51 protein-coding genes, 1 tRNA gene and 2 pseudogenes (1 of these 54 running past the window's edge) are annotated in these 56,345 nt (G+C 72.8%); 31 read left to right on the forward strand and 23 right to left on the reverse strand.

The features are described from left to right. From ACFXOZ_RS07250 to ACFXOZ_RS07290, 9 genes and pseudogenes are all read left to right on the forward strand, one after another. A pseudogene (locus ACFXOZ_RS07250) lies at positions 1–323 on the forward strand (DNA polymerase III subunit gamma and tau); the annotation flags it as partial. A 92-nt stretch (positions 324–415) separates the two neighbouring features. Then, a complete protein-coding gene (locus ACFXOZ_RS07255) occupies positions 416–757 on the forward strand; it encodes a YbaB/EbfC family nucleoid-associated protein (protein WP_360227091.1) in 342 nt (113 codons plus the stop codon). Positions 758–939: 182 nt separating this feature from the next. Further along, entirely contained in the window at positions 940–1,539 is a 600-nt protein-coding gene (gene recR, locus ACFXOZ_RS07260; RefSeq protein ID WP_375887690.1) for a recombination mediator RecR, read from the forward strand. Beyond that, positions 1,532–2,236 carry a DUF5063 domain-containing protein gene (locus ACFXOZ_RS07265; RefSeq protein ID WP_375887687.1) on the forward strand — a complete coding sequence of 235 codons (705 nt, stop codon included), beginning with the start codon at positions 1,532–1,534 and terminating at the stop codon, positions 2,234–2,236. Before recR ends, ACFXOZ_RS07265 begins: the two co-directional genes overlap by 8 nt. A 422-nt stretch (positions 2,237–2,658) precedes the next feature. Next, entirely contained in the window at positions 2,659–3,939 is a 1,281-nt protein-coding gene (locus ACFXOZ_RS07270; protein WP_375887685.1) for an aspartate kinase, read from the forward strand. Between the two features lie 28 nt (positions 3,940–3,967). Next, positions 3,968–5,029 (forward strand): aspartate-semialdehyde dehydrogenase, encoded by a 1,062-nt coding sequence (locus ACFXOZ_RS07275; RefSeq protein ID WP_380588209.1) that lies wholly within the window; start codon positions 3,968–3,970, stop codon positions 5,027–5,029. A gap of 352 nt (positions 5,030–5,381) precedes the next feature. Beyond that, positions 5,382–5,927, forward strand: coding sequence for a SigE family RNA polymerase sigma factor (locus ACFXOZ_RS07280; RefSeq protein ID WP_254802531.1), 546 nt, complete (start codon positions 5,382–5,384; stop codon positions 5,925–5,927). Further along, complete coding sequence (locus ACFXOZ_RS07285; RefSeq protein WP_380532130.1) at positions 5,920–7,086, forward strand: hypothetical protein; 1,167 nt, start codon at positions 5,920–5,922, stop codon at positions 7,084–7,086. Before ACFXOZ_RS07280 ends, ACFXOZ_RS07285 begins: the two co-directional genes overlap by 8 nt. A gap of 204 nt (positions 7,087–7,290) precedes the next feature. Continuing rightward, positions 7,291–8,094 carry an SURF1 family protein gene (locus ACFXOZ_RS07290; protein ID WP_380588212.1) on the forward strand — a complete coding sequence of 268 codons (804 nt, stop codon included), beginning with the start codon at positions 7,291–7,293 and terminating at the stop codon, positions 8,092–8,094. Positions 8,095–8,103: 9 nt separating this feature from the next. On the opposite strand, the gene ACFXOZ_RS07295 is transcribed toward ACFXOZ_RS07290, so the two are convergent. From ACFXOZ_RS07295 to ACFXOZ_RS07310, 4 genes are all read right to left on the reverse strand, one after another. Next, entirely contained in the window at positions 8,104–8,781 is a 678-nt protein-coding gene (locus ACFXOZ_RS07295) for a hypothetical protein (protein ID WP_380588215.1), read from the reverse strand. Then, positions 8,778–10,628: a S9 family peptidase gene (locus ACFXOZ_RS07300; RefSeq protein WP_380588218.1), complete on the reverse strand. Its 1,851-nt coding sequence runs from the start codon at positions 10,626–10,628 to the stop codon at positions 8,778–8,780. Before ACFXOZ_RS07300 ends, ACFXOZ_RS07295 begins: the two co-directional genes overlap by 4 nt. 185 nt (positions 10,629–10,813) lie before the next feature. Next, positions 10,814–12,268 (reverse strand): DHA2 family efflux MFS transporter permease subunit, encoded by a 1,455-nt coding sequence (locus ACFXOZ_RS07305; RefSeq protein WP_380588221.1) that lies wholly within the window; start codon positions 12,266–12,268, stop codon positions 10,814–10,816. A 263-nt stretch (positions 12,269–12,531) separates the two neighbouring features. After that, positions 12,532–12,909, reverse strand: a complete 378-nt coding sequence (locus tag ACFXOZ_RS07310; protein WP_380527182.1) for a nuclear transport factor 2 family protein — start codon at positions 12,907–12,909, stop codon at positions 12,532–12,534. 178 nt (positions 12,910–13,087) lie between these two features. On the opposite strand from ACFXOZ_RS07310, the gene ACFXOZ_RS07315 reads away from it, so the two are divergent. Continuing rightward, positions 13,088–15,913 (forward strand): ATP-binding protein, encoded by a 2,826-nt coding sequence (locus ACFXOZ_RS07315; protein ID WP_380588224.1) that lies wholly within the window; start codon positions 13,088–13,090, stop codon positions 15,911–15,913. A gap of 1,302 nt (positions 15,914–17,215) precedes the next feature. On the opposite strand, the gene ACFXOZ_RS07320 is transcribed toward ACFXOZ_RS07315, so the two are convergent. The 4 genes from ACFXOZ_RS07320 to ACFXOZ_RS07335 form a co-directional block, all read right to left on the reverse strand. Beyond that, positions 17,216–17,845: a hypothetical protein gene (locus ACFXOZ_RS07320; RefSeq protein ID WP_380588227.1), complete on the reverse strand. Its 630-nt coding sequence runs from the start codon at positions 17,843–17,845 to the stop codon at positions 17,216–17,218. Positions 17,846–18,288: 443 nt separating this feature from the next. Continuing rightward, a complete protein-coding gene (locus ACFXOZ_RS07325) occupies positions 18,289–19,113 on the reverse strand; it encodes a protein phosphatase 2C domain-containing protein (RefSeq protein WP_380588230.1) in 825 nt (274 codons plus the stop codon). Positions 19,114–19,117: 4 nt separating this feature from the next. Next, the gene (locus ACFXOZ_RS07330) at positions 19,118–19,960 is read right to left on the reverse strand and encodes a sigma factor-like helix-turn-helix DNA-binding protein (RefSeq protein WP_363648594.1); all 843 of its coding nucleotides are present in this window, start codon (positions 19,958–19,960) and stop codon (positions 19,118–19,120) included. A gap of 144 nt (positions 19,961–20,104) precedes the next feature. After that, a complete protein-coding gene (locus tag ACFXOZ_RS07335) occupies positions 20,105–20,536 on the reverse strand; it encodes an ATP-binding protein (RefSeq protein ID WP_380588233.1) in 432 nt (143 codons plus the stop codon). Between the two features lie 115 nt (positions 20,537–20,651). Between ACFXOZ_RS07335 and ACFXOZ_RS07340 the strand changes: the two genes are divergently transcribed. The 8 genes and pseudogenes from ACFXOZ_RS07340 to xerC all read left to right on the forward strand — a co-directional run bounded on the left by ACFXOZ_RS07340 (position 20,652) and on the right by xerC (position 27,026). After that, a complete protein-coding gene (locus ACFXOZ_RS07340) occupies positions 20,652–21,422 on the forward strand; it encodes a GntR family transcriptional regulator (protein WP_380588236.1) in 771 nt (256 codons plus the stop codon). A 181-nt stretch (positions 21,423–21,603) separates the two neighbouring features. After that, on the forward strand, positions 21,604–21,999 hold the full coding sequence (locus tag ACFXOZ_RS07345; protein WP_380588239.1) for a plasmid replication, integration and excision activator: 396 nt from the start codon (positions 21,604–21,606) through the stop codon (positions 21,997–21,999). A gap of 100 nt (positions 22,000–22,099) precedes the next feature. Beyond that, positions 22,100–23,671, forward strand: coding sequence for an FtsK/SpoIIIE domain-containing protein (locus ACFXOZ_RS07350; RefSeq protein WP_380588242.1), 1,572 nt, complete (start codon positions 22,100–22,102; stop codon positions 23,669–23,671). Then, the gene (locus ACFXOZ_RS07355; RefSeq protein WP_380588245.1) at positions 23,668–23,862 is read left to right on the forward strand and encodes a hypothetical protein; all 195 of its coding nucleotides are present in this window, start codon (positions 23,668–23,670) and stop codon (positions 23,860–23,862) included. The genes ACFXOZ_RS07350 and ACFXOZ_RS07355 overlap by 4 nt, the downstream gene beginning before the upstream one ends. Before the next feature lie 14 nt (positions 23,863–23,876). Then, on the forward strand, positions 23,877–24,083 hold the full coding sequence (locus ACFXOZ_RS07360) for a hypothetical protein (protein ID WP_380588248.1): 207 nt from the start codon (positions 23,877–23,879) through the stop codon (positions 24,081–24,083). Then, positions 24,080–25,678, forward strand: coding sequence for a replication initiator (locus tag ACFXOZ_RS07365; protein WP_380588251.1), 1,599 nt, complete (start codon positions 24,080–24,082; stop codon positions 25,676–25,678). The genes ACFXOZ_RS07360 and ACFXOZ_RS07365 overlap by 4 nt, the downstream gene beginning before the upstream one ends. Then, on the forward strand, positions 25,660–25,842 hold the full coding sequence (locus ACFXOZ_RS07370; RefSeq protein ID WP_380588254.1) for a helix-turn-helix domain-containing protein: 183 nt from the start codon (positions 25,660–25,662) through the stop codon (positions 25,840–25,842). Before ACFXOZ_RS07365 ends, ACFXOZ_RS07370 begins: the two co-directional genes overlap by 19 nt. Beyond that, positions 25,842–27,026, forward strand: a pseudogene (gene xerC / locus ACFXOZ_RS07375) (tyrosine recombinase XerC). The gene ACFXOZ_RS07370 and the pseudogene xerC overlap by 1 nt, the downstream one beginning before the upstream one ends. Positions 27,027–27,103: 77 nt before the next feature. Here xerC and ACFXOZ_RS07380 read toward each other — a convergent pair. From ACFXOZ_RS07380 to ACFXOZ_RS07390, 3 genes are all read right to left on the reverse strand, one after another. Beyond that, positions 27,104–27,177 (reverse strand) — tRNA-Pro (locus ACFXOZ_RS07380). 100 nt (positions 27,178–27,277) lie between these two features. Continuing rightward, positions 27,278–28,222, reverse strand: a complete 945-nt coding sequence (locus tag ACFXOZ_RS07385; RefSeq protein WP_375887655.1) for a metallophosphoesterase — start codon at positions 28,220–28,222, stop codon at positions 27,278–27,280. Between the two features lie 24 nt (positions 28,223–28,246). Further along, positions 28,247–28,981 (reverse strand): CGNR zinc finger domain-containing protein, encoded by a 735-nt coding sequence (locus ACFXOZ_RS07390; RefSeq protein ID WP_380588257.1) that lies wholly within the window; start codon positions 28,979–28,981, stop codon positions 28,247–28,249. Positions 28,982–29,122: 141 nt separating this feature from the next. On the opposite strand from ACFXOZ_RS07390, the gene ACFXOZ_RS07395 reads away from it, so the two are divergent. Then, positions 29,123–29,575, forward strand: coding sequence for a GatB/YqeY domain-containing protein (locus ACFXOZ_RS07395; RefSeq protein ID WP_375887651.1), 453 nt, complete (start codon positions 29,123–29,125; stop codon positions 29,573–29,575). 156 nt (positions 29,576–29,731) lie between these two features. Here the strand turns inward: ACFXOZ_RS07395 and ACFXOZ_RS07400 are convergent, their stop codons facing one another. Further along, positions 29,732–31,975, reverse strand: a complete 2,244-nt coding sequence (locus ACFXOZ_RS07400; RefSeq protein WP_380588260.1) for a transglycosylase domain-containing protein — start codon at positions 31,973–31,975, stop codon at positions 29,732–29,734. Between the two features lie 504 nt (positions 31,976–32,479). On the opposite strand from ACFXOZ_RS07400, the gene ACFXOZ_RS07405 reads away from it, so the two are divergent. Continuing rightward, positions 32,480–32,803: a WhiB family transcriptional regulator gene (locus ACFXOZ_RS07405; protein WP_033333275.1), complete on the forward strand. Its 324-nt coding sequence runs from the start codon at positions 32,480–32,482 to the stop codon at positions 32,801–32,803. A gap of 174 nt (positions 32,804–32,977) precedes the next feature. On the opposite strand, the gene ACFXOZ_RS07410 is transcribed toward ACFXOZ_RS07405, so the two are convergent. Both ACFXOZ_RS07410 and ACFXOZ_RS07415 read right to left on the reverse strand, forming a co-directional pair. Further along, a complete protein-coding gene (locus tag ACFXOZ_RS07410; RefSeq protein WP_380588263.1) occupies positions 32,978–34,219 on the reverse strand; it encodes an ArsA family ATPase in 1,242 nt (413 codons plus the stop codon). Beyond that, the gene (locus ACFXOZ_RS07415; RefSeq protein ID WP_380588266.1) at positions 34,216–35,289 is read right to left on the reverse strand and encodes an ArsA-related P-loop ATPase; all 1,074 of its coding nucleotides are present in this window, start codon (positions 35,287–35,289) and stop codon (positions 34,216–34,218) included. Before ACFXOZ_RS07415 ends, ACFXOZ_RS07410 begins: the two co-directional genes overlap by 4 nt. A 349-nt stretch (positions 35,290–35,638) precedes the next feature. Between ACFXOZ_RS07415 and ACFXOZ_RS07420 the strand changes: the two genes are divergently transcribed. From ACFXOZ_RS07420 to ACFXOZ_RS07440, 5 genes are all read left to right on the forward strand, one after another. After that, positions 35,639–35,797, forward strand: coding sequence for a DUF4177 domain-containing protein (locus tag ACFXOZ_RS07420; protein ID WP_094743074.1), 159 nt, complete (start codon positions 35,639–35,641; stop codon positions 35,795–35,797). Further along, the gene (locus tag ACFXOZ_RS07425) at positions 35,794–36,261 is read left to right on the forward strand and encodes a RidA family protein (protein WP_360227042.1); all 468 of its coding nucleotides are present in this window, start codon (positions 35,794–35,796) and stop codon (positions 36,259–36,261) included. Before ACFXOZ_RS07420 ends, ACFXOZ_RS07425 begins: the two co-directional genes overlap by 4 nt. A gap of 69 nt (positions 36,262–36,330) precedes the next feature. Further along, positions 36,331–37,200, forward strand: coding sequence for an NUDIX hydrolase (locus tag ACFXOZ_RS07430; RefSeq protein ID WP_380527169.1), 870 nt, complete (start codon positions 36,331–36,333; stop codon positions 37,198–37,200). A gap of 144 nt (positions 37,201–37,344) precedes the next feature. Beyond that, positions 37,345–37,518 (forward strand): hypothetical protein, encoded by a 174-nt coding sequence (locus ACFXOZ_RS07435; protein ID WP_375887636.1) that lies wholly within the window; start codon positions 37,345–37,347, stop codon positions 37,516–37,518. Positions 37,519–37,558: 40 nt separating this feature from the next. Beyond that, the gene (locus tag ACFXOZ_RS07440; RefSeq protein WP_375887634.1) at positions 37,559–38,392 is read left to right on the forward strand and encodes an MBL fold metallo-hydrolase; all 834 of its coding nucleotides are present in this window, start codon (positions 37,559–37,561) and stop codon (positions 38,390–38,392) included. A 102-nt stretch (positions 38,393–38,494) separates the two neighbouring features. Here ACFXOZ_RS07440 and ACFXOZ_RS07445 read toward each other — a convergent pair whose 3' ends face one another. Beyond that, positions 38,495–39,169 (reverse strand): Crp/Fnr family transcriptional regulator, encoded by a 675-nt coding sequence (locus ACFXOZ_RS07445; RefSeq protein ID WP_030288117.1) that lies wholly within the window; start codon positions 39,167–39,169, stop codon positions 38,495–38,497. Between the two features lie 152 nt (positions 39,170–39,321). Continuing rightward, positions 39,322–40,359, reverse strand: a complete 1,038-nt coding sequence (locus ACFXOZ_RS07450) for a DUF5937 family protein (RefSeq protein WP_380527166.1) — start codon at positions 40,357–40,359, stop codon at positions 39,322–39,324. A gap of 112 nt (positions 40,360–40,471) precedes the next feature. Here ACFXOZ_RS07450 and ACFXOZ_RS07455 point away from each other — a divergent pair, with 112 nt between their 5' ends. Then, positions 40,472–41,290 (forward strand): isocitrate lyase/phosphoenolpyruvate mutase family protein, encoded by an 819-nt coding sequence (locus ACFXOZ_RS07455; RefSeq protein WP_380527164.1) that lies wholly within the window; start codon positions 40,472–40,474, stop codon positions 41,288–41,290. Between the two features lie 67 nt (positions 41,291–41,357). On the opposite strand, the gene ACFXOZ_RS07460 is transcribed toward ACFXOZ_RS07455, so the two are convergent. Then, positions 41,358–42,008, reverse strand: coding sequence for an RraA family protein (locus ACFXOZ_RS07460; RefSeq protein WP_380588269.1), 651 nt, complete (start codon positions 42,006–42,008; stop codon positions 41,358–41,360). A gap of 210 nt (positions 42,009–42,218) precedes the next feature. Between ACFXOZ_RS07460 and nth the strand changes: the two genes are divergently transcribed. The 4 genes from nth (at position 42,219) to ACFXOZ_RS07480 (ending at position 45,970) form a co-directional block, all read left to right on the forward strand. Further along, positions 42,219–43,163, forward strand: a complete 945-nt coding sequence (gene nth / locus ACFXOZ_RS07465) for an endonuclease III (protein ID WP_380588272.1) — start codon at positions 42,219–42,221, stop codon at positions 43,161–43,163. Further along, positions 43,160–43,894 carry an NUDIX hydrolase gene (locus tag ACFXOZ_RS07470; RefSeq protein ID WP_375887621.1) on the forward strand — a complete coding sequence of 245 codons (735 nt, stop codon included), beginning with the start codon at positions 43,160–43,162 and terminating at the stop codon, positions 43,892–43,894. Before nth ends, ACFXOZ_RS07470 begins: the two co-directional genes overlap by 4 nt. Before the next feature lie 46 nt (positions 43,895–43,940). After that, a complete protein-coding gene (locus ACFXOZ_RS07475; RefSeq protein WP_375887619.1) occupies positions 43,941–45,125 on the forward strand; it encodes a MarP family serine protease in 1,185 nt (394 codons plus the stop codon). 143 nt (positions 45,126–45,268) lie between these two features. Continuing rightward, positions 45,269–45,970, forward strand: a complete 702-nt coding sequence (locus tag ACFXOZ_RS07480; protein ID WP_375887618.1) for a metal-dependent hydrolase — start codon at positions 45,269–45,271, stop codon at positions 45,968–45,970. An 80-nt stretch (positions 45,971–46,050) separates the two neighbouring features. Here ACFXOZ_RS07480 and ACFXOZ_RS07485 read toward each other — a convergent pair whose 3' ends face one another. From ACFXOZ_RS07485 to nhaA, 4 genes are all read right to left on the reverse strand, one after another. Then, positions 46,051–46,251 carry a hypothetical protein gene (locus tag ACFXOZ_RS07485; RefSeq protein WP_375887616.1) on the reverse strand — a complete coding sequence of 67 codons (201 nt, stop codon included), beginning with the start codon at positions 46,249–46,251 and terminating at the stop codon, positions 46,051–46,053. A gap of 152 nt (positions 46,252–46,403) precedes the next feature. Next, positions 46,404–47,447: an alpha/beta fold hydrolase gene (locus ACFXOZ_RS07490; protein WP_380399505.1), complete on the reverse strand. Its 1,044-nt coding sequence runs from the start codon at positions 47,445–47,447 to the stop codon at positions 46,404–46,406. Between the two features lie 83 nt (positions 47,448–47,530). Next, positions 47,531–48,007, reverse strand: a complete 477-nt coding sequence (locus ACFXOZ_RS07495) for a phage holin family protein (RefSeq protein WP_375887612.1) — start codon at positions 48,005–48,007, stop codon at positions 47,531–47,533. 248 nt (positions 48,008–48,255) lie between these two features. Then, complete coding sequence (gene nhaA / locus ACFXOZ_RS07500) at positions 48,256–49,650, reverse strand: Na+/H+ antiporter NhaA (RefSeq protein ID WP_375887609.1); 1,395 nt, start codon at positions 49,648–49,650, stop codon at positions 48,256–48,258. Between the two features lie 368 nt (positions 49,651–50,018). On the opposite strand from nhaA, the gene ACFXOZ_RS07505 reads away from it, so the two are divergent. Next, positions 50,019–51,404, forward strand: a complete 1,386-nt coding sequence (locus ACFXOZ_RS07505) for a serine hydrolase domain-containing protein (protein ID WP_380588276.1) — start codon at positions 50,019–50,021, stop codon at positions 51,402–51,404. A 135-nt stretch (positions 51,405–51,539) separates the two neighbouring features. Here the strand turns inward: ACFXOZ_RS07505 and acs are convergent, their stop codons facing one another. Together acs and ACFXOZ_RS07515 are read right to left on the reverse strand one after the other, a co-directional pair. After that, complete coding sequence (gene acs / locus ACFXOZ_RS07510) at positions 51,540–53,507, reverse strand: acetate--CoA ligase (protein WP_375887603.1); 1,968 nt, start codon at positions 53,505–53,507, stop codon at positions 51,540–51,542. Positions 53,508–53,990: 483 nt separating this feature from the next. Next, positions 53,991–56,345 carry the 3' portion of a SulP family inorganic anion transporter gene (locus tag ACFXOZ_RS07515; protein WP_380588279.1) on the reverse strand. The gene runs 9 nt beyond the window's last position, so the window shows 2,355 of its 2,364 coding nt (coding positions 10–2,364); the start codon falls outside the window, past its right edge; its stop codon occupies positions 53,991–53,993.

Consider the following 56,345-nt stretch of genomic DNA (forward strand, 5'->3'; position numbering starts at 1 on the left):
GGGGGGCCCCGGCCCGTCCGGCGGCCGCCGCCCCGCCGGCGGCGGCTCCCGCCCCGGCGCCTGCCGCGGTGCAGGCCCCGCCGCAGGCGCAGGCCCCGGTCCAGGCGCCGCCCCGGCCGCAGGTGCAGGCTCCCGCGCCGGTGCAGGCCCCGCCGCCGGTGGCGGCGCCCCCGGCCCGCCCGGTGCAGTCGGTGCGGCCGGAGGACGACATCCCGGAGGAGGACGACCCGGACCTCAACGAGGAGACGTTCTCCGGCCAGGACCTGATCATCCGCGAGCTGGGGGCCACGGTGCTGGAGGAGATCCACCACCGCGGCAACTGAGCGCTCCCCGGGAGCGGGGCCACGGCATCCGCCCCGGGCCCGTAGGCTCGACCGTGACGTACGACGAACCGTGTGACAGCAAGGAGTGAGCCGTGTTCCCCGGTGGTGGTCAGCCCAACATGCAGCAGCTGCTCAAGCAGGCGCAGAAGATGCAGGAGGAGCTCGCGAAGGCCCAGCAGGAGCTGGCCGAGGCGAAGGTGAACGGTACGGCGGGCGGCGGCCTGGTCGAGGCCACGGTGACGGGTTCGGGCGAGCTGGTGGCGCTGACCATCGCCCCGGCGGCCGTGGACCCGGAGGACACCGAGACCCTGGCCGACCTGGTCCTGGCGGCCGTGCGGGACGCCAACCAGGCGGCCCAGAAGATGCAGGCCGAGCGGATGGGCCCGCTGACCCAGGGCCTGGGCGGCGGCGGCATCCCCGGCCTGCCGTTCTAGGGAAACCCCGGCCGGGGACCCCGCCGCGGGGGTCGACGGTCTGGAGTTCAGACGGCGGACCCATGTGATTTCTGTGGGCGTCGGGCGTCGGGCGGTGTGTCCGGCGCCCGATTCGTTGGATGATGGCACCGGGGCACCTCCGACCAGGAGCACCACCGGACCATCCGAGGGAAGGCGCGACGTTGTACGAGGGCGTGGTTCAGGACCTGATCGACGAACTGGGCAGGCTGCCCGGCGTCGGGCCCAAGAGCGCCCAGCGGATCGCCTTCCACGTGCTGCAGTCCGACCCGGTCGACGTGCGCCGTCTCGCGCACGCGCTGCTGGAGGTCAAGGACAAGGTCCGGTTCTGCGCGGTCTGCGGCAACGTCGCGGAGGCCGAGCGGTGCCGGGTCTGCCTGGACCCGCGGCGCGACCTCGGCGTCATCTGCGTGGTCGAGGAGCCCAAGGACGTCGTCGCCATCGAGCGCACCCGTGAGTTCCGCGGCCGCTACCACGTGCTGGGCGGCGCGATCAGCCCCATCGAGGGCGTCGGCCCGGACGACCTGCGCATCCGCGAGCTGCTCGCGCGCCTCGCGGACGGCACGGTCGCCGAGCTGATCCTGGCCACCGACCCCAACCTGGAGGGGGAGGCGACCGCCACCTATCTGGCCCGGCTGTGCAAGCCGATGGGCCTGAAGGTGACCCGGCTGGCGAGCGGACTGCCCGTCGGCGGGGACCTGGAGTACGCGGACGAGGTCACCCTCGGTCGCGCCTTCGAAGGGAGACGACTGCTCGATGTCTGACCGGACGATCAACCAGCAGCCCCACGGCTCCCCGCAGCCGGAGGCCGGGGCGACCGCCCCGCACACCCACGGCCACGGCTCCGAGCCGGACGACTTCGCCGTGCAGATCGCCGACTCGGTGGAGAGCTTCGTGCTCGCCGTCACCGAGGTCGCCAAGGGCGACGAACCGGGCAGCGCGGTCTCGCTGCTGCTCCTGGAGGTCTCGCAGCTGCTGCTGGCCGGCGGCCGGCTGGGCGCGATCGAGGACGTCGTCCCCGAGGACCGCTTCGAGCCCGACGCCGGGCCGGAGCCGGACGGCGAGCAGCTGCGCGAGCGCCTCGCCGTGCTGCTCGCGCCGATCGACGTCTACCACGAGGTCTTCGACCCGTACGGTCCGCCGGAGAAGCCGAACGCCTTCCGGATCTCGGACGACCTGGCCGGCGTGGTCAGCGAGCTCCAGCACGGCCTGACCCACTACCGCGAGGGCCGGGTCAGCGAGGCGCTGTGGTGGTGGCAGTTCTCGTACCTCTCCAACTGGGGCACGACCTGCACGGCGGTGCTGCGGGCGCTGCAGTCGCTGATCGCCCACGTCCGGCTGGACAGTCCGATCGGTGCGGCGCCGGACGGCGCGGACACCGACGACGACGGGCTGACCGACGAGCAGTTGGAGCAGCAGGCGGGCGACCTGATGGAGGCCGAGCTCGGCCTCGGCCGGTAGGCGGCAGGTAGCCGGCCCTCGGCCGCAACCGAGGGCCGCAACCGAGGGCCGCAACCGAGGGCCGCAACCCAGGGCCGCACCGAGGGCAGCAACCGAAGGCCGCAACCGAAGGCCGCCGCCGGGGATCGCGGCGGCCGTCGGCGATTGTGACGAATGCCTCAGCAATCCCCCCGGAAAAGAAATCCGGCCGGGGTACCCGGTATTCGTCCGGGAATTCTTCGGAACGGCGCCCGGTGTCCCGCAGACCTGCCGGTGGCACCGCCCGAACCGCCGCCCACGTGCTGAAACGGCCGTCTCATCATATGGAAAGCGCCGGTCAGGGCACCCCTGCTCGGTAGACTGGCGCGGACCGCACCCCCCTTTCCCCCGGGGGGTACGGGGGCCTGGAGCCCCCGGAAAACGACACTAGTCGAGGAGCGCACGTGGGCCTTGTCGTGCAGAAGTACGGCGGCTCATCCGTTGCGGATGCCGAAGGCATCAAGCGCGTTGCCCGCCGAATCGTTGACGCCAAGAAGGCCGGCCATGAGGTCGTCGTCGTGGTGTCCGCGATGGGCGACACGACGGACGAGCTCATCGAACTCGCGGAGCAGGTGTCACCGCTTCCTGCCGGCCGTGAGTTCGACATGCTGCTGACCGCTGGAGAGCGCATCTCCATGGCGCTGCTGGCCATGGCGATCAAATCCCTGGGGCACGAGGCCCAGTCCTTCACGGGGAGCCAGGCCGGTGTCATCACGGACTCCGTCCACAACAAGGCACGCATCATCGACGTGACGCCGGGTCGCATCCGCACCGCCCTGGACCAGGGCAACATCGCGATCGTGGCCGGCTTCCAGGGCGTGTCCCAGAGCAGCAAGGACATCACCACGCTGGGCCGCGGCGGCTCGGACACCACCGCCGTCGCGCTGGCCGCCGCGCTCAAGGCCGAGGTCTGCGAGATCTACACCGACGTGGACGGCGTGTTCACCGCCGACCCGCGCGTGGTGAAGAAGGCGCGCAAGATCGACTGGATCGCGTACGAGGACATGCTGGAGCTGGCCTCGTCCGGCTCCAAGGTCCTGCTCGACCGCTGTGTCGAGTACGCGCGGCGCTACAACATCCCGATTCACGTACGCTCGTCCTTCTCGGGTCTTCCCGGGACGATCGTCAGCAACGACAACCCGAACAAGCCCGAAGGGGGCGAGATGGAGCAGGCCATCATCTCCGGGGTCGCCCACGACACCTCCGAAGCCAAGGTCACCGTCGTCGGCGTGCCCGACAAGCCGGGCGAGGCGGCGCGCATCTTCCGCGCCATCGCCGACGCCGAGGTCAACATCGACATGGTGGTGCAGAACGTCTCCGCCGCGTCGACCGGTCTGACCGACATCTCCTTCACCCTCCCGAAGACCGAGGGCCAGAAGGCCATCGACGCGCTCGGCCGGGTCAAGGAGGGCATCGGTTACGAGTCGCTGCGCTACGACGACGCGATCGGCAAGATCTCGCTGGTCGGCGCCGGCATGCGCTCCAACCCGGGCGTCACCGCGACCTTCTTCGAGGCGCTCTCGGCCGCGGGCGTGAACATCGAGCTGATCTCCACCTCGGAGATCCGCATCTCGGTGGTCACCCGCGCCGACGACGTGCCGGAGGCGGTCCGCGCCGTGCACAGCGCCTTCGGCCTGGACAGCGAGAGCGACGAGGCCGTCGTCTACGGCGGCACCGGTCGATGACCCGGGAGCCGGGCGGGGGCACCGGGCGGTGACCCGGCGTCCCAACCTCGCCGTGGTCGGCGCCACCGGCGCGGTCGGCGAGGTGCTGCTCGGCCTGCTCTCGCTCCGTCAGGACGTCTGGGGCGAGGTCCGACTCGTCGCCTCCCCGCGCTCGGCCGGCCGTACGCCGGTCGTGCGCGGGGCGGCGGTCCCGGTGGTGCCGCTGACCGAGGAGGCCTTCGCCGGGATCGACGTCGCCGTGTTCGCCGTCCCCGACGAGGTCTCCGCCCAGTGGGCGCCGATCGCGGCGGCCAAGGGCGTCGTGGTGGTCGACGACTCGGCCGCCTTCCGCACCGTCGGGGACGTACCGCTGGTCGTCCCCGAGGTGAACGCGGCCGCGCTGCGGATCCGTCCGCGCGGGATCGTGGCCAGTCCGGCCGGCCCCACGCTGGCGCTGGTCACGGCGGTCGGCGCGCTGCACGCCGAGTACGGGCTGGAGCAGCTGGTGGTGGCCACCTACCAGGCCGCCAGCGGCGAGGGCCGGGCCGGCACCGCGGCGCTGCGCGAGCAGACCGCCCTGGTGGCCGGCACCGAGGTCGGCCGGCAGACCGGCGACCTGCGCGCGGTGATCGCCGACGAGGGGCCGTTCGCCGCCCCGCTCGCCCTGAACGCGGTGCCCTGGACCGGCGGCCTCCAGGACGGCGGCTGGTCCGCCCAGGAGCTGGGTCTGCGCGACGAGGCCCGCAAGGTCCTCGGCCTGCCCGCCCTCAAGGTCTCCGCGACCTGCGTGCGGATCCCGGTGGTGCGCACCCACGCGCTGGCCGTGCACGCCCGCTTCGAACGCGAGGTCAGCCAGGAGCACGCCCAGGACATCCTGCGCGAGACGCCCGGCGTGGTCCTCTACGACGACCCGGCGGCCGGGGAGTTCCCGACCCCGAACGACGCGGTCGGCACCGACCCGGTCTGGGTCGGGCGGGTGCGCCGGGCGCTGGACGAGCCGGACGCGCTCGACCTCTTCCTGTGCGGCGACAACCTGCGCAAGGGGGCCGCGCTCAACCTGGTGCAGATCGCCGAGCTGGTGGCCGCCGAGCTCGCGCTCCGGGCGGACTGAGGGCGGTCGCCGAGTCGGCGCTCCAGGCGGGGCGAGGGCGGCCCGAACTGACGGTGGGGAGGCTCAGGACCCGTCATCGGCCCGGTTCTGAGGGCCCCTTGTGCCCGAGGACGTCCGGACCTGTGTCCGCTCCTCGACACAATCTGTCCGGAATCCCGTGGGAATCCCCTGGAGGCCGCTTCCGCCGATGCGGAAGAATGGCCCCCGGGCTGGGCAACCATGACAGGGGATCGAGTGTCCAACGGGCGTGGCGAACGTGATGGTGGGGGCAAGGGCGGGCATCGGGGCGAGAGCCGTGGTGGCCTTTCCGGCGCGTTCCCCGTGGTCTTCGAGTAGGCCGGAAGACGACCAGATGACGGCGGCCGCACCCGGTGCGGCGGACTCCGGCGCGGGTACCGACGCGGGTACCAGCGAGGACCTGCTCACCGAGACCTACCAGGCGCACTACCGCTCGCTGCTGCGCCTCGCCGCGCTGCTCCTGGACGACCTCTCCACCTGTGAGGACGTCGTGCAGGAGGCCTTCATCCGGGTGCACGCCGCCCGGCGCAGGGTGCGCGAGCCCGAGAAGACCCTGGCCTACCTGCGGCAGACGGTGGTCAACCTGTCGCGCTCCACGCTGCGACGGCGGATCCTCGGCCTGCGACTGCTGCCCAAGCCGATGCCTGACATGGCCAGTGCAGAAGAAGGTGCCTACGATGCCTTGGAGCGCGACCAGCTGAAGGCCGCGTTGAAGGGTCTGCAACGCCGTCAGCGGGAGGTTCTGGTGCTGCGTTACTTCGTGGACATGACGGAGGCGCAGGTGGCCGAGACCCTGGGCATCTCGCTCGGTTCGGTGAAGGCGTACGGCTCACGCGGACTCGCCGCCCTCCGGACCCAGATGGAGGCCGGACATGGCTGACGGCGCCCGCCAGCGGCCAGGGGACGACCACCTCCCGGACTTCTCCGCCGAGGAACGGGCGCTGCGCGAGCTCATGCACCACGCGGTGGACCGGATCCAGCCCGGAGTCGGCGCCCTGCCGCGGATCCGCCAGGCCGTACCCCGGCGGCGGGCCGCCCGGCGCGGGGCCTGGACGGGCGCGGCGGCACTGGCCCTGGCGGTCGCGATCGCGCTGCCCGTCCTGCACGAGGGCGACCACCTCGGACTGTCCGGCGGGCCCGGCTCGGCGAACGCCGGCGGCGCGACCCTCGCCGCCCCCACCGGCAGCGCGATCGGCGGCAGCGCCACCGGCGGGGGTGTACGCCCCGGCCCCGGCGGCGCGGGCAGCACCTCCCCGACCGGCACCGGCAGCGCCTCGCCGAGCCCCGGCGCGGACGCCACCCGCCCCGGCCCCGCCACCCCCACCGGGGCCCCCGGCACCGGGGACGGCGGGATCGTCCCGCTCTGCACCCGGGCCGACCTCGGCCAGGGCACCGCCCAGGTCGGCCCCGCGGACACCCAGGGCCGGATCTACGGCTCCTTCACGGTGTACAACGTCTCCGGCCGCAGCTGCCGCCTCGGCGGGCCGGGCGCGGTGGCCGTCACCGACGTCAGCGGCACCGACCGCAACCGGGTCCGCTCCGCCGACCACACCCCCGGCGACCCGGCCGGCAACCTGCCCGCGATGGACGCCGAACCGCCGCTGCTCGCCCCGCAGGCCGGGTACAAGGTGCCGTTCGCCTGGATCCCGGACCAGGGCTGCGGCTCCTCCGGCGGCGCCACCACCGCACCGACCTCCGGCACCAACCAGGCCTCCCTGACCACTCAGGGCCCCGCCGGCTCCTCCGGCGCGGCCCCGAACTCCGGCACCGGCGCCTCGGCGGCGCCGAGCTCCAACCCGCAGGCCAGCCCCTCGCCCACCTCCGGGCCCACCGCGGCGCCGAGCCCCACCGCCACCCCGAGCGGCAACCCGACCGGCGCCCCGCCCACCGCGACCATCGCCCACACCCCGGCCCCCGGCAGCCCGGCGGTCGCCACGGCCTCGCTGCCGGTCGGGTGCGGGGGGACGCTCTACCGGGGCGGGGTCCAGCCGTCCGGCGGGTCGGCGGCCCGGCCCTCGGGGACGCCCGCGGCGGGCTGATCCGGGGGCGGCGGCGTCGGCGGTGGAGGATCCGGGCTCGGCGCGGGCGGCGGCGGTGCAGGACCCGGGGGCGGCGCGGTCGTCGGTGGTGGAGGACCCGGGCTCGGCGCGGGCGTCGTCGGCGCGGCGTTCTGCGGCCGATCCGGTGGGCGGAGGCGGACCCTGTGGTCCGGCGCGGTGTGAGGAGTGGTTACCGTGGGGGGTGTGTACCGGTTCCTCCTGACTCCGCGCTGGCTGGGCGGCACCGCCCTGGCCGTGGCGGCCGTGGCGGTCTGCGTCTGGCTGGGCTCCTGGCAGCTCGGCCGGTTCGAGGACCGCGTCTCCACTCACCAGGAGACCAAGCAGTCGCTCGCCGCTTCGGGTGAAGCCCGTCCGATCGACGCGCTGCTCGGCCCGGCCACCCCGCAGGTGACCACGGAGACCGTCGGCAAGTCCGTCACGGCCTCCGGGGAGTACGACACCGAGCACCAACTCCTCGTCCCCAACCGGGTGTTGGACGGCAAGCAGGGCTACTACGTGCTGACCCCGCTGCGCACCGCCGACGGACACGCCGTCGCCGTGGTGCGGGGCTGGGCGCCCGGCGACCCGCCCGCCGACCCGTCCGGCGCCGCCCACGCGGTCGGGCCGGCCCCCACCGGGCCGGTGACGGTGACCGGGCGGCTCCAGGCCAACGAGTCGGTCGGCAGCAACGGCGCGGTCGCGGGCGGCCTGCCCACCGGGCAGCTCGGCATGATCAACCGGGCCTCGCTGCTGAACGTGCTGGAGTACGACGGCTGGTACGACGGCTGGGTCTCCGCCGACCAGGTGCCCGCCGGGCTGACCGCCGTACCGACCGTCCAGCCGCAGGGCGGGGACGGGCTCACCCTGCGGGCCTTCCAGAACCTGGGCTACACGCTGGAGTGGTTCGTCTTCGGCGGGTTCGTGGTCTTCATGTGGTTCCGCCTGGTGCGCCGGGAGGCGGAGGCGGAGCAGGACCGGGCCCTCGGGCTGGACCCGGTCCTGGACTGAGCCGCCCGGTCAGCGGGTCGGCCTGCCGGGGGGCGGGGTGGGCACCGGGGTCGGCTTGAGCGGTGCGGTCGGTGCCGTCGGTGCGGTCGGTGCGCCGGTCGGTGTGATCGGTGCTGCGGGGCCGGTCGGGGGCCCCGACGGGGTCGACGAGCTGCCTCCGCTACCGAACGGCGTCGCCGTGTCCTCGTCCACCGGCGTGCTCCCGCCGCGGCAGTGGCCGCGCCCGGCCGACCCGTTGTTCGAGCCGTAGTGGTCGATGTGGTGGTGCGTGGTGCGACCGCCGCCCTTCGAACCGCTGGTGCCGCTCGAACCGCCGGAGCTGCTGGAGCCGTGCGAACCGCCGGAGCTGCCGGAGCTGCTGGACCCGCCGGAGCCGTGCGAACCTCCGGACCCGTGCGATCCGCCGCGCTCGGCCGCGTCCTCCTCCGCGCCCGGCTGGTAGGACGCCCGGAGGACCGTCGCCCCGGCCACCGGCGCGCTCGCCCGGGTCGCCGAGCCGCTGGGCGCGGGCGCCGGGTGCGCGACGGAGGCCGTGGGCGTGGCTGGAGCCGGGGGCGTGGTCGGAGCCGGGGCCGTGGCCGGGGGCGGGCAGGCGACCTCGTCGCCGTGCGAGCCCGAGCAGCCGCTCAGCACCAGCACCAGCACCCCGGCCACCGCCGCCCCCGCGACCGCCGACAGACGTCTCACCCAGCCGCTCCGCTGCCGCCGTCGGGGACCCCGAGGTGCCGCCGGACGAAGTCGATCTCCAGCCGCAGCTGCCGGATCCGCTCCTCCACCACCAGCGAGCCGTGCCCGGCGTCGTACCGGTACACCTCGTGCGGCTTGTCGAGCTGCTCCAGCCGCTCGACGTAGTTCTCGATCTGCTGGATCGGGCAGCGCGGGTCGTTGACCCCGGCGCTGATGTACACCGGCACCCGCACCTGCTCGACGTAGCTCAGCGGCGAGGAGGCGGTGAAGCGCTCGGGGACCTCCTCGGGGGTGCCGCCGAAGAGGGTGCGGTCGAGCGACTTGAGCGCCTCCATCTCGTCGGCGTACGCGGTGTGGTAGTCCGCGACCGGTACCGCGGCGACGCCCAGCGACCAGCTGTCGGGCTGCACGCCCAGGCCGAGCAGGGTCAGGTAGCCGCCCCAGCTGCCGCCGGTGAGCACCAGTCGCCGCGGGTCGGCGAGGCCGCTGGAGACGGCCCACTCCCGGACCGCCGCGATGTCCTCCAGCTCGATCAGGCCGACCCGCTCGTGCAGCGCGTCCGTCCAGGCCTGGCCGTAGCCGGTCGAGCCGCGGTAGTTGACCCGGACCACCGCGAAGCCGTGGTCCAGCCAGGCGGCCGGTCCGGCGGCGAAGGAGTCGCTGTCGTGGTGGGTCGGGCCGCCGTGGACCTCGAAGACCGTCGGGTACGGCCCCGGGCCCCCGGTCCGCGGGCGCTGCACCAGGGCGTGCACCCGCCCGCCGGGACCGTCCACCCAGACGTCCTCGACCGGGACGGAGCCGGGCGGCACCGGGCCGGGCGCCCGCAGCACGACCGCACCCGCGGTGGAGCGGACGGCGGAGGGCTCGGCGGCCGAGGACCACAGGTACTCGACGGTGCCGTCCGGGCGGGCGGTGGCGCCGCCGACCGTGCCGCGCGGGGTCTCCAGGCGGGTCAGCCGGCCGTCCGCGAGGTCGTACGTGAACAGCTCGCTGCGCGCCTCGTACTCGTGCTCGACCAGCAGCGCCCCGGCGCCGGGGCGCCACTGCGCGGAGACGTCGCCGGGCAGCTCGCGGCCCTGCTCGTCGCGGAGCGGGAGGGCGGTCTCGGCGCCGGTCGCGACGTCCCAGATCATCGGCTCCCAGCGGCCGGTGCGCTGGTGGGCGACCAGCAGCCGGGTGTCGCCCTCGACCGGGGCGAAGCCCAGGCAGGCGACGCCGCGCGGCTCGTCCCGGCCGGTGACCTCGTCCAGTTCGGCGACGGTCTCGATCCCGTCCCCGGTGAGCCGGACCACCCGGATGGCGGAGTGCATCGCGTCGCCGTGCTCGGTGTGGTCGACGGCCAGCAGGGTGGCGTCGTGGCTGAGGTCGCCGACGCCGCCGTACTCCTCGTGCCGGTAGATCTCGACCGGCTCGGCCGCGCCCGGTCGGCGCAGGTGCAGGGTGGTGCCGTCCTCGTCGGTGGAACGGCCGACGACCACCGTGCCGTCGCGGCCCAGCGCCAGGCCGGCCGAGTAGGAGGCGGCGAGGCCGGGCACGGCCTCCTCGTCCGGGCCGCCCGCGAAGGGCTGGCGGCGCCAGACGCCGAACTCGTCACCGTCGTGGTCGTCGAACCACCAGACCCAGGCGCCGTCCGGGGACAGCTCGGCGTCGGTGGTGCCGTTCGGCCGGTCGGTGACCTGGCGGTGGGAGCCGGTGGCACGGTCCCAGGCGTAGACCTCGTAGGTGCCGGTCGCGTTGGACACGTACAGCGCCCGGTCGGGGGCGTCCTCGGCCCAGTCGGGCAGTGACACCCGGGCCGCCCTGAACCGCTGCTCCCACGCCGGTACGGTGCTCTTCTCCTCGCTCATCCGACCATCCAACCCGATCGGGGGGACGGAACGGAACGGGCGGGCGGGGATCGCCCCGCCCGCCCGGCTTCCTCCGGCGGCCTGCCCGGGTCGTGCTCCTCGGCGGCCCGCCCGGGTGGTGCTCCCAGGGCGTTCTCCCGGGTCGTGCCCCCGCGACGTTCTCCCGGGTCGTGCTCCTGCGGCATTCACGAACGGCGCGGCACCAGCCGGACCAGGCCCACCAGCACCAGCTCCAGCACCGCCAGCACCGCCGTGCTGCGGACGAAGGCCGCCGTCGGGTCGCCGGCGCCGTAGTAGACCAGGCCGATCAGCGCGACACCGACGGCGCCGCCGACCTGCTGCACGGTTGCCACCGCCCCGGCCGCCGCACCGGCCAGCTGCGGCTCCACGGCCGCCAGGGCGACGGTGGTGACCGGCGCGATCACCAGGCCCATGCCGAGGCCGTCCACGAACAGTCCGGGCGCCAGCCACCAGACGCTGCCGTCCGCGCCGGCGTCGGCGGCGAACGCGAGCAGGCCCAGCCCGGCGGCCATCAGCAGCCCGCCGACGGTGATCGTGCGCGGCTCGCCGAGGCGCGCGGTGACCCGGTGGGTGGCGTTCGAGGTCAGCAGGTAGCCGAGGCCGATCGCGGTGAACACCAGCCCGGCGCCGAGCGCGTCCAGTCTGCGGCCCAGCTGCAGGTGCAGGGCGAGCACCAGGAAGAACGAGGCCTGGCCGAGCCAGAAGACCAGTTGGGCGAGCAGCCCGGTGCCGAAGGCGCGGCCGCGGAACAGCCGGGTGTCCACCAGCGGGGTGCCCCGGCCCGTACTGCGGTGCTGGTGGACGGCGAACGCCACCAGTACGGCGACCGCCGCGCCGAGGCAGAGCAGCGTCCACAGGGGCCAGCCGAGGCCCGGTCCCTGGATCAGCGGCAGCACCAGGGCGGTCAGCCCGACGGTCGCCAGCAGCACCCCGACCGGGTCCAGGCCCGGCCGCTGCGGCGCCCGCGACTCCGGCAGGCAGCGCCGGACGGCGGCCAGCGCGGCCAGGCCGATCGGCAGGTTGATCAGGAAGCAGCTGCGCCAGCCCAGGCCGAGAAGGTCCGCGCGGATCAGCAGCCCGCCGATCAGCTGGCCGAACACCGCGCCGACGCCCATCGTCAGTCCGTACCGGGCGAAGGCCCGGGCCTGCGCGGCGCCGCTGAACGCCGTCCGCAGGATCGCCAGCACCTGCGGGCCCATCAGCGCGGCCGCCAGGCCCTGCGCCACCCGGGCGCCGACCAGCGCGGCCGCCGTCGGGGCCAGGCCGCAGCCCGCCGAGGCGAGGGTGAACAGGGCCAGACCGAGCGCGAACACCCGGCGCCGGCCGTACCGGTCGCCGAGCCGGCCGGCGGTGACCAGCCCGACGGCGAGGGCCAGGCCGAACCCGGCCATCACCCACTGGACGACCGCCGGGCCGGCGCCCAGATCGGCCTGGACGGAGGGGACGGCGACGTTGACGACGAAGGTGTCGAGGGCGGTCATGAAGGTGGCGGTCAGGATCACCGGCAGCAGGCCCCGGGGGGCGGGTGCCGCCGGGGCGGCCGGGGCGGCGGGGGTAGCGGGCGGAACGGGGGTAGCCGGGCCGGGGGCCTTGGCGGGGGCTTTCAGTGCGGTGCTCAACTCGGGTTCTCCTCTCTCGGGCGCCCCGCCCTCAGGGGGCGGGGCGCCGCCGTGGGGGTGCGGCGCCCCTGGAACCGGCCTGTCCGGTGTTCGGACGGGCGTCTGGTACGGACGTACGTATGGATTGGACGTCCGTTTGGCTCGTACGTCCGTCTTGCTGAGACATCCGCTTGGCTTGGACGCTCGTCTTGCTCGTACGCCCGTCTTGCTCGTACGTCCGTCTTCCTGGTTACGTCCGCCCGGTTCGGACGTCCGTCCCGGACTCAGGCGCCCGGCACGCGGTCCAGGAACCCGTGCACGGTGCCGATCCGGCCCGTCGGCGTGGCCGCCAGCACGTCGAAGCCGATCACCACCGGCTCGGCGCCGGCCGGGCCGAGGTTCCAGGTGAACCGGGCGATGTCGTGGTGGGCGTCCACCGGGCCGAGGGTGAACTCCAGGCCCGGGAACTGGGCCTGGGCCGCGCCGATCAGCGCGTCGATCGCGTCCCGGCCGGCCACGGCGGCCAGCGGGTCGGTGTAGCGGCCGTCCTCGGCCCACACCTCGTCGATCAGTTTGCGGCGGGCAGCCGGGTCGGTCTCGTTCCAGACCGCCAGGTAGCGCTCGGCGAGCTGCTGGAGGGCGGCGGTGGTGATCTCGGTCATGGTTCGTCTCCCGTGTGCCGGTGGGCCGTTGGCGGGTCGTTCCCGCTGCTCACAAAGGTAGGGACGGGCCGCCGCGGGCGAATCGGTCACGGATAGGCATGGGGGTACGTAGGTATTCGCACCCGCCTGTGTAGCCGTTGCGCCGGAGCGCCGGCGGTCGGCTCGGTAGGGTCGGGGCATGCTGTACGGGAGGGAACACGAACAGGTCGCGGTGGACGGCCTGTTGGCGCGGGTGCGGGACGGCGGCGCCGGGGCGCTGCTGCTCCGCGGTGAGGCGGGCATCGGCAAGACCGCCCTGCTGGACGACGCCGTGGCCCGGGCCGGGACGGCCTTCCGGGTGATCAGGGCGGCCGGCGTCGAGTACGAGGCGGAACTGCCCTTCGCCGGGCTGAGCCTGCTGCTTGCTCCCGGCCTGGACCGGCTGGACGTCCTGCCCGGGCCGCAACGGCGCGCCCTGGAGGCGGCGTTCGGGCTCGGCGAGGCGCCCGAGGATCCGGCAGCGGCACCATCTGCCACACCCGCACCCGCCCCCGCCGACCGACTGCTGGTCGGCCTCGCCACCCTCGGACTGCTCGCCGAACTCGCCGCCGACCAGCCGCTGCTGTGCGTGCTGGACGACGTCCAGTGGCTCGACCGGGCCTCCCTGGACGCCCTGCTGCTCGCCGCCCGTCGCCTCCAGGCCGAAGGGGTGGCCCTGCTACTGGCCGCCCGCACCGAGCCCGGCGCCTCCGTCGATCGCCAACTCGGCCTGCCCGAGGTGCGGGTGACCGGCCTCGCCGAGGCCGATGCCACCCGGCTGCTGGCCGAGCGGGCCGGCCCTGACCTGCCCGCCGCCGTTCGCGACCGCCTGCTCGCCGAAGCCGCCGGGAACCCGCTCGCCCTCACCGAACTCCCCGTCGCCACCGGCCCGCAGGCGCACACCGCGGGCGGGCTGCCGCTCACCAGCCGCCTGCTGATCGCCTTCCACGGCCAGGTCACCGGCCTGCCCCCGGCCACCCAGACCCTGCTGCTGGTCGCTGCTGCGGAGGAGAGCGGCGAGCTGGACGTCCTGCTGCCCGCCGCGGCCGCGCTCGGCGTCGGCGCCGAACACCTCGCCCCCGCCGAGGAATCCGGCCTGGTCACCGTCACCCCCGACCGGCGGATCGCCTTCCGCCACCCGCTGCTGCGCTCCGCGATCCTGCAACGCGCCCCGCACCACCAGCGGCTGACCGTCCACCGCGCCGTCGCCGGGGCGCTCCCGGACGGTGACCGCCGCACCTGGCACCTCGCCCTCGCCGCCACCGCCCCCGACGCCGCCCTCGCCGACGCGCTGGAACGCACCGCCGTCCGCACCGGCCGGCGCGGGGGCCACGGCGGCGCGGCCGCGTACGAACGCGCCGCCCGGCTCACCCCCGACCGCGACGCGGCCACCCGCCGACTCGTGCTGGCCGCCGAATCCGCCACCGAGGAAGGCGAGTTGGAGCGCGCCGAGGCCCTCGCCGACGAGGCCGCCGCCCGCACCGACAGCATCCTCGCGCACGCCCTGCTGGACCACGTCCGGGCCACCGCGCACTTCTGGCGCGGCTCCTACCCGACCGCGTACCGGCTGCTGCTGGACGCCGCCCTCGCGCTCGCCACCTCCTCCGACGCCCCCGACGCCTCCGACGCCCCCGACGCCCCCGACGTCGTCGAACCCGCCCACGCCGCCCGGATGCTGTTCCAGGCCTTCCACGCCGCCTGGTACGCGGGGGAGGAGCCGGTGGCCGAGGTGCTCGACCGGCTCGCCGCCCTCCCGCTCGGCGACGACGACCCCGTCGCCCCGCTCGCCCGCTACCTCCCCGCCGCCGTCCTCCCGGCCCTCGGCCGACCCGCCGCCGCAGCGGCACCCGCCGCCGCCCTGCCCCCGGCCCGGGAGGCCGTCGAAGCCGCCCGCCGGGCCGGCGCCGAGAGCCCCGCCGACCTGGTCCAACTCTGCGGCGCCACCCTCGTCCTGGGCCGCGACGAGGAGACCGTCGACCTCGGCGGCGAACTCGTCGCCGAGGCCCGCGCCAAGGGCACCCTCGGCGTGATGCCCACCCTGCAGTTCTTCCTCGCCGAGGCCGAGCTCTTCCACGGCCGCCACGCCGACGCCGAACTCACCGCCACCGAGGCCCTGGACCTCGCCCGGGACACCGGCCAGCACCAGTGGGTCAGCCAACTCAGCGCCCTGCTCGCCTACCTGGCCGCCCTCGACGGCCGCACCGAACGCTGCACCGAACTGGCCACCACCGCGCTCGCCACCACCGGCCCGCAGACCGCCGCCCCCGCCGCCGGCCGCCCCTGGGCACACTGGGCCCTCGCCCTGCTCGACCTCGGCCAGGGCCGCGCCGCGGGCGCCGCCGACCGCCTCCAGGCCCTCACCACCGGCCCGCACCGGCACCACGTCAGCGCCACCCGAGCCGTCCCTGACCTGGTCGAAGCCGCCGTCCGCCTCGGCACCCCGGACCGCGCCGCCGAGGCCTACGAACGCTTCGCCCGCTGGACCGCCGCCGCCGACCGCCCCTGGGCCGAGGCACTACGCCTGCGCTGCCAGGCCCTGCTCGGCCCGGACGAACTCGCCGAACCCGCCTACCGCGCCGCCCTCGACCTCCACGCCACCACCCACCGCCCCTTCGAACAGGCCCGCACCGCCCTGCTCTACGGCGAATGGCTCCGCCGCACCCGCCGCCGCACCGACGCCCGCCCCCACCTCACGGCCGCCCTCGAAGTCTTCGACCGCCTCGCCGCCCACCCCTGGTCCACCCGCGCCCGCACCGAACTCTCCGCCACCGGCACCCCGGCCCCCGTACCCCAGCCCTCCCAGGCCCTCCCGAACCCCCTGACCCCCCAGGAACTCCAGATCGCCCGCCTGGCCGCCCAGGGCCTCACCAACCGCGACATCGCCGCCCAACTCTTCCTCAGCCCCCGCACCGTCGCCCACCACCTCTACAAGGCCTACCCCAAACTCGGCATCACCTCCCGCACCGCCCTCCCCACCACGCTCTGACACGGGGAGAGGCAGCAGCCATCGCGGACCGACCCGCACGGGCACCCGGCGGGCATGCAGAGCGGAGCCGCCCCGTCCGGGCCCCGGCCCCCCGCAAGGAACCCAGCGGGCCGCGATCGCCCCGACCGGTGAAGGCGATCGCCCCACCGCACCCCGGCCGCACCCCGCCCCCGACGGGGCCCGGATGTACACGGGCAGCGGACGGGGTTCCGGAGCTCCTCCGGATACAACGTCAGAGGGCCCACCGGATCTCTCCGATGGGCCCTCTGTACTGGGTCGGGGTGGCGGGATTTGAACCCACGGCCTCTTCGTCCCGAAGCAACCCGGGCACCCGCCCGGCCTCCGCGCGGAGTGCCGCTGAGCTGCTCAAACTGTCCGTGAACGTCCTCGGTTGTCCGCCGCCGTGCGCACCCGTTGTAGCGCAGTTAGACACTCAGCCCCGCGCTGGCTCCGCTGCCGTTCGAGGGGTCGCCCAACTACCACGTTGGCCGGAGAGGCGTCGACTCCGCAGGCCCGCAGTCAGGGCCGTTCGCTCGGTTCCCAACATCAACGCCACGATGCCGGCCACGGCCGACAACGCGGTTGGAATCGAGTCGGATGGCACCCGGAGCACGATCACGATGACGATAACGGCGGCTGGCCAGAACTGCGGGATCGGGGTTGACACATACGGTGGGGTTCGAGTCAGACTCACGCTGGTGCCTCCTGGGCATCGGCCCGCTTGTACCCGATGCGGCCAAGCTGGAGGGTACAAGCGGGCTTTGTTCGGTGGCAGGACGTTCCCTGCCGACGACGGACGCTAGCAATGCCACGACCCAAGGGTCCCGGCGTGCGATGTATTCCAGCTCGTCCAACAAGGGGAAACGGATGTGAAACGTGCCGCACTTTGTGCTGACCTTTGTGTTGCCTTGGTATAGCCTGGTCTGCCCTTGTATAGGCGTCTGACCTGCGTTGATTATCGATATGGGCAGAACGTCTATCGAAGTGGGCATTGACTGGGGCGGCAAGGGAATCCCAGGATGGGAAACCCACAGGAAGTCTCCGGCAAATCGGGCACCGAAACTCGGCCGGATCTGGGCTGTGTGGGTGCCGGGATCTTGGTGATCCGAACCTACGGGGCCTCTGCCGGAGCATGAGCGGGGGAGGTTCACTGGGGGCGAAGCCTAATGTCGCCCCTGCTCTGGGGTGCTTGCGTTCCCCAATCGGTCACAGCTTCGATCGGTGAACCGCCGATGACTGTGGCGTACTGGCTGGACCCACCTTTTGGGATTTCCGAAGGGTACGGCTTCCGGCCGCCTGCCATCACTGTGGATCGGCCTCGATCTCCCCAGTAACCGAGTTCTGCCCCGGTAGTACTCGATCCGTCGCGGTTTCCGCGTCAGGGTTCATGCCGAGTGCCCGCATGGCCGTGATCGCATTCAGGCGGTCCCTAAGTCGTGGATCGTCAACTCGATCGATTAAACCCTGGGCACGTTCCAGACTGTGGTCATCATCGATCTTCTTATCAAGGCGGTCGGCTTGCTCCGTCAAGTGCTTCCGGGCTCTGTTGGCGTGAACAGCAAGCGCCCCGCCGCCAGTGGTAATCAAGGCGCCCGTGAGGCTTGTGATCAACGGCAGGTAGCCAAGGCCTGGATCACCCGCATGCACCAGAGCGAGCACGCCACCAGCCAGGATGATCAATGCTCCACCGGTCATGAAGGCGACGCTGAGCCGGAAGGTCGTCTCGGAGTGCCGCAATGCCTGTCGGAAGAACTCAAAGTAGAGGCCCTGCCGCTGACTTGCCAACGAACCTGTGGCAGAGCGGTGAGTTGCCGACAAAGAGTATGTGTTGATCTGGACATCTCCGGAGATCGACCCACCAGTGATCACCACGTTCGCGATCTCGGAGGGCGTCTCTTCTTCGCCAGTATCACTGCTTTGATCGTCTGCCACTGGGCCCCCATCCCAAGCCGGTGCACGGCATCCTCAGAGTAGCTCTGTTGCAGCTGAGTTGAGCACTTGCAAGAAAGCTTAGGCACAAGGGCGGTGGAGCGGTTTTGGCCGGTGTCCTGTCCGGCCTGGGGTCGGGCATGATCGGGGGGCCGTAAGCTGCTGCGACTCGGTCAGGGCTTTTGGGCCTGACCGCAGTTTGGCCGAGTGGCCCCCCGGTCTTGCTCGACGCGGGTCCCTGGCCGGGGAGGTGGGTAAAACCGCGGAGCCGCCCGCCCCAGCCACCCTGCTGCCCCTGTCCGGGCGGTCGCGCCGGGACCGGGCGCCAGCCCGCACGCCCGGCGTCGGCCGCCCGGGGCGGGGCAGCGGCGCGCGCAGGGCGCGCGCCCTTGACCTAGTAGAGCGGAATTCGGCAGTGACTCCAGTACGGCTTCGGGGCTCGCGTCCTACAACGTGACGGTGGCTACGGCGGCGTCGTCGTGAGCCTTGCCGCGGGGCCAGCGCTGGCCGTTGATGTCGCTGAGTTCGGCAGTGCGGACTTCCCGGATGAGCGCGGCCGGCCCGTGGTCGCGGATGAGCTTCAAAGCCTCGGTCCAGTCGGCGAGGTGGAAGCGGTCGACCAGACGGGAGGCGCCGTCGCTGAGCATGGTGAAGCCGGTGACGTCGGCACGCGGGACGCTCCCGGTGAGGGCTGCGTACGCGGCGGCGGGATCGGCGGTGGCAACCCAGAAGCCGTCCTGCTGGTTGCGGTGGGCGCGCATGGCCTCGACGTAGCCGCGGAGGGCATCGGCGTGCTCGGGTGTACCGGTGGGCACGGCGTCCATGGAGCCCCGGAGCGCTGCGCCGACCTGGGCTTCGCGGTCGTCGGTGATGGTGGCTGGGCCGGCGGCGGGGTCGGTGTGTTCGAGGAGCAGGGTGGAGTCGGCGAGCACCAGGTACTCCAGATCCTGGCCAGTGAGGCGGACCGCGATGACGGTGGCGGACGGTGTGCCGGGGTGGGTGAGGTCGCACTCGGGGTGCAGTGCCGCGGTGGTGGTGATGGCGTCCGCGAGGCAGTCGGTCAGTGCCCGGTCGGGCTGGTTGGTCACGCTCGCAAGGAGGTTGACGCCGAGCCGAGCGACGAACCACGCCACGCCGTGGGCACAACCGCAGTCGGATCCGGGCGGGGTACCGGCGCCGTCGAGTAGGACGACGGCGCTCGGGCTGGCCGCGATGAAGTCCTCGTTGGGGCGGTCCAGGCGGGCGGGTTCGGTCGCGATCTCCAGGTGCACCTGGTCAGTCTGCCTCGTGCCGGTAGAACGGCGACAGTAGGCGGACGCGTACGGGTTCGTTGTCCTGCGGGTTGTAGTCCACGTTGAGCAGGACGGAGAACCGGTCGGTCCCTGCCTGCCGGTACAGGTCGGCAAGGTCGTTGACGATCAGGTGGACGACACCGAGGGTGCCCTGGGGGTGGATGCCCGTAAGGACCATGATCAGGCCTTGGCCGTCGGGGCGCGGGAGTCGTCCGAGGTAGGCCACGTCCGAGTTGGTGCTGGGGTCGGAGTCCATCCCGGAGCGGTGGGCGATGCCGGTCTCACGGTCGCGGAGCGTCCAGGGCCCGTCCTCGGCGCGCTCGAAGCAGATCGACGGGTCCTGGGCCAGCACGCCGGCGACGTGGCTGGAGAGCCTGGGCCCGCAGATGACGATCATGTCCTCGCGGTTGAGGTCGATCTCACCGCCGATCGGCACATGCTCGAAGCTCGGCTCCAGCTTGTACGAGCGGGCGAGATCGCCGAGCCGCTGGGCGGCCGCGAAGTCCTCGGCGGCCAGGACCGGGCGGGAGTTGCCGGCTTCCTGCTTGAGCGGGGTGGCGATGATCAGCCGCGCGTTGCCCAGGAACGCACCTTCGGGCGCGGGGGCCGACTGCTTGAGCTGGTGGATCCGGCCTCGGGTGAGTCCGGCCTCGGCGGCGATCTGGGCGTAGGACATGCCCTGCTCGTGCAGCTCGGAGATCACCCGCTGCCGCAGCCGCGACAGCTCGGTGACCTCCTGCTGAGCCTCGGCAAGTCGGACGGTGGCCGCCCGGAGTAGCTCGAACGGATCCTTGATGGCGGCGATCCGCTGCGTTTCTCCCGCCATGTCTCCTCCGGTGTCTGCCCCAGTCAACGCAGAGTCTAGGGGGATAGACAGGATCAGCAAACGCAGGTGTCGGCCAGTTTGCTGTGAGTCGTGGGGCATCGCGGGATCTCCTGACGGCATTGAAAGCCGTCGTTGTATAGGGGGCTATACACCCCGTGAAATGGGCAAGCGGTTTTGAGTGTGGCTTTGTTCTTCTGCGGTGGATGTTAGCTCCGCCCACACGCACCTGAGGTCATCGCCGTCATTGTGCGCACCCCAGGAGTCGGCCACGGAGTCCACCAGCATGAGGCCCCGGCCGAAGTTGGAGAGTTCGTCGGGGGCCCGGTGGGCGGGGAAGCCGTCCCGACTGCCCTCGTCAGCGACCTCGATGCGAACGCAGGCCGGCGAGTACCGGAGCTCGACCCACACCGAGCCTCCCTGGCCGGACTTGCTGTGAAGGGCGGCGTTGGTGACCAACTCGGAGATGATCAGTTCGGCGTCCGCGGCCCTGGGGTCGTCGCCGAGCGCTTCGCGGACCAGCCTGCGAGCCGCACTCGCGGACTCGGGAACTCCCGGGAACTTGGCGATCCATGGCATGGGGGTACCCCTCTGCTTCTCTGTGGCACGATCGGCCAGACACGTAGCGTGAAGCTCGGATTCGAGCTTGAAAGCTCGGGTCCGAGGTTGTCAAGCTGATGTGAGAAAACGTGAGATGGAGGCGCTCGTGGGAGAGTTGGGGCGGCCGGCATACCTGCGACTGGCCGATGCCTTGCGCGCCGAGATCGTTTCGGGTGACCGGGCACCGGGTTCTCGGATACCGAGCATCGCGGAGCTGTGCCGTGACCACGGGCTTTCGGAACAGCCAGTCCGACAGGCGCTCCGGGTCCTTACTGCCGAGGGGTTGATCGAGGGGCGTCCGGGCTCGGGGACGTACGTGCGCGTTCGGCCGGTGCCGGCGCGGATGGCACGTGGGCGCTACCAGGTCACCGGAAGTCCGTTTGCCGCGGAGAGCCGTGCGCGCGGCGTTGAGCCTTCGTGGTCCTGCGACTCGCAGAAGACCTACGCGACCGCTTCGCTCGCTCTTCGACTCGGCATCGCGGAAGGCGATCCGGTGATGCAGAGCCAGCACCTCTTCCGGGCTGACGGCGCGCCGGCCCAACTCGCCACCAGCTGGGAGCCGATGGCCGTTATCGGGGGCACGGCCGTGGTGCTGCCCGAGATGGGACCGATGGCCGGACTGGGCGTGGTGGCACGAATGGCCGGCGTCGGCATCGCGGTCACGCGGGTGGCCGAGGACGTGTCCGCGCGGCCGGTCCTTGAAATCGAGGCGGATCCGCTCGGCATCCCGCTGGGCTCCACCGTGCTCGCAATAGAACGTACGCACTGGGCAGGCGAACTGGCAGTCGAAACGGCAGACATCGTGCTTGCCGCCGACCACTTCCGACTGTCGTACGAGATCGACATCCCGCCCCATAAGCCCTGATCAGCCCCGATCTGCCGTCGATGCCGCATCGCGCGGCCGTGACACGCCGTCAAGATCTTTGTATATCCCCCTAGACAACGTCCTCCTCGATGCCTACCTTGTTGTCTACCCCCCTAGACGGCACTCTCGGGGCGGTCGGCCTTCGACTGTCTAGGGGGGGTAGACGTGAGGAGAGGTCTTCATGGCCATCCGTGGTGCGATCCCCGTCCGCTTCGAGGACGTGTTCCCCGCCGGCGCCTTCGCCGTCTCCGTCGAGCCGGTCGCGGACTTCGAGGCGAGCAAGAGCGGTGCGAAGGTCCAGGCGCGCGACAAGGCGACCGGGCAGCCCCTGTGGGTCATCTCGGTGGTCGACCCGGACCCGGAGGCGCGCGACACCTCCGCGCGGGTCAAGGTCGTGGCCCCCGTGCTGCCGGTCCTGCCGGACGCCGCGCCGGGCCTGCCGTTCCGGCCGGTCGAGTTCGACGGCCTGACGGTCACCGCCTACGTCAACAACAGCGGCCGGGTCGCGTACTCGCTCAAGGCCACCGGCGTCCGGGCGCCCGCCGCGAACCGGTCCTCGGCAAAGTCCGCGGCCTGATCTGGCGCTTCAAGTCCCGTTGTACAAACGGAAGTTGGTTCGCGCGCCGGGGCGGGGTCACCCCAACCGCAACCACATGTGAGATGAGGCGAAACCCGTCATGTCCAAGTTGAGCAACCGCAACGTCACGACCGCGCTCCTCACCCTGCTCGCGGCCTGGATCGGCTACTCCAGGGCCTCGACCTACCTCGGTCCGACCGGCGGACGGCTGGCCATCGTGCTCTACATCTCCGGTCCCGTCGGCTGGCTGGCGTACCGGACGAACTCTCTGCGTTGGCGCATCCGACGCGGCTGGCCGGAGCTGAGCTACGCCCTGGGGCTTTGGCAGCAGGCACCGCTTCCCCGCTTCGATGCCGCGTACGAATATGTCTGGCCGCGCATCGCTCGGGTGCGCAAGCACCCTGGCGGCCTGGACGTCCTCATCGGGCTGCTGCCCGGGCAGATCCCCGAGCAAGTCGCACAGCACGCGCTCGGGATCGCGCACGCCTGGCGCGTTCACCGGGTGGAGGTGACCAGTCCGCGGCGCGGGGCCGTGGTGCTGCGGGCCTGGACATCCGATCCACTCGCGCGGCCGTTCACGGTAACGGGCCAGGCTCCCAAGCCTGTTCGGCTCTCGCTCCGCGGCCGGCTGAGGGGGTGGTTCAGCCGGGTCCGGTCGCTGGCGGGCCGGTGTCGGTTTCGCCTTCGTCGCTTGGCGGGCGGAGCGCGGAAGGTCGCCGCATCGGCCTGGGCGGCTTCGGCACCTGATCTTCCGGACGCTCGTGGCGGCCTTGAAGCTGTCGCGCCGAGCGGGACGGCTGCTCGCGGAGCTGGCGGCGGAAGCGGAGCTGAGGCCGAACCGCTGGTCCAAGTCCAGTGGCGGTCGGTAGAGATCGGCACCTGCGAGGACGGCGAGCCCTGGCGGCTGCGGCTGCACGGCACGCACGTCCTGGTGGCCGGGGTCACCGGTTCCGGCAAGGGCTCGATCCTGTGGGGCGTGGTCCGCCGACTGCTCCCCGCGGTGTCCGAAGGCCTGGTGCAGATCTGGGCGCTGGACCCCAAGCGCATGGAACTGTCCTTCGGCGCAGGCCTGTTCACCAAGTACGCCAGCGACCCCGAGCACATGGTCGAGCTACTCGAAGAGGCCGTCGACCGGATGCAGGAACGCGCCCTGTCCTTCGCCGGCCGCCTCCGTGCCCACATCCCCACCCTCGCTTCGCCGTTCGTCGTCATCCTCGCCGACGAACTCGCCTTCCTCACGGCCTACCAGCCGGATCGGGACCTCCGTCGCCGTGCCGAGGCGGCCATCGCCACCCTGACCAGTCAGGGTCGTTCGGTCGGCTTCTGCTTCGTCGGCGCGATCCAGGACCCGCGCAAGGAGGTCATGAACCTCCGCAACCTGTTCCCGGACCGGATCGCTCTGCGCGTGGACGAAGCCACCCAGGTGGACATGGTCCTCGGCAACGGCGCCCGCGACCGGGGCGCGTACGCGGACCTGATCTCGCCCGACCCCACGACCGGCGCGGGCGTCGGCTACGTCCGCAATGAAGGCAGTCCGACCCCGCTCCGCGTCCGGGCCGGCTATGTCTCCGACGCCGAGATCGAAGCCCTGGTCGCCCAGTACGGCGACAACTCCATCTACGCAGTGTCTAGCCCCCTGGACACTAACCCCGAAGGTGGTGCTCGCCCGTGATCGTCACCGGCTCCTTCGTCCTCTTCCTCGGCGCCCTGATCGCGGTCCTTCTCCGCCACAAGGCCCTGAAGGTCACCCACCTGATCCTCTGCGGCGTCTTCGGCTTCCTCCTCGCCGAGACGGGCGCCGCGTCCCTGATCAACAACCTGCTCGCCTGGCTGGCGAAGACCGTCACCACCATCCACCCCTGACCGGAGGTACCGCCATGACCGACAACCGTCTCCCCAGCGCCGCCAACTACCCCGTCCCCACGCCGAAGGACGGCCAGGACCCGCGCTTCACCCGCGGCATGCTGTTCGACATCGCCCGCCGGATCGAGGACGCTGGCTACCCGCCCATCAACACCGGCCGCGACCTGGTCCGCCTGATGGAGGCCCTCTACACCTTCTGCTACTCGGAAGACCGCCGATGAGCGGCTCCACCGGCTCCACCCGCGCGGAACGGGCCCGGATGCCCCTGGCCCGTTCCGTGCTCCGCCAAGTCGCCGAGGAACACGGCGTCTGCGTCCGGCCGGTGGCCGTCCGCCGCACCGACGTCGTCACCGGCCACACCGAGGTCGTCGACATCCCGTGCGGCGCCACCCGCGCCAGCCTCTGCCCGAGCTGCGCCGAACGGAAGCGCCGCCTGCGGGCCGCCCAGTGCCGCGAAGGCTGGCACCTCACCGAGGAACCCGCCCTCGAACCCGACCCCGCCACCGACGCTCAGCAGTACCTCACCGAACTCCGAGCCGACCTGACCAAGGCGCAAGCTGCGGCCGCCGGCCCGGAGGCCGACGAACTCACCTCGCTCCTCGCCGAGATCGACACCGAACTCGCCGACAGCGGAGTACGCGGCTCCCTCGCCCCGGCTCCGGCCGCCCGCCGGGTCCGCTCCACCCGGCGCCGCCAGGACAGCCCCGACCTGCCCCGGCGCCCGGTGGAGAACCGCACCCTCGGCAAGGCCTACACCACCCCGGACGGCAAGACCTTCCGCCCGTCGCTCTTCCTGACCCTCACCCTGCCCTCATACGGACGCGTCCGCGGCGACGGCACCCCCGTCGACCCGACCACGTACGACTACCGCCGGGCCGCCCGCGACGCCCTCCACTTCCCCAAGCTCATCGACCGGTTCATCCAGAACCTCCGCCGCTTCGTCGGCTACGACGTCCAGTACTTCGCCGTCGTAGAGCCTCAGCGCCGCCTCGCGCCGCACCTGCACCTCGCCCTACGCGGCACCATCTCGCGCGCCGAGCTGCGCCAGGTCGTCACCGCCACCTACCACCAGGTCTGGTGGCCGAGCACCGACCAGCCACTCCACACTCCCGAGACCGCGCCGACCTGGTCGCCCGAACCCGGCGCCTTCACCGACCCGGCCACCGGTGAACCGCTCCCCACCTGGGACGCAGCACTCGACCGCCTCGACACCGACCCCGACGCAGAGCCCCTGCATGTGCTCCGCTTCGGACCCCAACTCGACGCCCAGGGTGTCCTCGTCGGCTCCCCGCAGGCCGCCCGCTGCGTCCGGTACCTGACCAAGTACCTCACCAAGTCCGTCGCCGAGTGCCACACCCCGGCCGGCGAATCCGAGACCGGCCACGTCGACCGCCTCGCCACCGAACTCCGCTACGAACCCTGCTCGCCGACCTGCGCGAACTGGCTCCTCTACGGCCTCCAGCCCAAGAACGCCCACCCCGGCCTACGCCCCGGCGCCTGCCGCTCCCGCGCCCACAAGCGCGAACACCTCGGCTACGGCGGCCGCCGCGTCCTGGTCTCCCGCAAATGGTCCGGCAAGACCCTCACGGACCACCGCGCCGAACGCCGCGCCTGGGTCCTGGAAGTCCTCGGCGACACCGCCAATCGAACCGAGCCCAACCGCTACGTCTGGGAGCCCGTCCGCCCCGGCGACCCCGACATGTCCCCCCTCGCCACCCGCCTCCTGCGCGCCGTCGCCGAACGCGTCCGCTGGCGCCAAGCGCTGGACGAAGCCCTGACCCGATCGGAAGGAGTGCCATGTCCGACGACGACCTGATGACCGTCCGCGAGGTGATGGCCCGGCTGAAGCTCGGGCGCTCGGCGGTCTATGACCTGATCCGTTCCAAGCGGCTCCGCTCGATCACGATCGGGCGCGCTCGCCGCATCCCGTACGGCGCCTACCGCGCCTTCGTGGCCTCCCAGTTGAAGGAGACGGCCTGATGGCCCAGAAGAACCCCAGTACCGCCCGCCGCAGTAGGGGAGACGGGGGCCTCCACTGGGACGAGAAGCGCCAGCGCTGGATCGCTACCGCCAGCCTCGGCTTCGACCCGAGCGGCAAGCGCATCATGAAGCGCGGCAGCGGCAAGACCAAGACCGAGGCGAAGAACAAGCTGAAGGAAGTCCTGAGGGATCACGAAGACGGCTTGGCAATCGCGCCCACCAACTACACCGTGGCGAACGCGGTGGACGACTGGCTGACGTACGGCCTGGCGGGCCGGGACGAAGAGACCGTGAAGACCCTGGCCATCCTCAGCCGGACGCACGTGATCCCAAGTCTCGGCGCCCGTAAGCTGCGCGACCTGAGTGCGGAGGACGTCGACCGGTGGTTGGCCGACAAGTCCAAGTCCCTGAGCACGCGGACCTTGCAGGGCCTCCGCTCCTGCCTGAACCGGGCCGTCAAGCGCGCCATGGCCCGGGACAAGGTCAAGCGCAACGTGGTCGAGCTGTGCTCCGTCCCCACCGGTCAGCCCGGCCGGCCGTCGAAGGCGCTGACGTTCGCTCAGGCGGAGGCGGTCCTGAAAGCGGCCTAGAAGACCTCCATGTGCGCCTACGTCGTGGTCTCCCTACTCACGGGTGCTCGGACGGAGGAACTTCGGGCGCTGACCTGGGACCACGTCTTCCTGAAGGGCCAGTCCGAGACGACTCCACCGGTCCCGCCCCACATCGCCGTATGGCGGTCGGTTCGGGCCGGCGGCGACACCAAGACCCGCAAGTCCCGGAGGACGCTCGCGCTCCCTGCCCGGTGTGTCGAAGCGCTCTGGGATCACTGGGTCGATCAGGGCTGGGATCGCCTCGCCGCTGGCGACAAGTGGGAGGAGAACAACCTGGTCTTCCACTCCGCGGTCGGCACCGAGCTGGACCCGTCCCACGTCCGCCGGGCCTTCCGCGCCGCCATCACCAAGGCCGAGGGGGTGAACGCCGCCGAGTGGACGCCGCGTGAGCTGCGCCACAGCTTCGTGTCCCTGCTCTCGGACAGCGGCGTGCCCCTGGAGGAGATCTCCCGATTGGTCGGGCACTCCAGTACGTCGGTCACGGAGGAGGTCTACCGGAAGCAGATCCGCCCGGTGATCCAGACCGGTGCGACGGTCATGGACGACATCTTCAAGCAAGGCACTGAGGCTTAGTCACTCAGTTAGTAGCGCAGAACGAGGGAGGGCCCTACCGGATTTCTCCGGCAGGGCCCTTACCTGCAACTACTGGGTCGGGGTGGCGGGATTTGAACCCACGGCCTCTTCGTCCCGAACGAAGCGCGCTACCAAGCTGCGCCACACCCCGGTCATTCTGTTTGTCGCTCCGTCTCCTTCGCGACGAGTAGAACTCTACCGGACGCTCGCCGAGACACGAAATCCGGTTTCGGGCGGGCGTCCGGTCGGGGTCAGCGGGGGGCCGGGGTGAGGGTGAGGAGGGTGGCTTCCGGGGGGCAGGCGAAGCGGATCGGGGTGTAGCGGTTGGTGCCGCAGCCGGCGGAGACGTGGAGGTAGGAGCGGTGGCCGCCGGCCTTGTGGGTGGAGAGGCCCTTGACCCGGCGGGTGTCGAGGTCGCAGTTGGTGACCAGGGCGCCGTAGAAGGGGATGCAGAGCTGGCCGCCGTGGGTGTGGCCGGCCAGGATCAGCGGGTAGCGGTCGGCGGTGAAGGCGTCGAGGACGCGCAGGTAGGGGGCGTGCACGACGGCGAGGGAGAGGTCGGCGTCGGCGGAGGGGCCGCCGGCGACGGCGGCGTAGCGGTCGCGGCGGATGTGCGGGTCGTCGAGGCCGGTGAACTCGAGGTCGAGGCCGTTGACGGTGAGGCGGCCGCGGGTGTTGGTCAGGTCGAGCCAGCCGGCCGCGTCGAAGCCGTCGCGGAGCTTCTCCCAGGGGTTGTGCACGGCGCCGCTGATGCCGCGGTTGCCGGTGCCGTCGGGGTTGTTCATGCCGTGGACGCCGCTGCGCATGGCCTGGAGGTAGCGGGCGGGGTTCTTGCGGGCCGGCCCGTAGTAGTCGTTGGAGCCGAAGACGTAGACGCCGGGGAAGTCCATCAGCGGCCCGAGGGCGTCGAGGGTGGCGGGGACGCCGAGCGGGTCGGAGAGGTTGTCGCCGGTGTTGACCACGAGGTCGGGGCGCAGGCCGGCGAGGCTCTGCAGCCAGCGCTGCTTCTTGCCCTGCCCGGCCACCATGTGGATGTCGGACACCTGGAGGACCCGGAGGGGCTTGGCACCGTGGGGCAGGACGGGGACCTCGACGCGGCGGAGCCGGAAGGCACGTACCTCGTACCCGACGGAGTAGGCGAGGCAGGCGGCGCCGGCAGCGGCGACACCGAGGGGGACGGAGTACAGCGGTCGCATCAGCCCATGCTCTCAGACGGTGGATCAGCTGGTGAACGTCCGGTGGCGCGGTGCGGACACGGCCACCGTGACCTGCACCGGGTCGACCGGGGCAACCGGGGCAATCGGGTCGACCGGGGCAATCGGGTCGACCGGGGCGGTGGGGTCGGTGTCCCGGCGGGCGCGCAGGGCCCGGACCTTGTTGCGGTTGCCGCAGCGCTCCATCGAGCACCAGCGCCGCCGTCCGGGCCGCGAGGTGTCGACGAAGAGCAGCCGGCAGTCGTGCGCCCGGCATTCCCGGATCCGGTCGGCGTGCGGGCCGGTGAGCAGGGCGATGGCGTCCCGGGCGAGAGTGGAGACGAGCTGGGCGCCGTCGGCGGGCAGCGGGGCGGCCGCGGTGCCGTCCGGGGCGATCCGGGGGACGAGCGGGGGGTGGGCGGCGGCCCGGTTGAGGGCGGCGCGGTCCGCGGGGTCGCCGGGGCGGCCGTGGGCGCGGTCGGCGGCCAGGCGCCAGAGGGCGTCGCGCAGGGTGCGGGCGGCGCCGAGCTGGCCTTCGGTGATCCGTACGGTGCCGGCGGGCAGCCGCAGCCGAGAGCGTGTGAGCCAGTCGGTGAGGTCGGACGGGCGGTGCAGCACTTCGAACCGGGCGTAGGGGCCGGGGCCGCCGGTGGTGAGCAGTTCCAGGCAGAGGGCGCCGGGGTCGAAGTGGAAGCGGGCGCCGGCGGCTGTGGTGAGGACCAGGCCGGTCGGGTGTTCCGCTGCGCCGTCTCCGTCGGTCATGTAACCAGGGTAGGTGGTTACGGACCCGGCGGTCGCGGCCGACCGTTGACGGCGGTGCTTGACGGCAGCCGTTGACGGCAAGCGTTGACGGCAGTCGTTAATGGCAAGCGACGGAACGCCCCAGGTGGGAGACTCGGGCCCATGACGACGCTCAAGGCGCAGCTGCAGGAGGACCTCACGGCTGCCATCAAGGACCGGGACGAGTTGCACTCGTCCACCATCCGGCTCACGCTTTCCGCCGTCACCAGCGAGGAGGTGGCGGGCAAGGAGAAGCGCGAGCTGTCCGACGCCGAGGTGCTGAAGGTGATCACCCGCGAGGCGAAGAAGCGCCGCGAGGCGGCCGAGGCCTTCGACCAGGCCGGCCGGGTGGAGCAGGCCGCGCGCGAGCGCGCCGAGGGCGAGGTGCTGGCGGGTTACCTGCCGAAGCAGCTCTCGGACGAGGAGCTGGCCGCGATCGTGGCCGCCGCCGTGGCCGAGAGCGGGGCGAGCGGTCCGCAGGCGATGGGCGCCGTGATGAAGCTGGTGAAGCCGAAGGTGGACGGTCTGGCCGAGGGCGGCCGGGTGGCGGCCGCGGTGAAGGCCGCGCTGCTCTGAGCTGCACGTCACCGCCGCCGTCACCGCCGCCGCCGTCACCGTCGCCGCTGCCGCCGCAGTGACGGCCGTACCGCCGACACCGACACGGCGAAGGGGCGCCCTCCGGAAGATTCGGAGGGCGCCCCTTCGCCGTCGTACCGGGCGGTGCCGGGTCGGTCAGTGCCTGCCGCCGTTGCCATTGCCGTTACCGCCCCCGCCGATCATGCCCGGCGGGAGGGTGAACCCTCCCCCTATCACCCCACCGGGGTTGCCGGGGTTCCCGCCGCCCGGTGCGGGCGGCGGCGGGTTCTGGGCGCCCGGCTGCTGGGCGTTCGGGTCGGTCGTCGGGCTGGCGCCCGCCGGCGGGGTGGCCGGCTGGGGGTCCGGGATGTTGGTGGTCTGGATGGACTCCAGCGGCGAGCCCTTGAGCGCCTGGTTCATGGCCATCTGCCAGATCGGGCCGGGGCCGTCGGCGCCGAACACCTCGTCGAAGTGCTTGCCGCCGATGTTGATGTTCTTCATCTTGACGCCGCCGGCGGGGCCGCCGAGCCAGACCGCGGTGGCCAGCGACGGGGTGTAGCCGTCGAACCAGGCGGCCTTCTTCTCGTCGGTGGTACCGGTCTTGCCGGCGATCTTGCGGCCGTCGTCGAGGCCGAGGGCGGCCGCGGTGCCCTTCTCGGTCACGTTGAGCAGGACGGTGTTGAGCGAGTCCGCGGTCGACTCGGAGAAGGCCTGGCTGCACTGGGACTGCGGGACCTTGAGGTCCTTGCCGTCCACCGTGGTGATCTTGTTGATCGCGATCGGGGTGCAGTACTTGCCGCGGGCGGCGAAGGTCGCGTAGACGTTCGCCATGGTCAGCGGGGAGAGCTCCAGGGTGCCGAGGACCATCGAGGGCACCTCCTGGAACTGGTCGCCCTTCGCCGACTGGGTGATGCCCAGCTTGTTGGCCATCTGCTTCATCGCGCAGAGGCCGACCTGCTGCTCCATCTGCACGAAGTACGTGTTGACCGAGAGCGCCATGGCCTGCTTGAGCTCGTACGGGCCGACCTCGCCGGTCGACTCGTTCTTCACCGTGGCCTTGGGCTTGTCGGTGTTCTTCCAGGTGCTGTTACAGGTCGACATCTGGGGGTAGTCGATCTTGTTCTCGGACGGGAACGACTGGGTGTTCGACATCCCCGCCTCCAGCGCCGCCGCGGCGAGGATCGGCTTGAAGGTCGAACCGGTCTGGAAGCCGTTGCCGCCGCCCATCGAGGCGTCGACGTTGAGGTTGACGACGGTCTGGTTCTTGTTCGGGTCCAGGCCGTACGGGCGGGTCTGGGCCATCGCCAGGATCTTGCCGGTGCCGGGCTCCATCATGGTCGCCGCGGCCGACACCTGGTCGGTCACGTTGACCTTCTTGGTGACGGCGTTCTGGGCGGCGGCCTGCTTGTCCGGGTCCAGCGTGGTGTAGATGTTCAGGCCGCCGGTGTCCCACAGCTTCTTGCGGTCGTCGGCGTTCTTGCCGAAGGCCGGGTCCTGCTTGACCACGTGGCGCACGTAGTCGCAGAAGAAGCCCATGCCCGCCTGGGCGGTGATGCAGCCGTTCTGCGGGTCCTTGTACTTGAGACCCAGCGGGGCGGCCTTCGCCTCGGCCGCCTGCTGGGGGGTGATGTGCTTGTTCTCCAGCATCTTGTCGATGACGACGTTGCGGCGCTTCACCGTGTTGTCGGGGTAGCGCACCGGGTCGTACTGCGACGGGTTCTGGACCACGCCGGCGAGGGTGGCGGCCTCGGCGACGGTCAGGTCCTTGTTGCTCTTGCTGAAGTAGCGCTGGGACGCGGCCTCGACCCCGTAGGCCTGGTGGCCGTAGAAGGTGATGTTGAGGTAGTTGGTGAGGATCTGATCCTTGGTCAGGTCCTCCTCCAGCTTGATCGCGACCTTGAGCTCCTGGATCTTGCGGCCCAGGGTCTTGCGCTGCGCCTCCAGGACGGCCGCCTGGTCGTCGCCGGCCTTCTCCACGTTGACGTTCTTGACGTACTGCTGGGTCAGCGTGGAGGCGCCCTGGGAGGCGGTGCCGCTCTCCGCGTTCTTGCCGACGGCGCGCAGGACGCCCTTGAGGTCGACGGCGCCGTGCTCGTAGAAGCGGGCGTCCTCGATGTCCACCTGGGCGTGCCGCATGAAGGGCGACATCTGGTCGGCGGTGAGGACGGTGCGGTCGCGCTCGTAGACCTTGGCGATCAGGCCGCCCTTGGCGTCGAAGATCTGGGTCGCCTGGGTGAGCGGCGGGGTCTTGAAGTCGTCGGGGATGTTCTGGAAGCTCTCCGCCGTGTCCTTGGCGGTCAGGCCCATGGCACCGACGGCAGGCAGGGCGAGGCCTGCCAGCAGGACTCCGGAGAGCACGCTGACGCCCAGGAACTTCACGCCGTTGCCGACGTGGTCCATCGGTGATCCGCCGCTCTTGCGTCGCGGAGCTCCGGGATTGCCTGGGGGCTGGGGTGCCGATGGGCGCTTCGGTGCCATGGGGAGAACCCTACGTCCCCGAATCCCGTACATCGGGGCAGGTGTTCGCCTAGGCTTGTCACAAGCTTGCGACAGCTTCGGTGCGTCAACATCGCTCACTCTTGTGAGTGCGGAGACTTGCCCGAATTGCTCACCCTTGTCCGGGTTTTGAGGCAGCTGTGGCCTGTTGTGTTCGAGTGAACGGTTGCGCTGCGTGACGGCGCCTGTGGCGAGAGTGGGGGCCTCACGGCTCGCAAGTGCCGCGACCTGCGATCACTCCAACGAGTGAGATGACAGATACCCATAGTCCGATCGGGTCATTCGAGATTGAGCCCGAAGGGGCTGTTGCAAGCAGTCCATCTTCCGTAACGTCCTCAACTGGCAACGGTGAATATGCCGTTGCCGCCGTGGGGGAGCCTCGAATCATCGGGAGAGGACGGCGCCGGCATGGGCTGGGTTGACGACTGGAGTGCGCAGGCCGCCTGCCGCACGAGTGATCCGGACGAACTGTTCGTCCAGGGGGCGGCACAGAACCGGGCGAAGGCGGTGTGCAGTGGGTGCCCCGTCCGGACGGAGTGCCTCGCGGACGCGCTGGACAACCGGGTGGAGTTCGGGGTGTGGGGCGGGATGACGGAACGCGAGCGCCGGGCGCTGCTGCGCCGCCGCCCGACGGTCATGTCGTGGCGGAGGCTGCTGGAGACCGCCCGCACCGAGTACGAGGAGTCCCTCGCGACCGGCGTGATACTGACGGACTACGCCCAGGCGGGCTGACCCGGGCCGCACCTCGCGGTCCGGGGCTCCCCCCGTTCCGGCCCGGACCACCCGGCCGGAGTGCCCGGACCACTCGGACCGACCCTTACCCGGCCAGGCCCCCACCCGGCCCGGACTGCGCCGCGCCCGGACTGCGTCGCGCCACCAGCCGGCCCCCACCGGCCCCGGCCCGGACTACGCCGCGCCGCTGAGCCGGCCCCCGATGGCCCGCAGCCCGTCCAGGTCGTGGACGTCACCCGGCAGCGCGGCCACCTCCACGATCGGCACGTCCGGGTACACCGAGACGAACCGGTCCCGGGTCCGCCGCTCGCGCCCCATGATCTGCATCCGCTCGGCGTGCAGCCGCAGCAGTCCGGCCGCCAGCAGCTCCGCCTCTGGCGAGGAGTGCTCCGAGCCGTTCTCCTCCAGGGCCTCGGCCGCCGCCAGCGCCCGCTCCGCGGTGAGCTGCGGCGCGCCCGTGCTGTGCACCCGGTTGAGCACCAGTCCGGCCAGCGGCATCCGGTCCGCGGCGAGCCGGTCCACGAAGTACGCCGCCTCGCGCAGCGCGTCCCGCTCCGGCGCCGCCACCACCAGGAACGCCGTGCCCGGCGCCTTCAACAGCTGGTAGGTGCGGTCGGCGCGCTCGCGGAAGCCGCCGAACATCGAGTCCATCGCGCTGACGAAGGTCTGTACGTCGGTGAGCAGCTGGGCGCCGAAGATCTTGCCCAGGGTGCCGGTGAGTAGGCCCATCCCGGCGTTGAGGAAGCGCATCGCGCTGCGGCCGCCGACCTTGGCGGGCGCGGTCAGGATCCGGATCACCCGGCCGTCCAGGAAGGACCCGAGCCGGTTGGGGGCGTCCAGGAAGTCCAGTGCCGAGCGGGACGGCGGGGTGTCCACGACGATGAGGTCCCACTCCTCGGCGGCGCGCAGCTGCCCGAGTTTCTCCATCGCCATGTACTCCTGCGTGCCCGCGAAACCGGCCGACAGGGACTGGTAGAACGGGTTCTCCATGATCGCCTTGGCCCGTTCGGGCTCGGCGTGGGCCAGCACGACCTCGTCGAAGGTCCGCTTCATGTCGAGCATCATGGCGTGGAGCCGGCCGTCCCCGGCCACCCCCTTGACCACCCGGGGGGTGTTGTCCAGCTCGGTCAGACCCATGGACTGGGCCAGCCGCCGGGCCGGGTCGATGGTCAGCACCACGACCTTGCGGCCGCGCTCGGCGGCCCGCAGGCCGATCGCCGCGGCGGTGGTGGTCTTGCCGACGCCGCCGGAGCCGCAGCAGACGATGATCCGGGTCTTCGGGTCGTCGATCAGCTCGTCCACCGCGAGCCGGTTCCCGCCGTTGCCACCCCGGCCGACGCCACCACCACCCCGGCCGACGCCACCACCACCCCGGCCCTCGCTGCCGCCACCGCTGCCGCCGTTCGCCGGAGTCACGCCGCCCCCTGCCGCTTGAGTTCGCCCGCCAGCCGGTACAGCCCGCCGAGGTCCACGCCCTCGCCCAGCAAGGGGAGTTCGTACGTCGGGAGCCGCAGCTGCTGCAGGTCGGCCCGCTGCGCGCGCTCCAGTTCGACCCGCTCGGCGTGCTCCCTGGCCTGCTCCAGCAGCGGGTCGATCAGCGGCTCGACCGCCGCCCGGACCGTCTCCGCCTTGCGCGAGCGCCCGCCCAGCCCGGCCTCGCCGAGCGCCAGCGCGACCTCCTCGCGGTGGTCCCCGTCCACCGCGGCCACCGCGGCCGCGTCCAGCAGCGGGGGCCGGACCATGTTGACCATCACCCCGCCCACCGGGAGCTTCGCCTCGCGCAGTTCCGCGAAGCCGTCGACCGTCTCCTGCACCGGCATCTCCTCCAGCAGGGTGACCAGGTGCACCGCCGTCTCCGGGGACCGCAGCACCCGCATCACGGCCTGCGCCTGGGTGTGTATCGGGCCGATCCGGGCCAGCCCGGCGACCTCGGAGTTGACGTTCAGGAACCGGGTGATCCGCCCGGTCGGCGGGGCGTCCATCACCACCGCGTCGTAGCGCCGCCGCCCGTCCGGGCCCTTGCGGCGGGCCGCCTCGCAGGCCTTGCCGGTGAGCAGCACGTCCCGTACGCCGGGGGCGATGGTGGTGGCGAAGTCGACGAAGCCGACCTTCTGCAGCGCCTTGCCGGCCCGGCCGAGCTTGTAGAACATCTCCAGGTACTCGAGCAGCGCCAGCTCGGTGTCGATCGCCAGTGCGAGCACCTCGCCGGGCCCGCCCTCGCCGGCCGGCAGCCCCAGTTGGGGGCGGGAGACCGAGGCGATCCGGCGCTCCTCGTAGGGGAGGGCGGCGATCCCGAACAGCTCGGCGATGCCCTGCCGCCCCTCGACCTCGATCAGCAGCACCCGACCGCCGTCGGCGGCCAGGGCCAGCGCCAGCGCGGCGGCCAGCGTGGTCTTCCCGGTGCCGCCCTTGCCGCTGACCACGTGCAGCCGGACCCCCTCCCAGTCGGGGTCGCGCCGGGTCGCCTGGCCGGGGGTGCGTGCCACGCTGCGTCTCCGTCCGTCTCCGTCCCTGCGGGCGCCCCTCCTGCGGGGTGCCCCTGCCGAGGGGGCCGCTCGCGGACGAGGGCGCCCCTCCACGAGGGTGCCGCTCCGTACGGACGCCCCTCCCTGCGGGTGCCCCCTCGCGAGGACGCCCTCTCGCGAGGGTAACCAGGGAGCGCTCCCGATGCCCGGAGCACCTGGGGTGCCAGGACTGAATCATGCCCCCTTTGTGCTCCACCTCACACGCCGGTCGGCGAGGGCCCGTACGGCGGCCCGTACGGCGGCTGCGCGGCGGCCCGTACGGCGGCCCGGGCGGCGGCGATCGCCGGGACACCTCGTCTAGAGTCTGGCCATGACCAAGTGGGAATACATGACGGCGCCCCTGCTGGTGCACGCCACCAAGCAGATCCTGGACAACTTCGGCGAGGACGGCTGGGAGCTGGTCCAGGTCGTGCCCGGCCCGAACCCGGAGCAGCTGGTGGCCTACTTCAAGCGGGAGAAGAACGCATGAGCAAGGTCGAGTCGAAGCTCGCCGAGCTGGGCCTGACCCTGCCGCCGGTGGCCGCCCCGGTCGCCGCCTACGTGCCGGCCGTCCGGTCCGGTGAGTTCGTGTTCACCTCCGGCCAGCTGCCGGTCGTCGGCGGCAAGCTGGTGAGCACCGGCAAGGTCGGTGCCGAGGTGTCCCCGGAGGAGGCCAAGGAGCTCGCGCAGACCTGCGCGCTGAACGCCCTGGCCGCCGTGAAGTCGGTGATCGGCGACCTGGACCTGATCGAGCAGGTCGTGAAGGTGGTCGGCTTCGTCGCCTCCGCCCCCGACTTCATCGGCCAGCCCGCCGTGATCAACGGTGCCAGCGAACTGCTCGGCACCGTGCTGGGCGAGGCCGGTGTGCACGCCCGCAGCGCCGTCGGCGTCGCGGTGCTGCCGCTGGACGCCCCGGTCGAGGTCGAGCTCCAGGTGCGCGTCAAGAGCGCCTGACCCCGAGCGTGATCACGAAGGCGGGGTCGGGCCTGTCCAACCCCGCCTTCGTGCGCTTAGCATCCGGGCATGGACCATCGAGCAACGACGCTCCCGATGCCGCCCGGCTGGCCTGCCCGGATCCGGGCGGTCGACTCCGGCCTGCTCACCCCGGCGGTGGCCAGACCCGCCGCGACGGTCGTGCTGCTGCGCGACGCCGCCGACGGGCCGGAGGCCTACCTGCTGCGCCGCCGCACCTCGATGGCCTTCGCGGCCGGGATGTACGCCTACCCGGGCGGCGGGGTGGACCCGCGGGACGCCGAGGTCGAGACCGGCTGGGCCGGGCCCTCGCCCGAGGAGTGGGCGCAGCGGCTCGGGGTGGACGCCCGGACGGCGCGGGCGGTGGTCTGCGCGGCGGTGCGCGAGACCTTCGAGGAGGCCGGCGTGCTGTTGGCCGGACCGGACCCGGAGAGCGTCGCCGCGCCGCGCGACTGGTCCGCGGAGCGGGCCGCGCTGGAGGCGCACGAGCTGTCCTTCGCCGAGTTCCTGCGGGACCACGGCCTGGTGCTGCGCAGTGACCTGCTGGGCGGCTGGGCCCGCTGGATCACCCCGGAGTTCGAGGAGCGGCGCTACGACACCTGGTTCTTCGTCGCCGCCCTGCCGGCCGGGCAGCGCGCGGCGCTGGAGGTCGGCGAGGCCGACCGGGTCGCCTGGCTGACGCCCGCCGAGGCGGTCCGGGGGCACCGGGAGGGCCGGTTCGGCATGCTGCCGCCGACGGTCACGGTGCTGCGGGAGCTGTCGTCGGTGCGGACCGCCGCCGAGGCACTGGACGCGGCCGCCGACCGGGTGCTGGAGCCGGTGCTGGGCCGGGCCGAGGTCCGCGGCGACCGGATGACGGTCCGCTGGCCCGGGTACGACGAACTGACCATCGACGGGGAGTTCCCCGCCGAGGAATCCTGACCCCCCTCCGTACGAGGACCCCTCCGTACGGACCCCCTCGTACCAACCGTTGTACGAACCCCTCGTACGACCCTCGTACGACCCCTGGTACGAACCGTTGCACGACGACTTCGAGAGACGCCGACCGGAAAGGACCGACGACCGATGGACCACGACGATGTGGCTCGCCGGACGGCCCCCGAGCTGCCCGCCCGCCGAGTGATCCCCCGTTCCGCGGCCTGTGACGGTCCGGTCCCGTTCGTCGAGGTCGCCCAGCGCGCCCTCGTCCGGGCCCTGCCGCTGCGGGCCCTGCACCGCGGCCTGGAGGGCAACCGGTGAGCGGGCGGAGCGGGCGGATCGTCGAGGGGCGCGTGGCGGCATGAGCGGAGTCCTGCCGGGCGACCCCGCCGCGGTGGTGGGCGGGGAGGCCACCGCCCGGGCGCTGTGCGTGCTGGCGCCGAACCCGTCGCCGATGACCCTGGACGGCACCAACACCTGGCTGCTCTCCGAGCCCGGCTCGGACCTCGCGGTGGTGATCGACCCCGGCCCGCTGCACGAGGGCCACCTGCGCCGGGTGCTCGACCTCGCCGAGGAGCGCGGCAAGCGGATCGCGCTCACCCTGCTGACCCACGGCCACGCCGACCACTCCGAGGGCGCGGCCCGGTTCGCCGAGCTGACCGGCACCGAGGTGCGGGCCCTGGACCCGGCGCACCGGCTGGGCTCCGAGGGCCTGGTCGGCGGCCAGCGGCTGGACGTCGGCGGCCTCGACCTGCGGGTGGTCGCCACCCCCGGCCACACCTCGGACTCGCTGACCTTCCACCTGCCGGACGACGGCGCGGTCCTCACCGGGGACACCGTGCTCGGCCGTGGCACCACGATGGTCGCCCACCCGGACGGCCGGCTCGGGGACTACCTGGACTCGCTGCGCCACCTGCACACGATGGCCTCCGCGCACGGCGTGCGGACGGTGCTGCCCGGCCACGGGCCGGTGCTCGCGGACGCGCTGGGCGCGGTCGACTACTACCTGGCGCACCGGGCCACCCGGCTCGCCCAGGTGGAGACCGCGGTCGAGGCGGGCTGCCGGACGGCCGCCGAGGTGGTCGCCCGGGTCTACGCGGACGTGGACCGGGCGCTCTGGCCGGCCGCCGAGCTGTCGGTGCGGGCCCAGCTGGAGTACCTGGAGGACCACGGGCTGATCCCGGACCAGGGCTGACCCCGGTCCGGGACCTCACCGGCCCCGGACCGGTCCCGGACCGGTCGGGGAACGCCGAAGGGCCCGTCCGGCTCGGACGGGCCCTTCGCGGTGCTCGGAGCGTCAGCGCGAGCGGCGCGACAGCCGCTCGACGTCCAGCAGGACCACCGCGCGTGCCTCCAGCTTCAACCAGCCGCGGCCGGCGAAGTCGGCGAGCGCCTTGTTGACCGTCTCGCGGGAGGCGCCGACCAGCTGGGCCAGCTCCTCCTGGGTGAGGTCGTGGGCGACGTGGATGCCCTCCTCGGACTGCACGCCGAAGCGGCGGGAGAGGTCCAGCAGGGCCTTGGCGACACGCCCGGGCACGTCGGAGAAGACCAGGTCGGACATCACGTCGTTGGTCCGGCGCAGTCGGCGGGCGATGGCCCGCAGCAGCGCGATGGAGACCTCGGGGCGGGCGTGCAGCCAGGGCTGCAGGTCGCCGTGGCCGAGGCCGAGCAGCTTGACCTCGGTCAGCGCGCTGGCGGTGGCGGTGCGCGGGCCCGGGTCGAACAGCGACAGCTCGCCGATCATCTCGCTGGGGCCGAGCACGGCCAGCATGTTCTCGCGGCCGTCCGGCGAGGCACGGTGCAGCTTGACCTTGCCCTCGGCGACGACGTACAGCCGGTCGCCCGGGTCGCCCTCGTGGAACAGCGACTCACCACGGGCGAGGGTGACCTCGGTCATGGAAGCGCGCAGCTCGCCGGCCTGTTCGTCGTCGAGTGCCGCGAAGAGTGCGGCGCGCCGCAGAACGTCGTCCACGTGCTTCCTCCTTCTCGGCCGTCCGGCGGGTGGGCCGTCCGGCGCAAGTTCCGTTCAGTGTTCTGCATCACCAAGCATGGCGCATGTCGCTCCGATCATATGAGGAGGGGGTGTGTCCGGGTGTGCCGTGCGGGGCCATTCGTACCGGCGGGTCACGGGGCGGGGCGCCCGGCGGCGGCCGTCCGGTCGCCTTCCCGACCGTCCTGATCGAAGAGGGAGTCGCCCACGGCGGTGCGGGCGGAGAGGACGGCGTGCCCGGCCCGGTGGGCGCTGGTCAGGCCGGCCGTACGCAGGGCGGTGAGGTGCTGGGAGACCGCGGCCGGGGACAGTCCGGTCCGGCGGGCCAGCTCGGTGGTCGAGGCCGGGGAGTCCAGTTCGGCCAGCAGCCGGGCCCGGGAGCGGCCGAGGACGGCGGCCAGCGCGTCGGTGCGCGCGGCCGAGCCCGGGCGCTCCTCCCAGAGCGCGGCCGTGCCGCGCGCCGGGTAGACCAGCTGCGGCGGGTCCGGCGGCAGCACCCGGGTGAGCACCCGCGGCCAGGCGAAGGCCGAGGGGACCAGCAGCAGTCCGGCCGCGGCGTTCAGCCGGTTCACCGCGCAGTGGCGGTCCTCCAGCCGCAGTGCGGTGCCGTCCCAGCGGACCGTCCCGTGCAGGTCGTCCAGCATCCGCGCGCTGCCGTGCTCGGCGGCCTGCCGGGAGCGGTGGAAGACGTCCGCGGCCAGCAGCGCGCTGATCCGGGCCCAGTACGGGGCGAGCGCCAGCTCCCAGTACGCCTCGATCTCGGCGGCCAGCCGGGGCAGCTGGCCCGCCGGGTCGCGGTGCAGCGGTTCCAGGCCGGCGGGCAGCCTGCCGCCGGCCTCGGCGGCCAGGATGTCGAGGTCGGCGCGGACCTGCCCGGCGCCGGTCGCGGTGATCGCGGCCAGCTCCTCGGCGAGGGTGGTCGAGCAACCCGCCGGGGCGGGGTTGAGGAAGTCGGGCAGGTGGCCCTCGGGCGGGACCATCGCGGCCAGTCGTCCCCGGTCGAGTCCGGCGGCGACCAGCCGTCCGCGCACCTGGCCGGCCCAGCGGCGGTGCAGCGCGGGGACGGGGGAGCGGGCCAGGGCGCGCAGGCTGGTCACCACCTCCTGCATCGGGCTGACCGCGAACCGGGTCAGCGCCAAGTCCTGGGTGGAGAAGTGGAGTTCCGTCCGCACGCCGTGGCTCCCTTCGGAAGATTCGGCCCCAGCTTAATCACTGGTGGCGGGCCCGGAGCGGGGCGCAGGATGCCTGTGTTCCCACCGATCCGTACGAAAGCCGGTGACCACCATGTCCACCATCCCCGAGGCCCGCGAGCGGGCGCTGCGGCTGCGCGAACTCCTCGCGGAGGGCGTGCTCGTCCTGCCCAACGCCTGGGACGCGGGCAGCGCCGCGGTGATCGCCTCGGCCGGCGCCCGGGCCATCGCCACCACCAGCGGCGGCGTCTCCTGGTCGCTCGGACACGGCGACGGCCAGCGGATGGACCGGGCGGCAGCGGTCGCGGCGGCCCGCCGGGTCGTCGCCGCGGTGGACCTGCCGGTCACCGTCGATGCCGAGGGCGGCTACGGGCCGCTGCCCGCCGACGTGGCCGCGACCGTCACCGAACTGGTCGGCGCCGGCGCGGCCGGGGTCAACCTGGAGGACTCGACGGCCGTCGGCGGGCCGCTGTTCCCGGTGGCCGAGCAGGCCGAGCGGCTGCGCGCGGCCCGGACGGCGGCCGCGGCGGCCGGACTGCCCGAGCTGCTGGTCAACGCCCGGACCGACGTCTTCCTGTTCGGACTGGGCGGGCTCGACGACGTCCTGGACCGGGCCGAGGCCTACGCGCAGGCGGGCGCCGACGGCCTGTTCGTCCCCGGGCTGCTGGACCTCGACACCCTCACCGAGCTGTGCCGGCGCTCCCCGCTGCCGGTGAACGCGATGGCCGGGCCGGGCGGGCCGGCCGTCGCCGAGCTGGCCGCCACCGGGGTACGGCGGATCAGCGTCGGCACCGGCCTCGCCCAGGCCGCGTACACGGTGGCCCACCGGGCCGCCGTCGAGCTGCTCGGCGCCGGGACGCTGGCGGAGCTCGACGGGGCGCTCGGCTTCGGGGAGCTGAACGGGCTCTACTGACCCGCTACCGGTCGGTACGGGCCGTACGGGCCGTACGGGCCGTACGGGCCGTACAGCCCGTACCGGCCTACAGGCTCTGTGAGAGCTCAGCCCGTGAAGCCCAGCCCAGCCCGGCCAGGCTCTGCTCGATCCGGGCGCGGTGGGCGGCCTCCCAGTCGTCCAGGGTCTCGGCGGCCTCCTTGGCCAGCTTGGCCCGGGCCGCCTCCAGGACCGCCGTCCGCTCGGCGGCGGGCACCGCCACGACGCCCTCCTCGTCGGCCACCACGATGTCGCCGGGAGCCACCAGCACGCCGCCGCAGCGCACCGGGACGCCGTGGGCGCCCAGCTGCTTCTTGGCGCCGGGGATCGGGATGACGCCCCGGGCGACCACCGGGAAGCCCAGGTCGCGGACCTCGGCGAGATCCCGGATCAGGCCGTCGGTCACGAAGGCGGCGACGCCCCGGCGCTGGGCCACCGCGCAGACGTTGCCGCCGGCCAGCGCGTAGTCCAGGTCGCCGGACTCCACCACGATCACCGCGCCGGGCTCGGCCCGGTAGATCGCGGCGTGCAGCATCAGGTTGTCGCCGGGCGGGCACTGCACGGTGAAGGCCGGCCCGGCCACCCGGGGCATGCCCGCCCACAGCGGACGCAGTCCGATGTCCATGACCCGGGCGCGGCCCAGGACGTCGGCCAGGGTGGTGGTGGGAATGTCCGCGAAGTCCTTGAAGTCCCCGTCCATGCTTCCTCTTTCCTCGATCGTTCCCTCGATGGTCGGACGATCGGAAGACTAGAACGGGCCGGTCGACGGAGCACCGGAACCCTGGCGCCCGTCCGCGCCCGTACGCGCCGGCACCCGCCCGCCACGTCCTCGGCCGACCCGGAGCACGGCCGTCCGCTCTTCCTCCTTGATCCGCCCCAAGCGGTCCGCCGCTCGGCGTAGCCTTCGTGCATGGCAGAGAGCAAGGCCCGGAAGACCGCGACCAAGCCGGCGGCGGAGCCCGCTGCGAAGACGGCCGCGAAGAAGACGGTGGCCGAGAAGACGGCCGCGAAGAAGACGGCGGCCGCGAAGACGGCGGTGAGGCCGAGGAAGCCCGAGTCGCACCTGGCGATGGTGCGGCGGGCCCGGCGGATCAACCGCGAGCTGGCGGAGCTGTACCCGTACGCCCACCCGGAGCTGGACTTCGAGAACCCGTTCCAGCTGCTGGTGGCCACCGTGCTGTCGGCGCAGACCACCGACCTGCGGGTGAACCAGACCACCCCGGCGCTGTTCGCGAAGTACCCGACGCCCGAGGACATGGCGGCGGCGAACCCGGAGGAGCTGGAGGAGATCATCCGCCCGACCGGTTTCTTCCGGAACAAGGCGAAGTCGCTGATCGGCCTCTCGACCGCGCTGCGCGACGAGTTCGGCGGTGAGGTCCCGGGTCGGCTGGCCGACCTGGTGACCCTGCCCGGGGTCGGTCGCAAGACCGCCAACGTGGTGCTCGGCAACGCCTTCGGAGTCCCCGGGATCACCGTGGACACCCACTTCGGGCGGCTGGCCCGCCGGTTCGGCTGGACCACCGAGGACGACCCGGTGAAGGTCGAGCTGGCCGTCGCCGAGATCTTCCCGAAGTCGGAGTGGACGATGCTGTCGCACCGCGTGGTCTTCCACGGCCGGCGGATCTGCCACTCCCAGAAGCCCGCCTGCGGGGCCTGCCCGATCGCGCCGCTCTGCCCCGCGTACGGGGAGGGCGAGCTGGATCCGGAGAAGGCCCGCAAGCTGCTCAAGTACGAGATGGGCGGCCAGCCCGGCCAGCGGCTCAGGCCGCCGTCGGACTTCCCCGGCGAGGCTGCCGCCCGCGCCGACGCGACCGCCCACCAGGGGCGGGTCGCGGACCAGGGGGTGGAAGCGTGACCGAGGGTGTTGTCGAGCGGAACGACCTGCCGGGCTGGCTGGAGCCGGTCCGGGACGCGGCCGAGCGGGTGCTGCCGGAGCAGCTGAGCCGCTTCCTGCCGCCGAGCGAGGGCGGTCGGGCGGCGGCGGTGCTGATGCTGTTCGGCGAGGGCCCCGACGGGCCGGACCTGCTGCTGATCGAGCGGGCCCGCTCGCTGCGCTCGCACGCCGGCCAGCCGTCCTTCCCGGGCGGCGCGCTGGACCCGGAGGACGGCGACCCGGACGGCTCCGGCCCGATCGCGGCGGCGCTGCGCGAGGCCTGGGAGGAGACCGGCCTGGACCCGGCCGGGGTGCAGGTCTTCGCCGCGCTGCCCCGGCTGTACATCCCGGTGAGCCGCTTCGTGGTCACCCCGGTGCTGGGCTGGTGGCGCGAGGAGTCGCCGGTGCGGCCGGTGGACCGGGGCGAGACCGGCGCGGTGTTCCGGGTGACGATCGCCGACCTCGCCGACCCGGCGAACCGGGTCCGGCTGCGGCACCCGTCCGGGCACGTCGGGCCGGCCTTCGCGGTGGCCGGGCGGCTGGTCTGGGGGTTCACCGCCGGGGTGATCGACCGGGTGCTGCACCACAGCGGGCTGGAGCGGCCGTGGGACCCGTCCCGGGTCGTCGACCTCTCGGACGACGCCCTGGCGCTCGTCCAGGGCGACCTCGAGCACTCCCGGGTCCTGCCGGGCGGCGGCGCCGACGGTTCGTGACGGACCGTCGGCGCGGCACGGTCGCGAAGCGTGGGAGGGTGTCGGAGTGAACGTGCTGGATGTGCTGCTGGTCCTCGCCGCCGTCGGATTCGCCATTTCGGGCTACCGGCAGGGCTTCGTGGTGGGCGTCCTGTCGCTGGTCGGCTTCCTCGGCGGCGGCCTGCTGGCCGTCCAGCTGCTGCCGCTGCTGCTCGACCACCTCAGCCCCGGCACCACGGCCTCGGTGGTGGCCGTGGTGGTGGTGATCGTCTGCGCCGCGATCGGCCAGGCGGTCACCGCGCACTACGGCTGGAAGCTGCGCGGCCACATCGACCGCCGTCCGGCCCGGGTGCTGGACGCGTCCGGCGGCGCGGTGGTCAACGTGATCTCGATGCTGCTGGTCGCCTGGCTGATCGGCTCCGCGCTGGCCGGCACGTCCCTGCCGACGGTCTCCAAGCAGGTCCGCTCCTCGGCGATCCTCAGCGGCGTCCAGGAGGCGCTGCCGGGTGACGCGCCGAACTGGTTCTCCGACTTCTCCAAGGTGCTCGCCCGCAACGGCTTCCCGCAGGTCTTCAACCCCTTCGAGCACGAGCCGATCACCCAGGTCGACACCCCGGACCCGGCGCTGGCCAACAGCCCGGCGGTGGCCCGGGCGCGGCAGAGCCTGGTCAAGGTGGTCGGCACCGCGACCTCCTGCGGCAAGACCCTGGAGGGCAGCGGCTTCGTCTTCGCCCCGCACCGGGTGATGACCAACGCCCACGTGGTGGGCGGCGTCGACGAGCCGACCGTGCAGATCGGCGGCGTCGGCCAGCTGTACGACGCCACGGTGGTCCGCTACGACTGGCAGCGCGACATCGCCGTCCTGGACGTGCCCAAGCTCAACGCGCCCGCACTGACCTTCGCGGGCGAGGCGAGGACCAACGACAGCGCGATCGTCGCGGGCTTCCCCGAGAACGGCGCCTTCAACGTCCAGCCCGCCCGCATCCGCGGCCGGATCCAGGCCAACGGCCCGGACATCTACCACCGCGGCCAGGTGGTGCGCGACGTCTACTCGGTGCGCTCGCTGGTCCGCCAGGGCAACAGCGGCGGCCCGCTGCTCACCCCGGACGGCCAGGTGTACGGCGTGGTCTTCGCCAAGTCCCTGGACAGCGCCGACACCGGGTACGTGCTGACCTCGGCCGAGGTGCGCGAGGACGCGACGGCGGGCAGCACCGCGAGCGGCCGGGTGGACACCCAGGGCTGCGCGCTCTGAGACCGCGCCCCGAAACCGCGGGGCCCGCCGGTGCGGGATCCGTCGTACCGTCAGGCCGCCCTGGTAGCCTCGGCGGCGCTCACCCGTTCGGCTCAACCGGGTTGCCGTCCCGGAGTGAGTCAACGGGAGGTCGTGGTAGTCCGATGATGGGTCATTCGCACGCGGTGAGCGGGGCGATGCTGTACGCGGCCTCGGCCCCGTTCCTGCCCCCGCTGCTGCTGCACACCACGCTGCAGCCGGCGGACATACTGATGGGCACGGTGCTGTGCGCGGGCGCGGCACTGCTGCCGGACCTCGACCACCACGACGGTTCGATCGCCAACTTCCTCGGCCCGCTCTCCAAGGCGCTCTGCCGCTTCGTGGCCTGGGCCTCCGGCGGGCACCGGCACGCCACCCACTCGCTGCTGTTCGTGGCGCTGATGGGCGGCGGCACCTGGGCCGGCGTCACCTTCCTGGGCCGCTACTTCACCCTCACGGTGACGTTCTTCCTGCTGGCACTGGCGGTCAAGGCGCTGCGGCTCTGCCCGCCGAGCAACGGCCCGGAGGCGTGGATCACCGTCATCGGCCTGGCCGCGCTCGGCACCTTCGGGATGAACACCTGGATGCCCAACGCGCCCGGCTGGCTGCCGTACGCGGTCGGGCTGGGCACGCTGGCGCACCTGCTGGGCGACTGCCTGACCAAGAAGGGCGCGCCGCTGCTGTGGCCGCACAAGGAGCGCTACGAGATCGTGCTGATCAAGCGCAGCGGCAACAACGTCGAGACCAAGGTGCTGGTGCCGATCATGTCGGTGGCGACCTTCGTGCTGCTCTGGTTCACGGCGCTGTCACCGCAGATCGTGAACTAGGCGCAGAACGCCAACTAGCCGCAGAACGTGAATCAGCCGCAGAGCGTGAACTGAACGGCGGCCGGAAGCGGCGCGGGGCCTCAGGTCTCGCGCCGCAGCCGTGCGCCCACCCACCGGGCGCGCCGGCCGAGGATGCGCGGGATGCCCAGCTGCCGCTGCGCCCCGCGCTGGCGGCGGTCGAGGCCCTCGAAGCCGAGGTCCTCCGCCCGGTCCGGGAGGTGTGCGGGGCGCTGGGGACTGTTGTGGCGTCGGCCGCGCGGGGCGTCGTCGCGATCGGGCATCCAGGTCATACCGGAATGGATGCCCCTGGGCCGGAGGGAGTAACCGCCCGGGTGCGCCGAAACTGGCCCATGCGCATGTCATATGAGCGCAACATCAAGGGAGTTGGGACTTCCGACCCCTTCCGGGAGCCCTGGGGAGGGCCCTCCGGTCGTCACTCCTTGTGGCGACCGACCCAGTCCAGCAGCTCCGCCGTGAACTCCTCCGGAGCCTCCTCGTGCGGGAAGTGCCCGACCCCCGGCAGCAGCCGCCAGCGGTACGGCGCCGCCACGTACTCGCCGCCGCCCAGTGCGGTGTGCGACAGCAGCACCGGGTCCGCGGCGCCCTGGACGTGCAGGGTCGGTGCGGTGATCGGCTTCTTCATCCGGCGGGCGAACTGGATGCCGTCCGGCCGGGCCATCGAGCGCAGCAGCCAGCGGTACGGCTCGATCGAGCAGTGCGCGGTGCTGGGGATCTGGATCGCCTGCCGGTACGCGTGCACCGCCGCCCCGTCCAGCTTGTTCGGCCCGGCCCACTCGTCCAGGTAGCGGCCCACCAGCGCCGCGTCGTCGGCGACCAGGCGGCGTTCCGGTATCCACGGCCGCTGGAAGCCCAGGACGTGGTCGAAGGCGGCGATCTGCTTGCGGTCCGTCAGCAGCGCCCGGCGCAGGTCCCGGGGGTGCGCCGCGGAGACCGCGGTGAGGCTCTGGATCACCGAGGGGCGCATCACCGCCGCCACCCAGGCCAGGGTGCCGCCGGAGGCGTGCCCCACCAGGTGCGCGCGGCGCTCGCCGAGCGAGCGGATCACCCCGGTGATGTCCAGGGCGAGGTTGCCCGGGTCGTAGCCGCGCGGGGTGCGGTCGCTGCCGCCGATGCCGCGCAGGTCGAGCGCCACGGCGCGGTAGCCGGCCTCGGCCAGCGCGGTCAGCTGGTGGCGCCAGGCCCACCAGTACTCGGGCCAGCCGTGCACCAGCAGCACCAGCGGGCCGGAGCCCAGCTCGGTGATGTGGAAACGGGCGCCGTTGGCCGCCAGGTCGCGGTGCTTCCACGGACCGGACTGCCGGATGCTCCACGCCTCGGCAGCGGCGTCCTCGGACCGCCCGGGGGCGGCGGCGCCCTCGACGGCCTCCGGGCCGGTCTCCGGGCCGCCCTCGGGCCCCGAGGCGGGGCCGGAGACGGCGGACGGCTGCGCGGGAGCGGGCTTCTGGTCGAGCGGCATACCGAGAGCGTGTCACATCCGTGCGAAGGACACGTGCCCGGCACTCGCTGCGGGCGGGTCCGGGCACGTACGGGCGGGGGCGGTTACGGGATGCGGCCCAGGCCCCGGTCGATCTCCTCCTGGGTGGCCGGGCGCGGCCGGGCGTTCCTCAGCACCTCGGCGGTCTTCTGGGCGCCCTCGATGGTGCGCTCCGGCTTCTGGATCTTCTTGAAGAAGCGCCCCGCCAGCAGGAAGAGGACGGCGGCGAGCACCCAGTAGGCGGCTGCCACGATGAGGAAGGACCAGCCGAGCGACAGGCCCAGCGCGTGGATGCCGAAGGCGAACGCGGCGCTCAGCATCGGAACGGAGAACAGCAGCACCACGGCGGCGACGGCGCCCGAGACACCGCCGGCGACGCCGCGCTTGACGTCCGCCTTGATCTCGGACTTGGCGAGCGCGATCTCGTCGTGGACGAGTGCGCTCAGGTCGGCGGTGGCCGCCGCGAACAGCTGCCCCACCGAACGCTCGCCCTCGTAGGGCGCCCGGCCGTTGCTGGACGGGTCTGCGGCTCCTGTGGGCATCAGCGGTTCTCCTCTGCGGCTGTTGCGGCGTGACGCCGTCGCGGTGCGCGGTTTCCGGGGCCGGTGGGGGATCCGGAGGCGTCAGTGGTGTGTCGACAGCTCAGAATCATGCCCCTACCGGTCAGTCGGACACCACTCCGGGGCCCCGCCGGAGGGACGTGTCCTGGCTTCGGAAGGCGGCCGCGGGGTGCGGCGCGGCGTGGAGTGCGGTGCGGTGCGGGGCGCGGCGCGGACCCCCTCGGCGGGGCTCAGCGGTCGCTGCCGGGACCTTCGCCCGGCCGGGGCCGGGGTGCCTCGGCGAGCGCCGCCCGGTCGGCGGTCCGGGCCCGCCAGGCCGGATCGTCCTGCTGGTAGACGTCCGGGATGCCGTCGCCGTCCTCGTCCCGGTCCTCCTCCTCGCACAGGGCGCGGTAGTGCCGGTTGCGCAGCTTGAGCAGCACGGTGGCGACCACCGCGCAGAGCAGCGAGCCGACCAGGACGGCCGTCTTGGAGCGGTCGGCCAGCGCCAGGTCGTCCGGGAACGCCAGTTCGCTGATCAGCAGCGAGACGGTGAAGCCGATCCCGGCGAGCACCGAGACGGCGAACAGGTCGGCCCACTTGAGCTGGGGGTTCAGCTCGGCCCGGGTGAACCGGGCGGCCAGCCAGGTGCCGCCGAATATGCCCACCGTCTTGCCGACCAGCAGGCCGATCACGATGCCGAGCGGGGCGGCCTGGGTGAACACCTCGCGCAGGGCCGGGCCGGAGATCGTCACCCCGGCCGCGAACAGCGCGAACACCGGGACGGCCAGTCCGGCCGAGAGCGGGCGGACCAGGTGCTCGATGTGCTCGCCGGGGGAGTGCTGCTCGTCGCCCTCCCGGTGGCAGCGCAGCATCAGGCCCATTGCGACGCCGGCGACGGTGGCGTGGACGCCGCTCTCGTGCATCAGCGCCCAGACCACGAGGGCCAGCGGCACGAACAGGTACCAGCCCTTCACCCCGCGCCGGTGCAGGAACCAGAACAGCACCAGACCGGCGAAGGCCAGGCCGAGCGCCCAGAACTTGATCCCGGAGCTGTAGAAGACCGCGATGATCAGGATCGCGATCAGGTCGTCGACCACGGCCAGGGTCAGCAGGAAGGCGCGCAGCGCGGAGGGCAGGTGACTGCCGACCACGGCCAACACCCCGAGGGCGAAGGCGATGTCGGTGGCGGTCGGGATGGCCCAGCCGCCGGGGTGGCCGCCGCTGCCGGAGTTGACCAGGGCGAACAGGATCGCGGGCAGGGCGACGCCGCAGACGGCGGCGATCACCGGCAGCAGCGCGGCGCTCGGGGTGCGCAGCTCGCCCGCCACGAACTCGCGCTTGAGCTCGATGCCGGCCACGAAGAAGAAGACCGTCAGCAGGCCGTCCTTGGCCCAGTTGGCCAGGGTGAGGTCGAGGTGGAGCGGGGCGGAGGGGCCGATCCGGTGGTCGAGCACGCTCTCGTACGCGTTAGGCCAGACGTTGGCCCAGATCAGCGCGACCACGGCGGCGGCCAGCAGCAGCATCCCGCCGACCGTCTCGGTGCGCAGGGCGTTGGTGACGAAGGTGCGCTCGGGCAGCGACAGCCGGCCGAGGAACTGCCGGCGGCGGGTCGTCGGCTCGTGGGCGGGCGGCTGGTCGGTCACGGGGACCTCCTGGGGCTGGGAGCGGCAAACGGATGCACGGGTGGTGCAGTTGCCGACCAGACTTCCCGGCGCGCCCTGTGACGCCCGCGGATCCTGTCAAGGGCCTTGATGCGTCCTTAACAGTCTAGCGGGACGTTCAGGTGACATCCGGATTGTCCTAGTAAATGACTTAAGCCCTGAGGGCCGCTACTGCACTCCCGAGGAGCAGCGGACCGGTACCCGAACGGCCCAGGCCGAGTGCAGTCGGGTGAACGGCTCCCTAAGGTCGATCGCAGGCGCCCGCCCGATCCGGGCCGGTGCGCAGCCCTTCGGTTCCCGCTGTTCCCGCTGTTCCCGCTGTTCCCGCTGTTTCTGCTGGAGGCACGACCATGTCCGGTGGTGGCACCACCCTGCCCCAACCGCCCCTCTTACCCGGTGAGCCCGCCGACGCCGACCGGCATCCCGGCCGGGTGCTCCACCCGGACCCTCGTCCGGAGTTCGCCCCGGAGTTCGCCCCGAAGTGCCGTGTGGAGGCCGCCGAGGACGTCCCGGCGGACCTCGACCGGCTGCTCCGTCCGCTGTTCCGCTCCGCCGGACCGGACGGCGGCGTCGCCGTCGTGGTGATCCGCGGCGACGAGCGGACGGTCGCCTGCCGGGGGCACTCCGACCGCTCCGGCCGCCACCCGGTCCGGGCCGACACCCGCTTCGAGCTCGGGTCCGTGACCAAGACCTTCACCGGACTGCTGCTCGCCGAGATGGCCGCCCGCGGTGAGGTCCGCTACGACGACCCGATCGACCGCTACCTCCCCGCGAACGCCGTCCCCGGCTACCCGCACGAGCGGCCGATCACCCTGCTCCACCTGGCCACCCACACCTCCGGCCTGCCCCGACTGCCGGTCGGCCTGCTGCCGGCCGCGGCACCCCGGTGGTTCACCCGCCCGTACGCCACGTTCGGGCCGACCCACCTGCTCGACGCACTGTCACGGACCCCCGTCCGGGGCACCCCGGGCACCCAGGTGCGGTACTCCAACCTCGGCTCCGGGCTGCTCGGACTGCTGCTGGCCAACGCGGCCGGACAGCGCTACGACGACCTGCTGGCCACCCGGGTCTGCGGGCCGCTCGGCCTGCTGGACACCTCCAGCGGCCCAGGCCGGGAGGACGTCAGCGGGTACCGGCGCGGCCGACGGGTGCCGTCCTTCCGGCTGCCCGCTCTGCCGGGCGCCTCGGCACTGCGCTCCACCGCGGACGACATGCTCCGCTACCTCCAGGCCCACCTGTCGCTGGACGCCGTCCCGTTGCCCGAGCGGGCCGACGCGGCGGCGCTGCGTACGGCGCTCGGCGAGGTCCGTCGGCCGAGGGTGGGGCGGCGCCGGGGCGGTACCCGGCTCTGCGTGGGCTGGAACCAGTGGGGGCCGGGCGGTGCGCCGGGTGGTGTGCTGGGTGGGGGCGGCGCGGACGGCGCCGGCGGCGAGGCCGGTGCGATCGGCTCGGTCGGTGAACTGGCCGCGGTCGACGCGGTGGGGGTGCCGGCCGAGGGGGAGGGCGCCGAGGAGCTGGTGTTCCAGGTCGGGTCGACCCGGGGGTTCAGCACCTTCGTCGGGTTCAGTCCGCGGGCCCAGGTCGGGCTGGCGGTGCTGGCCGGAGCATGGACGGGAGTGCGGGTCCTGCGCGGCCGGGTCATCGTCCAGGGCGCCTACGAGACCCTGCGCACCCTGGCCGCCCAGCGCGGCACGGCGATCGGCACGGTGGCCGGTACCGCAGCGGTGGAGGGGTGAGCCCCGTACGACGTGACGACGTGACGCTGTGACGGCCTGATGCTGTGACGACGTGACGGCGGGGCCCCGGGTGGTGGTCACGCACCGCCCGGGGCCCCGCTCCGTATGGCTGCTGAAAGGCTTCTGACGCCTCGATCAGCCGTTGTTGCTGTTGCCGTCGCCGTGCGGCGGCAGCTGGGCCTGGATCTGGCTCATCACCGTGCTGTCGGCGAGGGTGGTGGTGTCACCGACCTCGCGGCCCTCGGCGATGTCGCGCAGCAGACGGCGCATGATCTTGCCGGAACGGGTCTTCGGCAGCTCGCCGACGACCTTGATCTGCTTCGGCTTGGCGATCGGGCCGAGCGTGCGGCCGACGTGGGCGCGCAGCTCCTCGACCAGCTCGGGGGTCTCGGTGACGCCGCCGCGCAGGATCACGAACGCGACGATGGCCTGGCCGGTGGTCGGGTCGGCGGCGCCCACCACGGCGGACTCCGCCACGGTCGGGTGGCCGACCAGGGCCGACTCGACCTCGGTGGTGGAGATGTTGTGGCCCGAGACCAGCATGACGTCGTCGACCCGGCCGAGCAGCCAGATGTCGCCGTCCTCGTCCTTCTTGGCGCCGTCACCGGCGAAGTAGCGGCCCTCGAAGCGCGACCAGTAGGTGTCGATGTAGCGCTGGTCGTCGCCCCAGATGGTGCGGAGCATGGACGGCCACGGCTCGGTGAGCACCAGGTAGCCGCCGGAGCCGTTCGGGACCTCCCTGGCCTCGTCGTCCACCACGGTGGCCGCGATGCCCGGCAGGGCGCGCTGGGCCGAGCCCGGCTTGGTCTCGGTGACGCCCGGCAGCGGGCTGATCATCATGGCGCCGGTCTCGGTCTGCCACCAGGTGTCGACGATGGGGGCCTTGCCGCCGCCGATGTGCTCGCGGTACCAGACCCACGCCTCGGGGTTGATCGGCTCGCCGACGCTGCCGAGCACCCGCAGCGAGGACAGGTCGAACTTCGCGGGGATGTCGTCGCCCCACTTCATGAACGTGCGGATCGCGGTCGGCGCGGTGTAGAGGATCGTCACGCCGTACTTCTGGACGATCTCCCAGAACCGGCCCTGGTGCGGGGTGTCCGGGGTGCCCTCGTAGATGACCTGGGTGGCGCCGTTGGAGAGCGGGCCGTAGACGATGTACGAGTGGCCGGTGACCCAGCCGATGTCGGCGGTGCACCAGTAGACGTCGGTCTCCGGCTTGAGGTCGAAGACCGCGTGGTGGGTGTAGCTGGCCTGGGTGAGGTAGCCGCCCGAGGTGTGCAGGATGCCCTTGGGCTTACCGGTGGTGCCCGAGGTGTAGAGGATGAACAGCGGGTGCTCGGCCTCGTGCGCCTCGGGGGCGTGCTCGGTGGACTGACGCGCCGTGATCTCGTGCCACCAGACGTCGCGGCCCTCGGTCCAGGCGATCTCCTGCTCGGTGCGGCGGATCACCAGGACGTGCTCGACGCCGTCGACCTTGGTGAGCGCCTCGTCGATGGCCGGCTTGAGCGCGGAGGGCTTGCCGCGGCGGTAGCCGCCGTCGGCGGTGATGACGAGCTTGGCCTGGGCGTCCTGGATGCGGGAGGCGACGGCGTCGGCGGAGAAGCCGCCGAAGACCACCGAGTGGGTGGCGCCGATCCGGGCGCAGGCGAGCATCGCGACGACCGCCTCGGCGATCATCGGGAGGTACACGGCGACCCGGTCGCCCTTGCGGACGCCGAGCTCCAGCAGCGCGTTGGCGGCCTGCGAGACCTCGTCCTTGAGCTGCGCGTAGGTGATCGAGCGGCTGTCGCCGGGCTCGCCCTCGAAGTGGATGGCGACCCGGTCGCCGAGGCCGTTCTCGACGTGGCGGTCGACGCAGTTGTAGGCCACGTTGAGCTTGCCGTCGGCGAACCACTTGGCGAAGGGCGGGTTGGACCAGTCGAGCGTCTCGGTCGGCTCGACGGCCCAGCTCAGGCGACGGGCCTGCTCGGCCCAGAAGCCCAGACGGTCCTCGGAGGCCTGGGCGTACGCGGCCGCGGTGACGTTGGCCGCTGCGGCGAGCTCTGCCGGCGGGGCGAAACGCCGCTCCTCCTTGAGCAGGTTGGCCAGGCTCTCGTTGCTCAACGCGCACTCCTCATCGAGTCATGATCTGGGGCGATCCCGTGCGTGGGGATTGTCCCGTGTGTCCCAGCGCACAGCTCACCAGGCGAACGGGCCAGTTGACAAGAGGCTCCTTGCAATTGGTGTAGACCTTTGACCGATCGTCGAACGGTCGATCGCCGAATCCGCCGTACGGTGGGCCGATCCTGGTACGACGATCCCATGACTGTGGTGCCGGTCACGACGGTGATCATGATGCCCGTCACGACGGTGGTGACGGTCATGGTGGTGGCCCCGGCGGCGATCCCGGCTCGATGTCGGTTCGACCGCAGCCCGATCACGGCTCGACCGCAGCTCGACCGCAGCCCGGTCGCGGCACGACTGCGGCACGACTGCGGCACGACTGCGGCACGACCGCCGTACGGCCCGCTGCCCGGAGGCGGCAGGCCGTACGGCGGTCGGAGGGCCCGTGTCCCGGCCCGCCCGGCGGAGACACGGACCCGGCTCTCAGGCGGCCAACTGGGGCCCCTCCTCGCTGCCGGCGGCCGGAATCCGGGCGTCGTTTCTCACCCGTTCGGCCGAATCGCCCTCCGGCCGGGCCTCGACCGGGCTGAACGTCCCGGCGGCGCGGTCCAGGACGTAGGCCTGAGCGGTGGCGAAGTCGAAGTACATGCCGACCAGGCGCAGGGTGCCCTCCTCGACCCGGCGCTCCACCGCGGGGTTCGCCATCAGCTGGTCCAACTGCTGCACCACGTTGGTGATGCAGAGCTGCTCCGCGAGGTCCACCACCGGCCGGTCGGCGAACTCGGCCGGCGCCCGGCGGAGCCGGTCCAGCGAGCCGCGGCCGTTGCGCAGCCAGCGGGTCAGCGGGGTGGGTGACCCGGGGCGCTCGTGCACGCCGTCCAGCAGAGCCTTCATCGCGCCGCAGCCGGAGTGGCCGCAGATCGTGATCGAGCGCACCTCCAGCGCCTCGACCGCGTACTGCACCGCGGCGGCCACCGAGTCGTCGGCCGCACCGGGCTCGAACGGGGCCGGCACCAGGTTGCCGACGTTCCGGACGGTGAAGAGGTCGCCCGGCCCGCTGTTGGTGATCATGCTGGTCACCATCCGGGAGTCCGCGCAGGTCAGGAAGAGCTGGGACGGCGTCTGCCCCTCCCGGGCCAGCCGGGCGAGTTCGGGCCTGACCAGCGGGGCGGTGTGCTGCTGGAACACCCGGACGCCGTCCAGCAGCCGGCCGTGCGGGTCCTCCTGCTGCTCGATGCAGTGGTGGCCGCCCCACGGCGTCCAGGCCCGGCAGCGGTGCGGGCCCGGGGAACTGCCCGCGCGGACGGTGCCGTCGGGGTCGAGCACCTCGTCGTCCTGGCGCCGCGTCACCAGCGAGACCTGACCGCCCGCGGCCTGGTACCCCGTCCGCCAGTCGTGCAGCGTCTCGTAGGCGGCGTGGTCCAGGAAGGAACCGTCGTGCACGACGGTGACCTCGGCGCCCCTGGGGATCCCGGCCAGCGCCCGGCTCAGCCGGGGGACGGCGGTGAAGGTGAGCGGGCCGTGGGTCTGGACGGTGACCGAGCCGTCGGGGCCGGTCGCGACGTCCACGTGGGCCCGGGTGAGCCGGTAGAGCGCGAGCAGCACGGCGGTGGCCGCGCCGAGGCCGACGCCCCACAGCACGCCGAAGGCCACCACGGCGAGCAGGGTGGTCAGGTAGACCGGGAACTCGCGGTGCCGGTGCACGTTACGGATGTGCGCGAAGCTCACCATCTGCAGCCCGACCACCAGCACCAAGGCGGCCAGTGCGGCCAGCGGGATCCGGCGCAGCCCACCGGTCAGCGCCAGGGCGGCGGTGAGCACCCAGACCCCGTGCATGACCGAGGCCCACCGACTCTGCCCGCCGGCCCGGACGTTGGCCGTACTGCGGACGGCGCCGCCGGCGATCGGCAGTCCGCCGACCAGCCCGCTGACCAGGTTGGCGAGGCCCTGCCCGCGCAGCTCGCGGTCGAGGTCGCCGGTGCGCTGGGACATCCGATCCACCGCCACGGCGGACAGCAGCGACTCCACGCTCGCGACGGCGGTGACGGTGAGGACGGCGGCGAGCACCCCGGCGAGCGAACCGTGCGGCAGCGCGGGCACCAGTGAGTGCGGCTGCCAGGCGGGCAGTTCGATGTGGGCGAGCTGCAGGTCCAGGGCGAGGGCGAGCGCGGTGGCGACGGCCACGGCGGCCAGCGGGCCGGGCACCTTGGTGAGGCGGGCACCGAACTCGCCCGCGCGGCCCGGGAGTCGGCCGAGCCTGGGCCAGCCCAGCAGCACGGCCACGGTCACCGAGCCGGCCAGCAGGGCGGGTGGGTGCGGACCGGCCAACTGCCCGGGCATAGCCAGCAGGTTGGCGATCGCCGAGCTCTGCGGGGAGCCGCCGAGGACGACGTGCAGCTGGGCGATGGCGATGGTCAGCCCGACCCCGGCCAGCATGCCGTGCACGATCGCGGGCGAGACGGCGAGCGCCGTCCGGGCCACCCGGCGTGCACCGAGCAGGAGTTGGAGCAGTCCGGCGGCGAGGGTGATGGCACAGGTGGCCCGCCAGCCGTACTGGGCGATCAGTCCGGCGGTGATCACGGTCAGCGCGGCTGAGGGGCCGCTGACCATGAGCGGGGTGCCGCCGAACAGCCCGACCACGATGCCGCCCACGGCCGCTGCTGCCAGCCCGGCGGTGAGCGGGGCGCCGGTGGCGAGCGCGATGCCGAGGGAGAACGGCACGGCGATCAGGAAGACCACCACGGAGGCGGAGAGGTCCTGGGCCCACCGGGCCCGGGAGCCGGGGCCGGGTGGCGCGTGGTCGGTGGTGTCGGAGGCGATGGGTGCGCTGGAGATGTC

The organism is Kitasatospora sp. NPDC059160 (genome assembly GCF_042755465.1).
GTDB lineage: Bacteria > Actinomycetota > Actinomycetes > Streptomycetales > Streptomycetaceae > Kitasatospora.

Coding starts and splice junctions, on each gene's coding strand:
- ACFXOZ_RS07265 (WP_375887687.1), top strand. CDS start 1,532: ATGTCTGACCGGACGATCAACCAGCAGCCCCACGGCTCCCCGCAGCCG.
- ACFXOZ_RS07280 (WP_254802531.1), top strand. CDS start 5,382: ATGACGGCGGCCGCACCCGGTGCGGCGGACTCCGGCGCGGGTACCGAC.
- ACFXOZ_RS07285 (WP_380532130.1), top strand. CDS start 5,920: ATGGCTGACGGCGCCCGCCAGCGGCCAGGGGACGACCACCTCCCGGAC.
- ACFXOZ_RS07300 (WP_380588218.1), bottom strand. CDS start 10,628: ATGAGCGAGGAGAAGAGCACCGTACCGGCGTGGGAGCAGCGGTTCAGG.
- ACFXOZ_RS07310 (WP_380527182.1), bottom strand. CDS start 12,909: ATGACCGAGATCACCACCGCCGCCCTCCAGCAGCTCGCCGAGCGCTAC.
- ACFXOZ_RS07315 (WP_380588224.1), top strand. CDS start 13,088: ATGCTGTACGGGAGGGAACACGAACAGGTCGCGGTGGACGGCCTGTTG.
- ACFXOZ_RS07330 (WP_363648594.1), bottom strand. CDS start 19,960: ATGGCGGGAGAAACGCAGCGGATCGCCGCCATCAAGGATCCGTTCGAG.
- ACFXOZ_RS07335 (WP_380588233.1), bottom strand. CDS start 20,536: ATGCCATGGATCGCCAAGTTCCCGGGAGTTCCCGAGTCCGCGAGTGCG.
- ACFXOZ_RS07340 (WP_380588236.1), top strand. CDS start 20,652: ATGGAGGCGCTCGTGGGAGAGTTGGGGCGGCCGGCATACCTGCGACTG.
- ACFXOZ_RS07345 (WP_380588239.1), top strand. CDS start 21,604: ATGGCCATCCGTGGTGCGATCCCCGTCCGCTTCGAGGACGTGTTCCCC.
- ACFXOZ_RS07350 (WP_380588242.1), top strand. CDS start 22,100: ATGTCCAAGTTGAGCAACCGCAACGTCACGACCGCGCTCCTCACCCTG.
- ACFXOZ_RS07360 (WP_380588248.1), top strand. CDS start 23,877: ATGACCGACAACCGTCTCCCCAGCGCCGCCAACTACCCCGTCCCCACG.
- ACFXOZ_RS07365 (WP_380588251.1), top strand. CDS start 24,080: ATGAGCGGCTCCACCGGCTCCACCCGCGCGGAACGGGCCCGGATGCCC.
- ACFXOZ_RS07370 (WP_380588254.1), top strand. CDS start 25,660: ATGTCCGACGACGACCTGATGACCGTCCGCGAGGTGATGGCCCGGCTG.
- ACFXOZ_RS07385 (WP_375887655.1), bottom strand. CDS start 28,222: ATGCGACCGCTGTACTCCGTCCCCCTCGGTGTCGCCGCTGCCGGCGCC.
- ACFXOZ_RS07390 (WP_380588257.1), bottom strand. CDS start 28,981: ATGACCGACGGAGACGGCGCAGCGGAACACCCGACCGGCCTGGTCCTC.
- ACFXOZ_RS07395 (WP_375887651.1), top strand. CDS start 29,123: ATGACGACGCTCAAGGCGCAGCTGCAGGAGGACCTCACGGCTGCCATC.
- ACFXOZ_RS07400 (WP_380588260.1), bottom strand. CDS start 31,975: ATGGACCACGTCGGCAACGGCGTGAAGTTCCTGGGCGTCAGCGTGCTC.
- ACFXOZ_RS07405 (WP_033333275.1), top strand. CDS start 32,480: ATGGGCTGGGTTGACGACTGGAGTGCGCAGGCCGCCTGCCGCACGAGT.
- ACFXOZ_RS07420 (WP_094743074.1), top strand. CDS start 35,639: ATGACCAAGTGGGAATACATGACGGCGCCCCTGCTGGTGCACGCCACC.
- ACFXOZ_RS07425 (WP_360227042.1), top strand. CDS start 35,794: ATGAGCAAGGTCGAGTCGAAGCTCGCCGAGCTGGGCCTGACCCTGCCG.
- ACFXOZ_RS07430 (WP_380527169.1), top strand. CDS start 36,331: ATGGACCATCGAGCAACGACGCTCCCGATGCCGCCCGGCTGGCCTGCC.
- ACFXOZ_RS07435 (WP_375887636.1), top strand. CDS start 37,345: ATGGACCACGACGATGTGGCTCGCCGGACGGCCCCCGAGCTGCCCGCC.
- ACFXOZ_RS07440 (WP_375887634.1), top strand. CDS start 37,559: ATGAGCGGAGTCCTGCCGGGCGACCCCGCCGCGGTGGTGGGCGGGGAG.
- ACFXOZ_RS07455 (WP_380527164.1), top strand. CDS start 40,472: ATGTCCACCATCCCCGAGGCCCGCGAGCGGGCGCTGCGGCTGCGCGAA.
- ACFXOZ_RS07460 (WP_380588269.1), bottom strand. CDS start 42,008: ATGGACGGGGACTTCAAGGACTTCGCGGACATTCCCACCACCACCCTG.
- nth (WP_380588272.1), top strand. CDS start 42,219: ATGGCAGAGAGCAAGGCCCGGAAGACCGCGACCAAGCCGGCGGCGGAG.
- ACFXOZ_RS07480 (WP_375887618.1), top strand. CDS start 45,269: ATGATGGGTCATTCGCACGCGGTGAGCGGGGCGATGCTGTACGCGGCC.
- ACFXOZ_RS07485 (WP_375887616.1), bottom strand. CDS start 46,251: ATGCCCGATCGCGACGACGCCCCGCGCGGCCGACGCCACAACAGTCCC.
- ACFXOZ_RS07490 (WP_380399505.1), bottom strand. CDS start 47,447: ATGCCGCTCGACCAGAAGCCCGCTCCCGCGCAGCCGTCCGCCGTCTCC.
- ACFXOZ_RS07495 (WP_375887612.1), bottom strand. CDS start 48,007: ATGCCCACAGGAGCCGCAGACCCGTCCAGCAACGGCCGGGCGCCCTAC.
- ACFXOZ_RS07505 (WP_380588276.1), top strand. CDS start 50,019: ATGTCCGGTGGTGGCACCACCCTGCCCCAACCGCCCCTCTTACCCGGT.